The 53,327-nt window shown below is 58.8% G+C and carries 51 protein-coding genes, 3 tRNA genes and 1 riboswitch; of the genes, 15 read left to right on the plus strand and 39 right to left on the minus strand.

Annotated elements, in window-relative coordinates:
- The first annotated feature begins 6 nt into the window (after window positions 1–6).
- Window positions 7–138: an ATP-binding protein gene (locus JQM68_RS09935; RefSeq protein WP_235222898.1), complete on the plus strand. Its 132-nt coding sequence runs from the start codon at window positions 7–9 to the stop codon at window positions 136–138.
- Window positions 139–155: 17 nt separating this feature from the next.
- Here JQM68_RS09935 and JQM68_RS09940 read toward each other — a convergent pair whose 3' ends face one another.
- The 6 genes from JQM68_RS09940 to JQM68_RS09965 form a co-directional block, all read right to left on the minus strand.
- Window positions 156–413, minus strand: coding sequence for a hypothetical protein (locus JQM68_RS09940; protein ID WP_459558691.1), 258 nt, complete (start codon window positions 411–413; stop codon window positions 156–158).
- Window positions 414–482: 69 nt separating this feature from the next.
- Window positions 483–1,703 (minus strand): MFS transporter, encoded by a 1,221-nt coding sequence (locus tag JQM68_RS09945; RefSeq protein ID WP_002584949.1) that lies wholly within the window; start codon window positions 1,701–1,703, stop codon window positions 483–485.
- A gap of 1,138 nt (window positions 1,704–2,841) precedes the next feature.
- Window positions 2,842–4,878 (minus strand): C40 family peptidase, encoded by a 2,037-nt coding sequence (locus JQM68_RS09950; RefSeq protein ID WP_235222853.1) that lies wholly within the window; start codon window positions 4,876–4,878, stop codon window positions 2,842–2,844.
- Window positions 4,879–4,933: 55 nt separating this feature from the next.
- Window positions 4,934–7,276, minus strand: a complete 2,343-nt coding sequence (locus tag JQM68_RS09955) for a VirB4-like conjugal transfer ATPase, CD1110 family (protein ID WP_235222854.1) — start codon at window positions 7,274–7,276, stop codon at window positions 4,934–4,936.
- Complete coding sequence (locus tag JQM68_RS09960; RefSeq protein ID WP_235222855.1) at window positions 7,273–7,614, minus strand: PrgI family protein; 342 nt, start codon at window positions 7,612–7,614, stop codon at window positions 7,273–7,275. Before JQM68_RS09960 ends, JQM68_RS09955 begins: the two co-directional genes overlap by 4 nt.
- A 709-nt stretch (window positions 7,615–8,323) precedes the next feature.
- On the minus strand, window positions 8,324–9,163 hold the full coding sequence (locus tag JQM68_RS09965) for a hypothetical protein (protein WP_235222856.1): 840 nt from the start codon (window positions 9,161–9,163) through the stop codon (window positions 8,324–8,326).
- Between the two features lie 54 nt (window positions 9,164–9,217).
- Here JQM68_RS09965 and JQM68_RS09970 point away from each other — a divergent pair, with 54 nt between their 5' ends.
- Window positions 9,218–9,382 carry a hypothetical protein gene (locus JQM68_RS09970; RefSeq protein WP_235222857.1) on the plus strand — a complete coding sequence of 55 codons (165 nt, stop codon included), beginning with the start codon at window positions 9,218–9,220 and terminating at the stop codon, window positions 9,380–9,382.
- 42 nt (window positions 9,383–9,424) lie between these two features.
- Here JQM68_RS09970 and JQM68_RS09975 read toward each other — a convergent pair whose 3' ends face one another.
- The 16 genes from JQM68_RS09975 to JQM68_RS10050 all read right to left on the minus strand — a co-directional run bounded on the left by JQM68_RS09975 (window position 9,425) and on the right by JQM68_RS10050 (window position 21,632).
- Entirely contained in the window at window positions 9,425–9,679 is a 255-nt protein-coding gene (locus JQM68_RS09975; RefSeq protein ID WP_459558692.1) for a glutamyl-tRNA amidotransferase, read from the minus strand.
- Between the two features lie 73 nt (window positions 9,680–9,752).
- Window positions 9,753–10,604 carry a type IV secretory system conjugative DNA transfer family protein gene (locus JQM68_RS09980; protein WP_235222859.1) on the minus strand — a complete coding sequence of 284 codons (852 nt, stop codon included), beginning with the start codon at window positions 10,602–10,604 and terminating at the stop codon, window positions 9,753–9,755.
- On the minus strand, window positions 10,601–10,771 hold the full coding sequence (locus tag JQM68_RS09985; RefSeq protein WP_235222860.1) for a hypothetical protein: 171 nt from the start codon (window positions 10,769–10,771) through the stop codon (window positions 10,601–10,603). The genes JQM68_RS09980 and JQM68_RS09985 overlap by 4 nt, the downstream gene beginning before the upstream one ends.
- Entirely contained in the window at window positions 10,768–11,583 is an 816-nt protein-coding gene (locus JQM68_RS09990; RefSeq protein WP_235222861.1) for a hypothetical protein, read from the minus strand. The genes JQM68_RS09985 and JQM68_RS09990 overlap by 4 nt, the downstream gene beginning before the upstream one ends.
- Window positions 11,584–11,595: 12 nt before the next feature.
- A complete protein-coding gene (locus tag JQM68_RS09995) occupies window positions 11,596–12,534 on the minus strand; it encodes a ParB/RepB/Spo0J family partition protein (RefSeq protein WP_235222862.1) in 939 nt (312 codons plus the stop codon).
- Window positions 12,491–13,300, minus strand: coding sequence for a ParA family protein (locus tag JQM68_RS10000; RefSeq protein WP_328283729.1), 810 nt, complete (start codon window positions 13,298–13,300; stop codon window positions 12,491–12,493). The genes JQM68_RS09995 and JQM68_RS10000 overlap by 44 nt, the downstream gene beginning before the upstream one ends.
- 225 nt (window positions 13,301–13,525) lie before the next feature.
- A complete protein-coding gene (locus JQM68_RS10005; RefSeq protein WP_235222864.1) occupies window positions 13,526–13,903 on the minus strand; it encodes a replication initiator protein A in 378 nt (125 codons plus the stop codon).
- A 394-nt stretch (window positions 13,904–14,297) separates the two neighbouring features.
- Window positions 14,298–15,155: a hypothetical protein gene (locus JQM68_RS10010; protein WP_235222899.1), complete on the minus strand. Its 858-nt coding sequence runs from the start codon at window positions 15,153–15,155 to the stop codon at window positions 14,298–14,300.
- A gap of 173 nt (window positions 15,156–15,328) precedes the next feature.
- Window positions 15,329–15,859 (minus strand): ECF transporter S component, encoded by a 531-nt coding sequence (locus JQM68_RS10015; RefSeq protein WP_235222865.1) that lies wholly within the window; start codon window positions 15,857–15,859, stop codon window positions 15,329–15,331.
- A 158-nt stretch (window positions 15,860–16,017) separates the two neighbouring features.
- Window positions 16,018–16,776, minus strand: coding sequence for a DUF3169 family protein (locus JQM68_RS10020; RefSeq protein ID WP_235222866.1), 759 nt, complete (start codon window positions 16,774–16,776; stop codon window positions 16,018–16,020).
- Window positions 16,766–16,984, minus strand: coding sequence for a helix-turn-helix transcriptional regulator (locus JQM68_RS10025; RefSeq protein ID WP_235222867.1), 219 nt, complete (start codon window positions 16,982–16,984; stop codon window positions 16,766–16,768). The genes JQM68_RS10020 and JQM68_RS10025 overlap by 11 nt, the downstream gene beginning before the upstream one ends.
- A gap of 138 nt (window positions 16,985–17,122) precedes the next feature.
- Window positions 17,123–18,289, minus strand: coding sequence for an AI-2E family transporter (locus tag JQM68_RS10030; RefSeq protein WP_235222868.1), 1,167 nt, complete (start codon window positions 18,287–18,289; stop codon window positions 17,123–17,125).
- Window positions 18,290–18,293: 4 nt separating this feature from the next.
- Window positions 18,294–18,776, minus strand: coding sequence for a gamma carbonic anhydrase family protein (locus JQM68_RS10035; protein WP_235222869.1), 483 nt, complete (start codon window positions 18,774–18,776; stop codon window positions 18,294–18,296).
- 16 nt (window positions 18,777–18,792) lie between these two features.
- Window positions 18,793–20,025, minus strand: coding sequence for an aminopeptidase (locus tag JQM68_RS10040; protein ID WP_235222870.1), 1,233 nt, complete (start codon window positions 20,023–20,025; stop codon window positions 18,793–18,795).
- Window positions 20,026–20,386: 361 nt separating this feature from the next.
- Window positions 20,387–21,250, minus strand: a complete 864-nt coding sequence (locus JQM68_RS10045) for a YihY/virulence factor BrkB family protein (RefSeq protein WP_235222871.1) — start codon at window positions 21,248–21,250, stop codon at window positions 20,387–20,389.
- 46 nt (window positions 21,251–21,296) lie between these two features.
- Window positions 21,297–21,632, minus strand: a complete 336-nt coding sequence (locus JQM68_RS10050) for an arsenate reductase family protein (RefSeq protein WP_235222872.1) — start codon at window positions 21,630–21,632, stop codon at window positions 21,297–21,299.
- A gap of 38 nt (window positions 21,633–21,670) precedes the next feature.
- Here JQM68_RS10050 and JQM68_RS10055 point away from each other — a divergent pair, with 38 nt between their 5' ends.
- The 6 genes from JQM68_RS10055 (at window position 21,671) to JQM68_RS10080 (ending at window position 25,925) form a co-directional block, all read left to right on the plus strand.
- Window positions 21,671–22,387 carry an NAD-dependent protein deacylase gene (locus tag JQM68_RS10055; RefSeq protein WP_235222873.1) on the plus strand — a complete coding sequence of 239 codons (717 nt, stop codon included), beginning with the start codon at window positions 21,671–21,673 and terminating at the stop codon, window positions 22,385–22,387.
- A 228-nt stretch (window positions 22,388–22,615) separates the two neighbouring features.
- A complete protein-coding gene (locus JQM68_RS10060; RefSeq protein WP_235222874.1) occupies window positions 22,616–24,007 on the plus strand; it encodes a citrate/2-methylcitrate synthase in 1,392 nt (463 codons plus the stop codon).
- A gap of 128 nt (window positions 24,008–24,135) precedes the next feature.
- A tRNA-Leu gene (locus JQM68_RS10065) sits at window positions 24,136–24,221 on the plus strand.
- Window positions 24,222–24,244: 23 nt separating this feature from the next.
- Window positions 24,245–24,332, plus strand: a tRNA-Leu gene (locus tag JQM68_RS10070).
- 178 nt (window positions 24,333–24,510) lie between these two features.
- Window positions 24,511–24,598, plus strand: a tRNA-Leu gene (locus JQM68_RS10075).
- Window positions 24,599–24,962: 364 nt separating this feature from the next.
- Window positions 24,963–25,925, plus strand: coding sequence for a LysR family transcriptional regulator (locus JQM68_RS10080; protein ID WP_235222875.1), 963 nt, complete (start codon window positions 24,963–24,965; stop codon window positions 25,923–25,925).
- Window positions 25,926–25,956: 31 nt separating this feature from the next.
- Here the strand turns inward: JQM68_RS10080 and JQM68_RS10085 are convergent, their stop codons facing one another.
- Window positions 25,957–27,360 carry a Na+/H+ antiporter NhaC family protein gene (locus tag JQM68_RS10085; protein ID WP_235222876.1) on the minus strand — a complete coding sequence of 468 codons (1,404 nt, stop codon included), beginning with the start codon at window positions 27,358–27,360 and terminating at the stop codon, window positions 25,957–25,959.
- A 54-nt stretch (window positions 27,361–27,414) separates the two neighbouring features.
- Window positions 27,415–27,975 (minus strand): helix-turn-helix transcriptional regulator, encoded by a 561-nt coding sequence (locus JQM68_RS10090; protein WP_235222877.1) that lies wholly within the window; start codon window positions 27,973–27,975, stop codon window positions 27,415–27,417.
- 272 nt (window positions 27,976–28,247) lie between these two features.
- Here JQM68_RS10090 and JQM68_RS10095 point away from each other — a divergent pair, with 272 nt between their 5' ends.
- The 3 genes from JQM68_RS10095 (at window position 28,248) to metA (ending at window position 31,785) form a co-directional block, all read left to right on the plus strand.
- Window positions 28,248–29,069 carry a mechanosensitive ion channel family protein gene (locus JQM68_RS10095; RefSeq protein ID WP_235222878.1) on the plus strand — a complete coding sequence of 274 codons (822 nt, stop codon included), beginning with the start codon at window positions 28,248–28,250 and terminating at the stop codon, window positions 29,067–29,069.
- Window positions 29,070–29,409: 340 nt separating this feature from the next.
- Window positions 29,410–30,693 carry an O-acetylhomoserine aminocarboxypropyltransferase/cysteine synthase family protein gene (locus tag JQM68_RS10100; protein ID WP_235222879.1) on the plus strand — a complete coding sequence of 428 codons (1,284 nt, stop codon included), beginning with the start codon at window positions 29,410–29,412 and terminating at the stop codon, window positions 30,691–30,693.
- Window positions 30,694–30,846: 153 nt separating this feature from the next.
- The gene (gene metA, locus JQM68_RS10105; RefSeq protein WP_235222880.1) at window positions 30,847–31,785 is read left to right on the plus strand and encodes a homoserine O-acetyltransferase MetA; all 939 of its coding nucleotides are present in this window, start codon (window positions 30,847–30,849) and stop codon (window positions 31,783–31,785) included.
- 112 nt (window positions 31,786–31,897) lie between these two features.
- Here metA and udp read toward each other — a convergent pair whose 3' ends face one another.
- The 13 genes from udp to JQM68_RS10170 form a co-directional block, all read right to left on the minus strand.
- Window positions 31,898–32,668, minus strand: coding sequence for a uridine phosphorylase (gene udp, locus JQM68_RS10110; protein ID WP_235222881.1), 771 nt, complete (start codon window positions 32,666–32,668; stop codon window positions 31,898–31,900).
- Between the two features lie 40 nt (window positions 32,669–32,708).
- Window positions 32,709–35,102, minus strand: a complete 2,394-nt coding sequence (locus JQM68_RS10115) for an endonuclease MutS2 (RefSeq protein ID WP_235222882.1) — start codon at window positions 35,100–35,102, stop codon at window positions 32,709–32,711.
- 58 nt (window positions 35,103–35,160) lie between these two features.
- Window positions 35,161–35,925, minus strand: coding sequence for a DNA repair protein RecO (gene recO, locus JQM68_RS10120; protein ID WP_235222883.1), 765 nt, complete (start codon window positions 35,923–35,925; stop codon window positions 35,161–35,163).
- A 211-nt stretch (window positions 35,926–36,136) separates the two neighbouring features.
- On the minus strand, window positions 36,137–37,036 hold the full coding sequence (era, locus tag JQM68_RS10125) for a GTPase Era (protein WP_235222884.1): 900 nt from the start codon (window positions 37,034–37,036) through the stop codon (window positions 36,137–36,139).
- Window positions 37,037–37,074: 38 nt separating this feature from the next.
- Window positions 37,075–37,575, minus strand: a complete 501-nt coding sequence (locus JQM68_RS10130; protein ID WP_235222885.1) for a glycosyl-4,4'-diaponeurosporenoate acyltransferase CrtO family protein — start codon at window positions 37,573–37,575, stop codon at window positions 37,075–37,077.
- Window positions 37,576–37,588: 13 nt separating this feature from the next.
- Window positions 37,589–40,414: an excinuclease ABC subunit UvrA gene (gene uvrA / locus JQM68_RS10135; protein WP_235222886.1), complete on the minus strand. Its 2,826-nt coding sequence runs from the start codon at window positions 40,412–40,414 to the stop codon at window positions 37,589–37,591.
- 35 nt (window positions 40,415–40,449) lie between these two features.
- Entirely contained in the window at window positions 40,450–40,935 is a 486-nt protein-coding gene (ybaK, locus tag JQM68_RS10140; protein WP_235222887.1) for a Cys-tRNA(Pro) deacylase, read from the minus strand.
- 5 nt (window positions 40,936–40,940) lie between these two features.
- Window positions 40,941–41,816, minus strand: coding sequence for a DMT family transporter (locus JQM68_RS10145; RefSeq protein WP_235222888.1), 876 nt, complete (start codon window positions 41,814–41,816; stop codon window positions 40,941–40,943).
- Between the two features lie 2 nt (window positions 41,817–41,818).
- Window positions 41,819–43,003 carry an alginate O-acetyltransferase AlgX-related protein gene (locus JQM68_RS10150; protein WP_235222889.1) on the minus strand — a complete coding sequence of 395 codons (1,185 nt, stop codon included), beginning with the start codon at window positions 43,001–43,003 and terminating at the stop codon, window positions 41,819–41,821.
- 15 nt (window positions 43,004–43,018) lie between these two features.
- Window positions 43,019–44,440, minus strand: a complete 1,422-nt coding sequence (locus tag JQM68_RS10155; RefSeq protein ID WP_235222890.1) for an MBOAT family O-acyltransferase — start codon at window positions 44,438–44,440, stop codon at window positions 43,019–43,021.
- A 4-nt stretch (window positions 44,441–44,444) separates the two neighbouring features.
- Entirely contained in the window at window positions 44,445–44,831 is a 387-nt protein-coding gene (locus tag JQM68_RS10160) for an MmcQ/YjbR family DNA-binding protein (protein ID WP_235222891.1), read from the minus strand.
- On the minus strand, window positions 44,832–46,802 hold the full coding sequence (gene uvrB / locus JQM68_RS10165) for an excinuclease ABC subunit UvrB (RefSeq protein WP_328283730.1): 1,971 nt from the start codon (window positions 46,800–46,802) through the stop codon (window positions 44,832–44,834).
- 11 nt (window positions 46,803–46,813) lie between these two features.
- On the minus strand, window positions 46,814–47,491 hold the full coding sequence (locus tag JQM68_RS10170) for a JAB domain-containing protein (RefSeq protein ID WP_235222893.1): 678 nt from the start codon (window positions 47,489–47,491) through the stop codon (window positions 46,814–46,816).
- Between the two features lie 246 nt (window positions 47,492–47,737).
- A riboswitch (M-box (ykoK) riboswitch) is annotated at window positions 47,738–47,900 on the plus strand.
- A 113-nt stretch (window positions 47,901–48,013) separates the two neighbouring features.
- Between JQM68_RS10170 and mgtE the strand changes: the two genes are divergently transcribed.
- The 4 genes from mgtE (at window position 48,014) to JQM68_RS10190 (ending at window position 50,490) form a co-directional block, all read left to right on the plus strand.
- A complete protein-coding gene (gene mgtE, locus JQM68_RS10175) occupies window positions 48,014–49,399 on the plus strand; it encodes a magnesium transporter (protein WP_235222894.1) in 1,386 nt (461 codons plus the stop codon).
- Between the two features lie 130 nt (window positions 49,400–49,529).
- Entirely contained in the window at window positions 49,530–49,721 is a 192-nt protein-coding gene (locus tag JQM68_RS10180; RefSeq protein ID WP_412758470.1) for a DUF1540 domain-containing protein, read from the plus strand.
- A gap of 59 nt (window positions 49,722–49,780) precedes the next feature.
- A complete protein-coding gene (locus tag JQM68_RS10185) occupies window positions 49,781–50,134 on the plus strand; it encodes a TSUP family transporter (protein ID WP_235222895.1) in 354 nt (117 codons plus the stop codon).
- Window positions 50,134–50,490 carry a sulfite exporter TauE/SafE family protein gene (locus tag JQM68_RS10190; protein ID WP_235222901.1) on the plus strand — a complete coding sequence of 119 codons (357 nt, stop codon included), beginning with the start codon at window positions 50,134–50,136 and terminating at the stop codon, window positions 50,488–50,490. Before JQM68_RS10185 ends, JQM68_RS10190 begins: the two co-directional genes overlap by 1 nt.
- Before the next feature lie 33 nt (window positions 50,491–50,523).
- Here JQM68_RS10190 and JQM68_RS10195 read toward each other — a convergent pair whose 3' ends face one another.
- Together JQM68_RS10195 and JQM68_RS10200 are read right to left on the minus strand one after the other, a co-directional pair.
- Window positions 50,524–51,789, minus strand: a complete 1,266-nt coding sequence (locus JQM68_RS10195) for a S1C family serine protease (RefSeq protein WP_235222896.1) — start codon at window positions 51,787–51,789, stop codon at window positions 50,524–50,526.
- Window positions 51,790–51,795: 6 nt separating this feature from the next.
- Entirely contained in the window at window positions 51,796–53,253 is a 1,458-nt protein-coding gene (locus JQM68_RS10200) for a sensor histidine kinase (RefSeq protein ID WP_235222897.1), read from the minus strand.
- Between the last annotated feature and the right edge of the window lie 74 nt (window positions 53,254–53,327).

Raw genomic sequence — 53,327 nt, forward strand, 5'->3', positions numbered from 1 at the left:
TTCCCGGTGAACGCCTGGTACGACCTGTTCCAGGAACATACCTACGCTGACGCTTGTCTAAATCGATTGTTGCATAACTCCTACCGGCTGGAAATGAACGGCAAAAACATGCGCGATCTGACACCCCTGAACAGGTAATAATTTCAAGCCATAACTCACACCGCTTCAACCGAACTGCCCGCACCGTTCATCCGAAACGGGCAGTCCGTTGAAGCGAATTGGGCAGTATCACTGCTTTTGCAAATATTTTTTACCAACATTGATAGATTTTTTTTGCGTGGTAATTGCTTATATAATTCTTCATATAAGGCTTTTGCTTCATTCTCGCCAATAACTTCCGACATTTCTTTGTAAGTAAATCCGTATGGATCATTCCGTACTTCCGCAGGCGTATATTTAGGTAAACGTTTCATTTTTATATCCTTTCTTCTAAATAATAAAAGCCAGGCATTTTGTTTAGTAATAGAAAAAGGTGCAGTTGATTATTGCGTATTGTCAATCTCTCTCAAACCGGGTAGTAAAAATACGGCAAGCGCAACGATGATAATGCCAATTCCGCAAATGACAAACCATTTCTCAACTCCCAGCCGCTCCGCCAGAGGCCCGGAAATGACAAGGCCAAACGGCATGGCGAGGGAAGCGGCGCTTGTCAGTAGAGAAAAAACTCTCCCCAGATATTCTGGTTTGACCGTTTCTTGAAAAATCGCATTTTGCACACCGTAAAATGGAGCGGAAATTCCCATAACAGTACAGCACACAACAAAGACAAGAAATGCGTCTGGCGGCAAAAGCCCGGAGAGCATATTGCTAACGCCCATCAGGAGAACGGAAAGACCGATGGTGTACCGCCGTTTCTTAAAACCGCCCCAAATGCTCAGAATGACTCCGCCAAGCAGCATACCAACCGCAAAAGCAATTTCAGCGGCAGAGGCATGGGCCGGTGTTCCTTTGAAGTATGACATACAGATGAGAGGAAAAAGCGTACTGATTGGCATATAAAAGAACATATAAATTACACCAATCCAGAGCAGAGCAAAGAGGCCCCTGTTTTGCTTTAATACCACATACCCCTCTTTCATATCCTGTAAAAACTGTTGTCTTTTCGTTTCTGGACATAGTTCAGGCGTTGGTATGGACGAAATCGCAACAGTCACACAGGCAAGGATTGCACCCACAATATCTAACAATATAATTGCATTAAGAGGCCAAACAGCATATAAAAACGCTGCGGCAGCTGGACTGATAATCGCACTTACTGCTTGCATGGTCTGCGTGTAACCAGCGCATTTTGTAAGTTCCTCTTTTGGCACAATCATAGGTGTTGCTGCGCTGAATGCTGGAGAATGAAAAGCAGTTCCCGCACTTCGGATTAACAGGACAACCATAATAGACCATACGGGCAATTCCATGTAAAACGCCACCAGCGCCAGAATACCGCCAGCGGCGGCAATTATCAAATCCGCACCAATCATTACGCTTTTACGGCTGTGCCGGTCAACAAAAGCACCTGCAAACGGGCCTAAACAGGCTTGCGGCAAAAATCCAATCAGTGTTGCCGCCGTCAATATGATTGCAGAATTAGTTTTCGCAACCAAATAAAAGATAATGGCCATTTGCAAAATACCGCTGCTAATAAAGGATATTGCTTGTCCGGCAAGAAGTGTAAAATAAGTTTTTCTCCATGAATTGTTGTTTTGGGTCATAATGCGAACCTCCTTTTTTATTGCATTGTTCCTTTGTTTCTGCAATAAAAAGCAGGCGTTGTCCCACAGAGAGGGCAGACGCCTGCATAACAACAAAGCACGAAAAAACACCACGATACAGTTCAAAGACTGCTCGTGTCAAACCTACGTGTTCCTTTGCATACGCACGCAAAAAAAGCCCACCATCATGTGGAAAGGTACTTCTACTTTTTATTGCTTATTAGCGTACACAAATTAACACACGTAAGCCTCCTTCCAATCTCAAACTGTCGCACAGTATAACACACATCCGATAGACTTGTCAACCATTTTTAACCTTGTTTTCCATCTTGTTTTTCCATCTCTTACGGGCAGTAGCAAAGCCAGGCGAGCCAGTCAACGGTCAAGATGAACGGCGCTTTCAGCGCCGCCGTTGACAGTCTCGCCCGTCTTTGCTAATGGGTAATCAAGGCGGGAAAGCCATTTTAGGGCTTTCCCGCCCATTTCAATTTTGGGAGAAGAAAGGCCCCAAAATGAACGAGTGCGGCCAAACACTTTTAGGGATTGGCCACCTTGTCCACCCATCCAGCGGGGCGGCGGGGAACGGTCAAGGCCGGGCGTCAGCCCATTCATTTCAGCCTTGACGGTTTCCTGCCGTCCTGCTACTTTTCCCGGAGTGTGGCCACACATCTGGTCACGGTGTCCAGAGCTTTGGGACTTTTTGTCCCATAGGCCGGGGGCGGAGGACGAGGGACGGGGGCTTTCATAATACGCCCTGTCTGCTGCTGAAATCAGCCCTTTGTTTCCGGCTTACCAGCCCCAAACAAAGCCCTGCTTTCCTGCCGCGTCAAATGCCCTTGCCCTCCCCGGCGGCAACGGTATTTTCAGGGCAACGCCGACAGAGCGTATAACACACTACACTTTGCTCCGCAAAGTCGTGTGCCAAATGGGGCGCTGCCCCCTTTGGAAACCCCCGCAACAAACAGGTGCTATGCACCCAGCCGGGAGCATAGCGCCGTTTGTTGTCAGCAGCCCGTTTCACGGTCTGCGTGTAGTTCCTTGTAAACTGACCTAAAGAGAGTACTAAAAAGTTAAACATCCGATCTCACGGTGCAACGCGAAAATTATTGAAATCGCATTGCACCGTGAGTTTTTATTGCTATTGGGCGTAATACTGCGGTCGGGCGACGGAAGTAAACCCCTCTTTCCCGGTAATAACCACATTGTTATAACCGCTGGCACAATGGACGATGAGGATATTGCCGTTTTCATCCCAACCGGCGACGATTCCCACATGGGTGTCATCCGGATAGAATACCAAATCGCCGGGAAGCGCGTCTGCCCAGGAGATTGCCGTACAGTAGGTATGCTGGCTGGCCGCGCCGCCGCCATGACCAATGATGTAGTTTCCTTCCGTGGCGTTGTAGAACACCCAATCGACGAAGCCGCTACAATCCAGACCGTATGGGCGGCAGGTTCCGGTGCTGGAACTGCCGTCTGCTGTGACCTTTTGCACCGTCCCCCAGCGGCTGTCCCATCCCATCGCAAGGGACTTTCCGCCCCAGAAGTAATTGACCTTGCCGACAAGAGAACAGGCCGTCTTGATGACTTCGCGGCGCTCCGGTGCCAAATCTGCAGGAAGGTTTCTGAGAATGTCAGCGGCGTCCGCGCTGATAGCGGTCAGGTTGCCGATCAGCTCCTCCAGCATATCCCGCTGTGCCAGCAGCTCGTTCACGACGGTCATCTGCTGTGCCGTGAAGCCGTACTCCGTCACCATCTCCACCGCCGTCTTTCCGCTTATTGTGATATGCAGGATTTTCTCCGTCCAGCTATCGTCTGTACCATCGTCCGGGTCGCTGTCCGCATGGTGGATGGTTTCAACGGTGCTGGTGATGATGTTCATGTCCGAAAAGACGGCTTTCAAGCGGTTCACGCGGTCAGCATCCATCGTCACCACATCCGTTGCGTCCACATCGTTGCTGCCAGCAGTCTTAACCGCGAAGATCGCCAGTACATCCACCCAGTCCGCCATTTCACCGGCGATGGTTACATCATCGTATGTATCGGCTCCTTGCAGCGCTTCCAACTGGGCGTTGAAATCATAGTTGACCTGGGCAATGGCCGCAGAGATCGGCACGGCGTCCGGGGTGCTGTTCTCGTTGGAAAAGAGGATACCAAAGGGGGACGCCGCGATAGCGCCCACCATAATCAGCAAAAGGAGAAGGATCAGCACTACCACACCGCCGCCTGCCGCAAAAAGTCCGCTGACGGCAGCTTTGACTGTATGCACGATGGCCTTTGCTGCCGCCGCTGCCCATTGCCCAAGCTGGCGCACACCCCTCTGTGTGGAGCCTGCGGATTGCATGACCATTTTCCGCTGCAATCTACGCTGCACGGCCTGCCGCGTTTTCTGCGTCGCCTTTGCCGCTGTTCCCTTGATCGGCTCTGCGACTTTTTCGCCCATGGCGGTTTTTATCGCATTCTGCTTGTGGGTTGCGGCTCCGTGACTGCTCTGACGGGTCTTGATTTGTGGACGATCAACTTTACCGGGCGTAACAGCAGCCTGCTCTACACGCGAAGCAGCTCCGTGGCCATCCAATATGTGCTGTGCTGCCTGACGCTTTTTCACTACATCCCGGACAGCTTTTTTCCGCCCCTGCTCCAATGGGGTAGACTGCGGTGAAGCAGGTACATCGTACTGGCGCATCCGGGCGCGCGGTACTTCAAAGCTGCTGTGGATTCCTGACTCAGCAACACTTTCAAAATGATCCTCCACAACCTTTTCCATGCCCAGCTCCACATGGTGCTGTTCGGCAGTTTGCCGTGTTCCGTCCTTCCGTGCGCTGGGATAGTGGCTGTCATAAGGGCTGCTTTGGTACGCTCTTTCTTCTGAAGGATTGTTCTTTTTCGGCTCGGTCGCCGTTTTTCCCTGTCCGACCGACTCACCCCTGTCATAGCGCTTCTTGATTTGCCGGATAGCTCTGCGTCCTCCATCGGCAGTAGCAAGCGCACTCCGCCTGCCGGTCGTTTCCACTTGATCGGTGGCATACTGAACGCTCCCACGCTCCTTGGGGCCGCGCTGGGCTTCCTGCTGATCGTGGTGCGCTTTCCAGATACTGCCCGCTTCCTTGGGGACAAAATCCCGGTTCAAAGCCTTGGGCTTGTCCATAGCGGGGCGTGTTTTTATATCCGCCATACTACCTCCTATAAAAAAATCGCGGACAGAGCATGACGCTCTGCCCGCAGTTTCTTTATCCTTCTCCCGGTTTGGTGGTCATCAGCCAATACAGGCTGGTGTCCTTCGGGAACTCATTGACCAGCGGCACGATTGCACCGCCCACTTTAATCAAGCCGTGTCCTGGCGGCTTGTCGCTGACATAGCTCATCTGGGCGGATGAAGCGTTCAGAATATGAGCCAGAACCTCGCGGTCATTGGGGGCCTGATTGAACATCAGCAGAAATTCGCTGTTGGCGAACATCATGCGGGCAGTATCAGAACGCAGGCATTCCTCCACATTCTGCGTAATGCCGGTCAGGGTCGCGTAATACTTCCGGAAGCGTTTCCAGCATTTATACAGGAACTCCGCGCTGTACTTGCTCACATTGTCACCCGCGCCGCCCATGCTGCTGCCTGCGAAGAACAGATAGATCTCGTCGATATAGACATGGGTGTACTTGCCCTCGGCACGGTTGGCGATGACACGGTTCATAATGGCGTCCAGCATGACCAGCAGGCCAATGGGCTTCAAATTTTCGCCCAAGTCCTGAATGTCAAAGCATAGGATACGGTTCCTGGAGTTGACATTGGTCTGGTGGGCGAACACATCCAGGGTGCCGGTGGTAAACAGCTCCAGCGCCAGCGCAATGTCATGGGCGGCAGGCTCCTTCTGGCGCATCAGATCGTCATGCAAATCCTTCAGCGTGGGCGGGTCGCCCTTATAGGTCTTGATGTACTCCCGGTACACATTGGCGGTACAGCGGTCAATGATGGACTTGTCCCTCGCGCTGATCTGCTCTGCACCCATGATCTGCTCACAGAGGGACATGATGAAGTCGCTTTTCAGCGCCAGCGGGTTTTGACCGCCGCCGTATTCGCTGGAAATGTCCATGGCATTGATATAGGTGTCGCTGGATGCGGAAATGGTGATGATTTCGCCGCCCAGCGCCCGCACCAGCGGGCCATACTCCCGCTCTGGGTCTATGATGATAATGTCATGGTCAGTGGCAAGGGCGAGGGTCGTGATCTCCTGCTTTGCCGCCATGGATTTACCGGAGCCGGACACGCCGAAAATGAAGCCGTTGCCGTTCATCAGTGAGCCACGGTTGCAGATGATGAGGTTGTGGGAGATGGGATTGACGCCGTAATAAATGCCGCCCGCGTCCTGGATCTCCTGCGACTTGAAGGGCATGAGGACAGCGGTGCTTTCGCTGGTCAGAGTGCGGACAGCATCAATGCGGCGCAGACCGTAGGGCAGCACCGTGTTCAAGGCGTCCTCCTGCTGATAGTTGAGGACGGCAAATTCACAGTTGCCGGTGCGCGTCTGCAAGGATTTGGTATCCTGGTCAAGCTGCTCCAGACTGTCCGCAAGGTGCGTCAGCGTCACCACGCCGTGCATCATGCGCTGGTCGCGCTCGGTCAGGTCATCCATATACTCTTTGCCTACCTGCCGCATCTGCTCCAGTTGATAGGGCAGCGTCGCCGTAAAGTTGTTGTGGGCGTTCTGGCGCTGTTGCCATCGGTTGGCGTCGGAGTCCACGGACATAATGACCTTATCCACCAGCTTGATGGCGTCATCCATGCCGATGGGGACAATATCAATGGAGAGCATCATGTTCCGGGGGTAGTCCATAAGCTCGGTAATCATGGAGTCCTTGATGAAGCTGGCATAATCCCGAAGAAACAGGGTGCGCCCAAAACAGTTGTCCATCTCAAAATAGCTCTTTTTGAAGGACAGGCACCCCGGCGCGATAGCGTCCTTGAAGTCATGACCGCGCTTCATGGTTTCGTTCAGGTCAAAATGGAACTCCTGCTCCTCGCCGGGACGGAAGAAGTCATGGAACAGGCGCAGACGCTCGTTCAGATTGATTTCGCGGATGGTGGAATCCAAACGGGACAGACTGGTAGTAAGGTCGGTTCCCACACGGTTGAAAAAGCCCTTTGCTTCTTCGTAGTTTCTGGCTTCGGTAGAGATCGTGATGTACTTCTCCTGAATGAGATTGTTGCTGTCTCCGGCCTTGTCTGCCAGCAGGTCGTTGTACTCCCCACGGTACTGATCCAGCCCGTCGCCCTTGTAGGGCATGAACAGGTTTGCGTTAAACTCCCGCTGATTTAATCTGCGGTTAAACAGCGTGATTTTGGCGGTGGCATTGACCGGGAGCGCGTTCAGAAAGGCACAGTAAGCCTTGAACAAGTCCTCCTGCTTCTCCGGGGACGCCACCTTGTAATTGACATCAAAAAAGCGCCAAGTCTTAGAAAACTTGCCGCTGACTTCAAAGATGCCGTCCTTATAGACGCGCTTGATAGGGATAGATTTTTGAACGCTGCGCGGGACGGAAAAAGCATCCCGCTCTGCGCTGGGTTTCCAGAATTTCATTTGCGCTTCTTCACCTCCGACTGTACTGCGTCCATATAGTAGTTTTCGGACCTCCACACACGGTTTCCCGCCATCAGAAACTCTGACTTAAACCACGCCCACAGAAACTTCTCCAGCGTCAGTCCGTTGTAATGAAAGAAACCGGCAGCGGCAATGGGGGCCGCGCCCACAATACACACCCAACTGACGGTTTCCCGGTCTGCAATTCGGCTCATGCCGAAATACAGGCCAACGGCAACGCCCACCGCCAGCACCGCACAGACAAACTGGCGCATGGGCAGGCCGAAAAAGATCGTTTCCTTGTAGTTGCGGATTTCTTTGTTGATTTTGATTTCCATGAAAGATTCACCGTCCTATTCTTTTAGGATTCATTCTGTGCCTATGTAGAAAGGGCAGCCCCAAACAGGGCTGCCCGATAAATTGGAATTTGCGAATCCGTTAACTAATGGATTGCTATTCCATAATAAACTATACAATATAAATACAAGTGGGCTTGGCGAAGAAACAAAAGCAAACAGAATTTGACTACTCAGCTACCAATAGTAGCACTACGCTCACAATAATGATAAACAAAATGACCAGGCAAACCAAGCGAGGGTTCGCCTGCCCCTTTGGTTTCCATTTGAGTCTACCCAGACGGTAAGCATTGTAAAGCCAGAACAAGCCAAATATGACAGGGATGATGACCAACAGCATTAGGCCAAGCTGACCATCGCTGAGCTTATGAGGAAATCGAGGAAATAGCAATATACTCGTGCCTCCTTTCAGAAAGAGTGTATAATAGAACCAATACTAAATAATGACTCCTGAACATTGGCCCATTTTTTCTGCGGTGAAAAAACAGCCATCAGATAGGCGAATAGTATCTTCATCAATAGGCATTGAATTTCTGCCCTTCCCAAGATAGAAGAAAGCACACAAACGGAGAATCACACATCAAATTTCGATTTGCCGAACCCATTATACCATGCTGTGAAACAATCCACAATAATGACGGCTGTCGAAAGGGCCTCAACTAAAGCACAACAGCATTTGAGGTAATAGTTTCTATAGCCCAAACATCTCCTTTGCAATGCGGTCAGCGGCTTTGACCAAGCCAACCAGCACCAGCATATTGAAGATGACCTCGCCCAGATAACTCCAGACCTGTGTCACAACAGACGCATCCGGGTCAACAACGACCGTTCCGCTGGACGCAAAGGCCGAAAAGATGATGCAGGCCAGCACAATGACCGCACCTTCCATGCACACGCCGATATAGCTCCGCAGGAACGCCTTGCCGAAATGGGTGGTATGCTCGCCCGCAAAGGAAGCCAGCGCCACCGGCGACAGGGCGGCATACATATAGAGCTTAAAAAACCGCCCATAAACGGTCAAAATCATGATGAATGCCAGTACCGTGATGAACAGGCTGCCCAGCAGCGTGACCAGCCACAGAGGAATGCTGGCGAGGAAGCCCACATCCTCAATCGCCGTAATGATTTCAGGCGGCAGTGCTGCCGATGCGCTTGTGATGCCGCCCACGCTGCTTGCTGCGGTCGCCACAATGCCATTGCAGACATCGAAGATATTGACCATCAAATCCATGCCGTAAGTGATACCCAGCTTGGCAAGAATAAAGTATATGAAATGCTTGAACACATACTCCGGGCGCTGAAAGTCCCGGAAGGTTGCAGAGCTTTTGAAAATGCTGATGGCAAAGAACAGCACCAGCAGTCCGTAGCCAATGGCTTGCATGGCCCCGTTGATGGTCGTTACCGTACTCCAGATCGTGCCGCCCTTAAAGGTCTGGGGCGATTCTGTCAGCAGCGTCCACATCTCTGCCAGCTTCTCGTTCCATGTGGTCAACGCATTTTCCAAATTGTCTACGATCCAGTTGTTGTCCAAGTGTTCACCTCCTATTGAAAGCATCTGCCCAGGCTGTTATAATGAGAGCCGGTGATGAAAATGGTATATGTTTGTGAGCATTGTCATTTTCTGTTTTCCCGTCATTCCGTGCCAAACCGCTGCCCGGACTGCGGAAAAGAAGCGATTCGTCCCGCAGAGCCTGCGGAAGTGCAGGAATTTGAGAAGCAGTTAGAAGATGCTCAGAATAATCCGCTGTAAAGAAGTGATGACTTCCCGAAAGAAGCCATCACTTCTTCTTTTTTAGATTGCACCGATGGCCGTCAGGATTTCTTTTGCAAAGGCAATCAGCAGGCCGCCGAACAGGCACAGAAAACCCTGTGTTCTCTGGCTGGCATCGTGGGACTGGATGGACATACCCACCTGCACAATGCCCCAGCCGAGGATGATGACGCCCAGCGCCTTGATGATGCTGAAAATGAAGTCAGAGAGGTTGTTGACGATGGTCAGAGGGTCGCTGCCCGCTGCAAATGCAGGCGTCGCAAGGGCGCAGAGCATCAGCACTGCTGCCGCGCCCGTCCAGTAGCCACGCTTCAGCAGCTTGCCGCGCTTATGGAGCTGCCGGGGAGTATCATTCTTCTTGTTCATTTTGAGAGTCCTCCATTTCAATGAAATCGTAATCGTCCAGCGCATGGAACTCGTAAGGAAGATCGGGCAGCGCATAGTCCGGTGCCTCCTGCGGTTTATGCACATAGGGTTCCGCGCCGCCTGCCGCAGACTTCTTGAAGTTGGGGTGGCGCGTAATGTCGTATTTCTTATCCAGCACAGGCTTTTCGCCACGGATCAGCAGAATGGCGTCGTCGGTGTCCATCATGCGGATTTCGTCGATCATCATCAGCTCACGCCCCGCCTGCTGGTAGTTGGTGGAGCTGGAGCCGTTGCGCCCTTTGGTCTGGCCCCGTGTCCGGGTATCCAGCGTTTCTTTGCCCAGCAGTTTGGACATGAACTCCAGAGAGGTCGGCTCGTTGCCGCCGCCCAGGAACAGCAGCGTGTCGCAGTTGCCGATGATGCCCTCCCATTCCTTTTCGTACAGCGCCTTGATGTTCTGGATGTTCTGCACAATGATGTTCAGCCCGATGTTGTAGCTGCGGCAGGTGGCAAGGATTTTGGGATAGCTGTCTGGCTGGGCCACATTCGCCCATTCGTCCTGAATGACCCGCACCGGCACGGGCAAGCGTCCGTTGTACTTCTCGTCCGCCCGGTAGTACAGCTCCTGAAAGCATTGGGTATCCACATGAGTATCGTCGATGTACTCACAGGGAACACACCGCTTGCCCCCGTCCAGATAGTTTATGACGATACTGCTATGGTCGGGAATCTTGAAAAGATCGTGATAGAAGGCGTCGATAAATCGGATTTCCCGATTTCCGTTCGGATTAGGGAATGCCACTACGCCTTTGATTAAAACAGGTTCCTGGTTCATTTGTTTCCTCCTTGCCGCTGATACGCGGCATATTTTTCGTCCACAGTGGCCATGCAGTCCTGACACACCATGCCGCTGCCCTCCGGCAGATACCTGCCGCAGATTACGCAGGTGTCCTGCTGTTCGTATAGCGGCGCATCTGCTGACAGCTGGCGAATGTACTTCATCGGGCTTCACCTCGCTCCTTTCCGGCATTGCGTTCCGGGGCAGGATGCAGCCGCTGATGCTCTGCGCTAACCCTTTCGGAGAAGTCCTCAATGATGGCGGCGCGGTCTAATCCGTAATGTCCCCTGTAGTAATTGGGCGGGCCGTCGCCATCGTTCTGACAGTTGCGCTCCCATGTTACAAACCGGTCGGGAGCTTTGGGGTGTTCGCCTACGACAAACTCGGCATTGCCGACGCGAACACGCGCTGTGATCTGATATTCTGCGTTGATTTCTCTTTCGGCGGTGTAGCTGCCGTCCTCCAACTGAATCGTACAGCTTCCGTTATCGCCAAAGGTTGCCGTTACTGGCATGACCGGCATTCCAAGCACCAAGTCGGGCTGCATGACAAATTGAGCATCGGCACCCATCAACTCTTTCGGCAGGGCAGACATTGGCAGATAAAGCCGCTGTTTCCCCATGATTTCATAACGCAGCAGGAAATCGTTGAACGGATAATACGCACTCAGAACAGGATCTTTGATATGTCCCTTTGTAGTATTGGAATTCACATACTTTGCGTTGTCCAGATACCATTGCGGCGAGGCTCCCGGCAAGGTCCAGCCGAACATGGAGCCTGCGATCATGGCTGTCTCCTGAATATCCGAAATGCCGCGCCGCTTGTTGTGGGTGTCAGCGATTTCCCGGTTTTCTGCCCGATTTCCGGTGTCCCAATCGGTCGGATAATAGCCATGCTCTCCTTTTTTGATGATGATAAGCTGCCCTGTGGATGCCAGGACGGAAAGGCAGGTGTCGGGCAATTCATTCCTTCGCATTTTTTGCACCTCCTATCGCTCCTGCTCTTGCTGGCGCTTGCGCTGCCAACCTTCCAACAGCTTTAGAATGACATCCTCCATCTGCTTCGGCGTGTAGTTCTTGGGGAAAAAGCGCTCCAACTTGTCATTCCGCAGCGTGACCTTCCGCTCCAGCGGTTTTTCCTCCCGCATGATAAGGTCGATGATGTTTTCCGCCAGCTTTCTCTCGGCGCTGAGCTGCTTTAGCCGCTTGGCCTGATCCATGGAAGGGGACACCTCGTCGCGTTCCATGACCATCGCCAGATAAATCTGCTCTTTTTCGGTCAGGTATGAGATAGATTCCGCCGCAGGAACAAATTTCAGAGTGCCGCTATCTACCCGTTCAAGCAAAGATGGGATAAGGCTGTTCAGACGAATATAGCGCTGGATTTGCGTTTTACTTTCATTCGCTTGATGAGCTAAATCTTCATTGCTTCTCGTACCAACAAACTTCGGCCCAACTTGGGTCGAAGTTAAATCAAGTCTCTTTCCTTGCCGTTTCATAGCATCCAGCCGCAGCTTGTAAGCCCTGGCTTTCTCGCTGGGAAGCAGGTCATCGCGGTGAATGTTGTAGTCCACCACCAGAATGTCGGCGTCCTCGTCGCTGTACTCCCGGACGATGACCGGTCGGGTTTCAAGTCCGATGGTCTTTGCACAGTAGTCGCGCCGGTGGCCTGCAATGATTTCATAGCCGCCGCCATCGCGGGGACGGACGATCAGCGGCTCGGCAATACCTACGCGCTCAATGCTGTCCATGAGCTGCGCGAGGTCTTGCGTGGGGCGGTCGATGGAGTACGGCTGACGCGCATAGGGAAAAACCTGGTCAGCGGGTACGATCTGCACTCGCTCCTGCGCATCTGCCTGCCGCTGCTCGTCGGTTTTGAACAGGTCATCGAGTGAGGTCAGACCGATGTTTTTTAGGCTGCCTGCCAATGTTCAGCACCTCCCTGGTCAGATTTTCATAGGCTTGCGCCGCTTTGCCGTTTGGGTCGAGGTCATAAATGCTCTTGTTTTCCACACTGACCTCGGCAGCGCGGATAGAGCGCGGTATCTCGCTGGCAAAGACCCGACCGGCGTATGCCTGCCTGATCTGTTCGCTGATGCCTTTTGCCAGGGTGGTTCTGCCGTCCACCATCGTCAGCACAATGCCGTCGATCTCCAGTTTGGGATTGAGCTGCCGTTTCACTCGGGCAACGGTCCTCAAAAGCTGTTCCAGACCCTTTGCAGGAAGGTAATGCGCCTGCACCGGGATAATCACACTGTCTGCCGCACTCAGTGCGTTCAGCGTCAGCATACCCAGCGAGGGCATACAGTCGATGAGGGCATAGTCATAACGATCCTGCACGGTGGACAAAAGCTGCCGCATGACCGTTTCACGGCTCATGGCATTGACCAGCGTGACCTCCAGCGCAGACAGCTCGATGTTTGCCGGCAGCAGATCAACGCCGGATTCGTGATGCAGGATGCCCTCATTGGCGCTGACGGGCTGGTCGGTGATGATCTTGCCCATGAGATTGGCCAGCGTAGGGGAAAGCTCATCCGGCTGCGGCCAGCCGAGCATCTGGGTCAGGTTGCCCTGGGCATCTGCGTCCACCAAAAGGACTTTTTTACCTTGCCGGGAAAGACCAATGGCAAGGCTGGCGGCTGTGGTGGTCTTGCCGACGCCGCCTTTCTGATTTGCAAGGGCGATTGTTTTCACGAAAACACCTCCAACAAAAAAGGAGCCTCCCGGCTCCAAGTTTTACACAGCAATTATTCTTTTCTCGGAGAGTATTCTTTCTTACTCTCTTAGTCTTGTTATACTCAGTCTTATTAGTTTTCGATTTCCGAAAGTCAAGGACTTCGATAATCAAAGGTCTTGAAATTCGATAATCGAAGTTCTGAAAATAGGCAGACTGATCCTGTCATAAAAAGCTCAGTATTTCTAAGGCGGTGGCAGAGCTGCGAAGTTTTTGACATAGATCATCGTGGGACGGCCTTGACCGTGATTGACGCGCTCAATCAGACCTATGCCTTTTTTGCAGTCCAGCTCCGCCATCAGCTTTGCCGCTTTTTCACTTCGGCAATGTAATACCGACATGATTTCATCAGCAGGGTAGTAGATGAACACGCGGCCTTGCTCGTCCAACCAGCCATTCTTTATAGATAAGGCCATGCGGTCAAGCAGCATACCATAAAGCAGCTTCGCGTCGGTTGACACGCCCCGGAAGCGGTCATCTTCAAAAAGTCGCTTTGGTATGCGGTAGAAAGAAAACTGTTCGGCCTCATAACCGTAATAATATGGCAAGGGCAATGCGGCCACGGGCTTCACCTCCAAATAAAGATGTATATAGAACAAGGGAGAGCGCTTTGCGGCACTCTCCCTTGTAGCGTATTCAAAATCGTTGTAAAATGAGAGCATCCAAAACAGCCTTTGAAGGGCTTGCTCTTGGTGTGGCTAATAAAATGTGCTAATAAAGTGGCTAATACGGGGACTGATTTTGCCCCGAAACTGGCTAATACGGTGGAATATCTGGCACCACCATACAGCACAAAGTTCGATCAAAAGTGTTGATTTTCAAGGATTTTTCGGTATTTTAGAACACCACGAACCATACGATACGAAGCGGACAACTTAACTCCTAAGCGGTAGGCCACCAGTTAGAGTCTGGTCGGGGGTGCCAAAAAAGCAGGGTGCGCGCCGCGCACCCTGCTTTTTACGTTTTTTCTCCATTAGAGGGCTCCGCTCTCTCCGGGGCAGCGGCGTCCTCCGCCGCGCTCTCCTCCCGGGCCTGCTTGAGATAATCTGTCGCCTCCGTCTTTTTGCTGGGGACAAAACTCTGGGCCGCCGTGCGCTTCTCGCCCTTGCTGCGGGCATAGAAGAAGCCGGTGACGGAAAACACCACCGCGCCGATGAAGTTCACGAACAGGTCCTTCATGGTGTCGATGATGCCGATGTCCAGATAGCCGCCCAGTCCCAGGCTATCGCCGTTGATGACCACATCCTGGATGCCCTTGATGGCCACTACCTTATTGGTGCGGGTGGGGTCCAGCGCCACGGTGTAGACGGCGTTGATAACGGTGTCCTTCTGCATGTCCGTGTGGAAGAAGAAGTCCATGCCAAACTCAAAGAATTCCCACAGCACGCCGATGGTCATGGAGAAGCAGAACGCCACCAGCGCCAGGAAGAAGGGCGACAGGTCGAAGGTCAGCCGCTCGTCGTCATTGAGCAGCAAGACCATGGAGAAGCCCACGGCGGCGGCCAGGAAGCCGTTGAGGGTATGGAGCATGGTGTCCCAGTTGGGGACGTTCACGTAAAAGGCGTTGACCTCCCCCAAAATCTCCGCCGCGAAAATAAAGCACAGAATCGTGATTTCCAGCGGAGGCGGCAGCTCGATGCGCAGCTTCACCTGGAGCCAGCTGGGGATATACAGCAGCACAATGGTCAGGATGCAGAAGAACGCACCCTCATAGTTATGCAGGAAGAGCTGGCGCACCAGCACCACCAGGACCAGCAGCCGCAGGGTATAAAACACGATAAAGGAGCTTCTGTGCTCCCGCAGCTCCTTTTCCATGGCTTTGCGGAAGTGCTTCTTCTCCCGTTTCTTCTCCTGCCTCGTCAGCTTTTTCAAGTCGTCTCCCCCTTTGACGCCACGCATTTTTTCTTATTATAACAGTTTTTCGCGGAAATGCAAAAACTAAAAAATGCCGCCCGGAACCGTGGTTCCGGGCGGCATGGAAACGGGCCTCAGCGGACGGAGAACTTATCCCAGAATTTCAGCAGACCGGCCTTGAAGCACAGCAGCATGGCTACCACCGCGCCAAAGGTGGCCTGGAAGACCTGGAAGGGGAACTTCAGCATGGCGGCCTCCGGGGTGGCGTACACAAAGGCACGGCCGATGGAGTAGCCCACCACATTGATGACCACGCCCAGGATGACGCCCACCAGAGCGCCCCGGCCGCGGCGGTCCGCGAACAGCTTATGGGCGCACAGGGACACCACCACCGCCTGGAGGCCATGGGTCAGCAGGGAGACGAACATGGGAGCGGGATAGAAGAAAAAGTCGCCCAGAAAGGCACCCACGCCGCCTACGATAAAGGCCCCCAGCGGGTCCAGCAGGATGGCGGCGGTGCAGATGACGGCGTCATTCAGGTAGAGGTGGCCGCCGGGAACGGGGATGCTGAAAGAGCTCATGGCAATGTTCAGAGCCATCAGCATGGCGGTGACGGTGAGCCACTTGACCGGGCGCACCTTGCGGAGATCAGAAGATGCAGACATAGAGAGATCCTTCTTTCGTTGGTTTTCCATATTTTAGCGTCCATGTGGTTTTATCGAAAGTGTCAAAATATAAATTTTTTATAAGGTCAGATGTAGGTAAGACCCGGGCCTGCCCCGCAAAACAGCGGGGCAGGCCCGGGTGATGTTCCTATGACTTCTCACTTGCGCTTGGCCAGGCGGATGCACTCCAGGCAGTAGGACACCTGCAGCAGCAGCCACAGCAGGCACACCACGAAAACCGGCATCAGCAGGTCGAAGTTGAAGGCGTAGCTCAGCAGCAGCAATGCCGCCCACAGGATGGGGCAGGCGGTGCTCACCACGTTGAAGGCCTTGTAGGCCGCCTGGCCGATCTGCTTCTGCTCCGCCTCGTCGCAGCTCTCAAACCACTTCTTTTTGAACTTCACATCGTAGACGCTGCCCTTTTTCTCCGGGTTCATCCGCCGGGTCAGATCCACGATCTTCTGCTGGGCAAAAACCAGCGTGAACGCGGAGACGATGAAGAACAGGACGCCCACAATTCCGCCCAGCGGGCTCCCGCCGGACTCCGCCACGGCAAAAAAGAACATATCCAGCACCAGCTGGGCGGCAGTCAGCAGCAGAGCCCAGTTCAGCTTCTCGTCCGCCCGGTCCATGGTAGCGTCGTCCTCGCCGTCCCAGCCGGTGAACAGGGCCTTGGCGCTGCGGTACAGCCACAGGATCAGCCCCAGGGACACCACCGAGGTGACCAGCAGCGCCCAGGGCGCGGCGGCGGTCAGGCCGTCGGCAACAGCGGCGGCAATGACCTCGGAAATGTTATCATGGCCCACCCAGCCGGCGGCAAAGCCCATGAAGCCGCCGAAAATCGCGGCTGCAAGCAAAATCAGCAGATATTTGGGCAGGGCTTTGCGGTTATCCTTTTTGACTGCGTTATTCTCCATCGTTTTCATCCTCCTCATAGAAAAAAATATCCTCCACGGACACATTACAGATTTTGGCGATCTTTAAAGCCAGGGTCACCGAGGGCGAATAGTCCCCCCGCTCAATCTGGCTGATGGTCTGACGGGACACCCCCGCCAGGGCGCCCATCTCCTGCTGGTTGACGCCCAGCCGGGCCCGGTACTCTTTCAAACGGTTATACAGCGGCATAGGCCGCCTCCTTCCTGACAACTTTTCAAGTCAACTTGACAACTATCCTTGTCAATCGTAGGATAGCACTGACAAGGATAGTTGTCAATACCCAATATAAAAATCTCCGGGAAAATTTTCCCGGAGATTTTTCGGTTATCATTTCATGGACGGAGGCGGGTCCCGCCACTTGGAAGCGGGCACCTGTTTCTCCGCCAGACGGCCCTTCACGAAGTCACGAAACAGGGCGTACAGCACAGAGCAGAGGGGGATGAAGAACAGCATCCCCGCCACGCCCATCAGCTTGCCGCCCAGGGTGACGGCGGCCAGCACCCAGATGGAGGGCAGGCCCACGGAGGAGCCCACCACATGGGGGTAGATGAGGTTGCCCTCGATCTGCTGGAGCACCAGGAACAAAATCACGAACACCACGGCCTTCCAGGGGTCTGTGACAGCGATGAGCAGCGCGCCCACACCGCAGCCGATGAAAGCGCCCACAATGGGGATGAGGGCCGTCAGGGCAATGAGGACGCCCACCAGCACGGCATAGGGCAGGCGGAAAACACTCATGGCCACCACGAACATAGTGCCCAAAATGACCGCCTCCGTGCACTGGCCGGAGAGGAAGCTGGAGAAGGTGCGGTTCGCCAGGCGCAGGACCTCCAGGGCCCGGTCCGCCCGCTTCACGGACAGGAGGCCGTAGAGCACCTGCCGGCCCTGGCGGGACAGTTTTTCCTTTTGCAGCAGGATGTAGAACGAGAAGATCAGCCCGATGACGAAGGTGCTGACGCCGCTGACCACGCCCCCGATCAATCCGCCCCCGGAGGAGATCAGGCTGCCGCCCCAGGACTGGGCCAGCTGGATGGCCTTCTGGGAGAGGCTTTTCCAGTCGATGTTCAGCTCGTTCACGACTCCCTTGATCTGGGGCAGGTACTTCTCCAGGCCCAGCAGCCAGTCATACAGCCGGTCAAAGGCGGCAGGGACCTGGGCGGCAATGGACATCACAGCGTCCTTGACGCCGGGGCCGATGACGCCGCCCGCCAGTGCCAGCACGCCGATGACCGCCACCAGCGTCAGCACCAGGGCCAGGGGACGGCGGAGGGCGGCGCCCCGCTTCGCCTGGGGGTACAGGTGCCGCTCGATGGCCCGCATGGGCACGTTCAGGATAAAGGCAATGGCGGCTCCCAGCAGGAAGGGCGACAGGATGCCCAGCAGCCAGCCCAGTGCCCGGAAAACCACGTTCAGGTGCTGAATGGCGACGTAAAACGCCGCGCCGCCGCAGACCACCAGCAGCAGGTTTTTTACCGTCTGCTTGTTCCACTCCATAGGCTCAGCCCTTGCGGTACAGCTCCGCCGCGTGGAGATAGCCCCGGGCGGACCCCCGGTTGCCCTCGATCTCCGCCTCCGTCAGGGGGCGGACCACCTTGGCGGGACTGCCTAAGATCATGGAGCCGGCGGGGGCGTCCATCTTGCCGGTGACCAGGGCCCCGGCACCCACGATGCAGTTGTCGCCGATTTTGGCGCCGTTCAGCACCACCGCGCCCATGCCGATGAGGACGTTGTCCCCCATGGTGCAGCCGTGGACGATGGCGTTATGGCCGATGGTGCAGCCACGGCCCACCACCGTCTCCTCATGCATGACGGCGCCGTCCTGGATGTTGGTGTTCTCCCCCACGGTGATGGCGCCCTCGTCGCCCCGGAGGACGGCGTTATACCACACGCTGACGCCCTTGCCCAGGGTCACGTCTCCCGCCACCCGGGCGCCTTCGCAGATCAGAACGTTTTCATCAGTCTCTCTCAGTTTGTATGCCATGATTTCTCTCTCCTTTTCAAATCTCCGGTGCAAAGTTGCCGTTTACGAACACGGGGATTTCCTTCCCGTCGTGGGTGGTGCCCACGATGGAGAGGTCCGGCGTGCCCACCATGAAGTCCACGTGGGTAATGGAGTCGTTCAGGCCCCGGGCTTTCAGCTCATCTTTCGTCATCTGCTGGCCGTCCTTCAGGCAGGGATACGCCTCGCCGAAGGCGATGTGGCAGGCGGCGTTTTCGTCAAACAGGGTGTTATAGAACAGGATCTTCTGGTTGGAGATGGGGCTGTCATAGGGCACCAGGGCTACTTCCCCGAAATAGCTGGCGCCCTCGTCCACGGAGATCGCGGCCCTCAACGCCTCCTCGCCCTTTTCGGCGTGGGCCTCCGTGATCCTGCCGTCCTTCACCACGAAGTGGAACTTGTCGATGATAGTACCGTCGTTCACCAGGGGCATTGCGGAGTACACCACGCCGTTGACGCCGGTTTTCAAGGGCGAAGTAAACAGTTCCTCCGTGGGGATGTTGGCGATATATTCCTGGCCGGACAGGGTGACGTCATTGCCCGCCTCCCAGATGTGGCCCTCCGGCAGCTCCACCGTCAGGTCGGTACCGAGAGAATTGGTGTAGTGCAGGGACTTGAAGTTCAGGGCGTTCATCTTCTCCATCCGCTCATGGAGGGTGTCGAGATGCGTCCTCCACTTCTCCACCGCCCTGCCGTCGCCGCTGATGCGGACGGCCTTGAAAATGGCGTCCCACAGCTTTGCCATGGCCTCGTCCTCGCTGGCGTCCGGGAACACGGTTTTGGCCCAGCTGGGAATGGGGATGGAGGCGATGCACCAGGGGAAGCCGCTACACATCTGCAGGCGGTCAAAATCCTTCAACGCCTTGCCGCTGGCCTGCTGAGCGCGGACGATGCGCTTGGAGTCCACGCCCTTGAAATTCTCCGGGTCGGAGGCGGAGATGGCGAGGTAGGCCGCGCCCTCCAGGGCGTAGTCGTTGAAGAAGTGGCGGCGCCACAGGGCCACCTCGTCGAAAATGGCGTCGTCGGCCTGGAGGTACTTCATCCGAGCCATGGCGTCATCGTGCCAGTTCATGACGACTTCTTTACAGCCGACATCGTAGGCCTCCTGAGCGCACATCCGGGCGAAGTAGGCGCACTCCACCGGGGAGGAGATCACCAGCCGCTGGCCTTTCTGGACATTCAGGCCCACCCGCACCAGCAGGCTGGCGTATTCCCGCAGTTTTTCATCCATGAAAATTTCATCCTTTCACAGCGTTTTTTTCTTAATTATACGCTATTTTAGAGCAAGTTATCAACAAAGTAAAGACAGACTGTCAATAAAATCGCAAGACCTACGCGACGGGAAGGAAGATAGTTACGAAAGAAACCCAGGAGGGGTGTCTCAAGGTGAATTGCCGCGCAGCGGCAAGAGAAGGTGGCCTGGGCCATTCGTTTTCAATCATAAGTTTTTCTGAACTTGGAAAGTTTAGAAAAACTTGCAGCAGCTTGTCGAAAAAATTTTTCGACAAGCTGAGAAAAGGACGGCGAGTCCTGGAAATTTCACGGTTTGGACACAAAAGCCGGAGAGAACCCTCCCCGGCTTTTTGCAACATTCAGGATGTTTCCGGCTTTTCCAGTTTGTCCTTGCGGAGGCTCATCAGCGTGCCGTTCAGCTCCGCGCCCATAATGAGGATGGCGGCGGTCATATACAGCCAGATCATCAGAACGATGACCGTTCCGATGGAGCCGTACAGCAGGGAGTAGTTGGCGATGTTGTCCACATAGAACGAGTACAGCCAGCTCAATGCCACCCAAGCCGCCAGTGCCCCCACCGTCCCCGGCCAGATGTTCCGCCAGGGCTGGCGGCTGTCCTGAGCCAGGGCATACAGGAAGTAGAGGGCGAAGAAGCCCACCACCGCCACCATGGGGAAGCGCAGCTTTGACCACAGCTCCGCCGCGAACAGCGGCAGGCGAAAATGATGGACCGCGTACGTCAGGACCCGCTCGCCGATGGTGGACAACGCCACCGTCACCGCGATGGTGACGATCAGCATGACCGTATACAGCAGCGTTTTCAGCCGGTGCAGGACGGCCCCTTTCGGCGGTCCCAAATGGTAGGCCGTCCGCACGGAGCGCATCAGGGAATTCGTGGCCCGCATGGGGAAATAGATGGAAAACAGCAGGCCGAACACCAGCAGCCGGGGGCTGGGGTTTTCGCTGACATAGGTCAGGTACACTTCGATAAATTCAATGATCTCATTGGGCAGGATCTCCGCCAACGCCTGAAGGATGGCCGCCACATCCAGCCGCAGCAAGCCCAGCAGGGCGCTGATAAAAATCAGAAATGGGAAGATCATAAACAGGAGGTAAAAGGCCAGGGCCGCGCTCTGAATGCCCACGTTGTGGCGCAGATAGCGCCGGATCAGGAGGTAGACGGCGCGGAGAAAACGGTTTTTCGGGGGAGCGGGAGTTTTCACGCTCGGACCTCCTTTCTTGCAGCGGCGGACGCGTCCGGCGCGCTTTTCATTCCCATTTTGCCCAGATGTCGGGACAGTAACCAACCGTCGCCTCTTTGCCGTTGCGGACGATGGGCGTCTGGAACAGCTCCGGGTGCTCCAGCAGCTTTTCCTCCTGGGCGTCCGGGGTGATATAGGCCATGAACAGGTCCTCGTAGGCCCGGCATTTCGTGTTCACCAGGGCCTCAAAGCCAACTTTCTGCTTGACGGACTGGTACTCCCGGGGGGATAATCCTTTTGAGGGAACGTCGATATACTGGTATTTGATGCGGCGCTCCTTGAACCAGCGTTCCGCCTTCTTCGTGTCGAAGGACTTGGAGGAGCCGAAGATCTGGATATTCATAGGATAAGTCTCCTTGATTTCAGAATGGAGGGATCAGCATGACTGAACCTGTCAAGCAGCTGAAGGAACTGGTGGACAGCTCCGACAACATCGTATTTTTCGGCGGGGCCGGCGTCAGCACAGAATCCGGCATCCCGGATTTCCGCAGCACCGACGGACTGTACCACCAGCAGTGGAAGTATCCGCCGGAAACTATTTTAAGCCATACCTTTTATGAAAGCAACCCCGAAGAATTTTTCCGCTTCTACCGGACCAAGCTCCTGGCCCCTGACGCAAAGCCCAACGCCGCCCACTACAAGCTGGCGGAATGGGAGAAGGCCGGGAAGCTGAAGGCCGTCATCACCCAGAACATCGACGGGCTCCACCAGGCCGCCGGGAGCCGCCGGGTGCTGGAGCTCCACGGCAGCGTCCACCGGAACTACTGCGAAAAGTGCGGCAAGTTCCACGACTTCGACTTCATGCTCCATAGCAGCGGCATCCCCCGGTGCGAATGCGGCGGCATCGTCAAGCCCGACGTGGTTCTGTACGAGGAGGGGCTGGACCAGAAAACGCTGAACGATTCCGTCCGGGCTATCGCCGGGGCCGATATGCTCATCATCGGCGGCACCTCCCTCAATGTCTACCCCGCCGCCGGGCTCATCAACTATTACCGGGGCCATAAGCTGGTGCTCATCAACAAATCCGCGGTGGCCCGGGACCTGGCTGCCGACCTGGTCATCACCGACCCTATCGGCGAGGTGCTGGGACAGCTGTGAGCCTGCCGGTTTCCCTAATTTGTGTATATCTAACAGAAAACGACGCCGTCCGGCAGCGGATGGCGTCGTTTTTCACAAGTTCCTGTCCTCAAAAATGCAAGTTGAATAAATTTGTCATGCAAAATTTGCAATTATTTTTTTATTTTTCTGACTTTTTACCATTGAAAATGAAAGTCATGCATGTTAGAATTGCATCATTCCTAACCAGGGCTGAAAGGAGTCCCCGCTATGATCTGGAAAGAAAACCGGGAAAACGCTTACTGTGAGATCACCCCCGCTATTCTGGCGCTGAAGGAGCAGTGGGAAAAGAAGAACTACATCGACCCACGCCTTTACCGCGAGTACAACGTCAAGCGGGGCCTGCGTGACGAGGACGGACGGGGCGTTCTGACCGGACTGACCCGCGTGGCGGAGATCCAGTCCTACAACGTGGTCACAGACGCCGCCGACCGCGAGTACATCACCCCTGCCGACGGCATTCTGTACTACCGCGGCATCGACTGCCGGGAGATCGTCAAGGGCTCCGCCAAACGGGGCCGGTTCGCCTTTGAGGAGGCCGCCTATCTGCTGCTGTTCGGCGAGCTGCCCAACCAGGAGCAGCTTCAGGACTTCTGCGTCCAGCTGGCCTCCTACCGCACCCTGCCCACCAACTTCTTCCGGGACGTCATCATGAAAAATCCGCCCAAGGATCTGATGAACACCATGCAGCGGGCCATCCTGACGCTGTTCTGCTACGACGACAAGCCCAACGACATCGGTCTTGAAAACGTGCTGCGGCAGTGCCTGCAGCTCACCGCCAACATGCCGGTGCTGGCCATCTACGCATACCAGGCCTGGCGGTACAGCCTGCCCGGAGAGAGTCTGTTCATCCACGTCCCCAGGCCGGAGCTGTCCACCGCCGAAAACTTCCTGCGGATGCTGCGGGAGGACTGCAGCTACACGGAGCTGGAGGCCCGGACGCTGGATGTGGCCCTGGTGCTCCATGCCGACCACGGCGGCGGCAACAACTCCACCTTCACCAACCACGTCGTCACCTCCTCCGGCACGGACACCTATTCCGCCATCGCAGCGGCCATGGCCTCCCTGAAGGGCCCCCGCCACGGCGGTGCCAACAGCAAGGTCATGGAGATGATGGCCGACATCAAGACTCATGTGAAGGACTGGTCCGACGAGGGCTGCGTGGCGGACTACCTGAATAAGATTTTGGATAAAGACGCCTTCGACCGCAGCGGCCTCATCTACGGCCTGGGCCACGCCGTCTATACGAAATCGGACCCCCGGTGCGAAGTGTTCCGGGACTACGTCCACCTGCTGGCGGCGGAGAAGGGCCGGGACCGGGAGCTGCAGCTCTACACCAATGTGGAAAAGGTGGGCAAGGAGCTGCTGATGGAGCGGCGGAACAAGGATGCCCTCTCCACCAACATCGACTTTTACAGCGGCTTCGTCTACGAGATGCTGGGCCTGCCCATGGAGCTCTACACGCCCCTGTTCGCCGTGGCCCGTATCGCCGGCTGGAGCGCCCACCGCATGGAGGAGCTGTCCGCCGGCGGCAAGCTGATCCGTCCGCGGTATGAGTGCGTGGAGGAGCACCGCTCCTATATCCCCATGGAAAACCGGTGAGCTTTGACAAAATTCCCGGGCAGGCGACCCTGTCCGGGAATTTTCGAAAAATCTCAAATTGGGTGTTGACAATAGGGAAAGTTCTGGCTATAATAATCAAGCAGTCTTTTCCGGGGGACAATCAATCTGCGGCTGTGCTGGAACTGGTAGACAGGCCAGCTTGAGGTGCTGGTGTCGATTCGACGTGTGGGTTCAAGTCCCGTCAGCCGCACCATTACCCCTTTGTCCCTGCCATATGCGCGAGTGGTGGAATTGGCAGACTCGCTAGATTCAGGTTCTAGTGTCCTTTACGGACGTGCGGGTTCAAGTCCCGCCTCGCGCACCATCCCAAAAAACGGATTCCGCCGCAGGCGGCGGAATCCATTTTTCGGGAACCTTGGTATTTCACTCAAATCGCCCGAAGTGAATTCGGTCGATTTCAAGATTTTTGCTTTCAGCAAAAATACTTGTACGCCGCACTTGCGGCGAAGGAACGTGCCCCCCTTTCAAGTACATATTGATACGCGCGAGTGGTGGAATTGGCAGACTCGCTAGATTCAGGTTCTAGTGTCCTTTACGGACGTGCGGGTTCAAGTCCCGCCTCGCGCACCAAAAAGAAAGACAGGCAAAAGCCTGTCTTTCTTTTTGGCCCGTGGGGGTGTGAAGAAGCCGCCTTTTTACGGGACCCCCGCGCGAACCCAGCGGAGCGGTTCGCGTGGGGAAAGGAGCCGCAGCGGAGTGAGAGAGCTTTTGCCGACAGGCAGAAGCGAGGGATACGCAGCTTGCGGCGACGCCGTCCCGCCTCGCGCACCAAAAAAGAGACATCCTGTTGGATGTCTCTCTTTTTTAGCCCGTGGAGGTGTGAAGAACCCGCCTTTTTACGGGGCCCCCGCGCGAACCCCGCGCCTGCCGGATTTGACATTCCCCTTTCCTCCGGCTATAATCAAAAACGATAACGACTTCAGGAGGCGGCGATATGACCTTTCAGCAGCTGACCTATGTGGTGGAGATCTCCAAATGCGGCTCGATCAACAAGGCCGCCCATAAGCTGGTGCTGTCCCAGTCCGGCATCTCCACAGCGGTGCGGGAGCTGGAGGAGGAGCTGGGCATCCAGTTCTTCGTCCGCAGCAACCGGGGCGTGGAGTTCACCCCCGAGGGAGAGGAATTTTTGAGCTACGCCATCTCCCTGCTGGAGCAGAAGCGGCGTATCGAACAGCTCTATGGAGAGGGTCGGAACGCTGCCGCCCCCGTCCGCTTCTCCGTGTCCACCCAGCGCTATCCCTTTACCGAGGACGCTTTTCTGCGGCTGCTGCGGGACGGAGCCGACAGCCGCTACCGCTACGCCATCAAGGAGACGGGAATGGACGCCGTCATTGAGGACGTCTACGACCACCGCTCCGACATCGGCGTCATCTTCCTGACAGACCTGACGGAGAAGATGATCCGCCGCCTGCTGGACGCCCGGGACCTGGAGTTCCATGAGATCGCCGCCGTGCCGCCCTGTATCTACGTCCGCAAGGAGCATCCCCTGGCGGGGCTGGACGCGGTGCGGGAGGACGATCTGGAGGGCTTCCCCTATGTGTCCTTCGAGCACACCCAGGGCGTGGCGTCCGACCTGTCGGAGGAATACCAGATGATGTCCATGAAGCGGCCCGACCGCTCCATCACCGTCAATGACCGGGCCACCATGATGAACATTCTCTCCCGGACCGACGCCTTTACCACCGGCAGCGGCCTGCTGGTGGAGAGCTTCATCAGCCAGGCGGTGGTCACGGTGCCGCTGGCAGATCAAGGCAGCTTCCGCATCGGCTGGATCGTGCCCCGGGACGTCAGACTGGCGCCGCTGGCGGAGCAGTTCGTGGGGCTGCTGGAGCAGTCTGTGGCGGATTCCATCCGCTTTACCCAGGAGCTGCACCGCTCCCTGACAAAGAAAGCGTAAAGTAAAGCGCCGGCTGAGCCGGCGCTTCTTTTTATTCGCTTTCCAGGTCTTTCTTTGCCGCCACGCCCGATTCCGCCACATCGTATGCCCAATTCCAGGGGTCCCTGCGGCAGACACGGTCCGCATAGGGCACGAAGACGGACAGCAGGCCGAAAGCCGCCAAAATCCAGCAGTACCACATGTAGGGCACGATCTCCACGGGGCTGATGACGATATTATAAGTTGTGGTCGTCAAAGCGGCTGCCATCAGAAGCTGGGCGCCGTAGGGGAGGATGCCCTGGAACACGCAGGAGAACACATCCAGCAAAGACGCCGTCCGGCGGGGGTCCACCCTGTATTCCCGGCTGATGTCCCGGGCCACGTTGCCGCAGAGGATAATGGCCACGGTATTATTGGCGGTGGCGCAGTCCGCCAGGGACACCAGGGCCGCCATGCCCACCTGGGCGGACTTGTTGCCCTTCATCATGCCCCGCAGCTTTTCGATCAGCCAGACGATGCCGCCGTTGTGGGCGATCAGCTCCGACAATCCGCCGCAGAACAGCGCCAGGAAGAACACCTCGCTCATGCCGGTGAAGCCGTCCCAGATGGCCTGGGCATAGGTGAACACCGTCAGCTCTCCGCAGGCCATGCCGATGACGCCGGCGGAGAAAATGCCGATGGTCAGGGTCAGGAACACGTTGACGCCGATGATGGCCAGAGCCAGCACCAGAATGTAAGGCACCACCTTGATGAGCGCAAAGGGATGGGCCCCCATGTCGGCCGCGCTCTCCGGCCGGGCACATACCAGCAAAATCACCAGCGTGACCAATGCGGCGGGCAGGGCGATATAGAAGTTGACCCGGAACTTGTCCCGCATCTCGCAGCCCTGGGTCTTGGTGGCAGCGATGGTGGTGTCGGAAATCATGGACAGGTTGTCGCCGAACATGGCGCCGCCGGCACAGGCGCCCAGCATCATCGGCACGCTGAGGCCGCTCTCCGCCGCCAGGCCCACGGCAATGGGCACCAGCGAGGTGATGGTTCCCACGGAGGTCCCGGTGGCGGTGCCCAAAAAGGCGGAGATGACGAACACGCCGGCAGCCAGCAGCTCCACGGGGATCAGGGAGAGGCCCAGGTTGACGGTGGCGTCCACGCCGCCCATGGTCTTTGCCACGGTGGAAAAGGCGCCTGCCAGAATGTAGATCATCAGCATGGTCAGCACATTTTCATTGGCGGCACCCCGGGCGAAAATGGCAAATTTTCGGTCGATGCTCTCCCGGCCCATGCAGAAAGCCGCCAGCACAGCGATGAACATAGCGGTGACGGACGGGAACTGGTAGAAGGCCATCTCCTCCCCTTTCGCCTGGAGATACAATCCCGCGCCCAGATAGATGACGATGAAGATCAAAAACGGAAGCAGGGCCCAGCCATTGCCCTGCTTTTTGATTTCCCGGTTCATGGTGGTTTCCTCCTCTTTCCCTCTCGCAGTTGGTATTGATAGGATTATACCAGCTTATCCTATGAGATGGCAACCGCTTTCTTTTCCGTTTGGCCTCCGGCCGCACGTCCCCCTTTTGTTTTCAACGATGCAGAAAACGATAAGCCCCGCGCCGATGGCTGCCGTGACCGCTGCCAGGGCAAGGGGAACGGCGTAATTCGCAGGGCTGGCCACATATTCGCCCACCGTCATGTAGCGGTACAGCATGTACTGTGTACTGAGGGCCGCGCTCCGCACCGCCGTGACCACGGAAACGACCGCAAGGGCGATCATCAAAAAGAGCAGCCCACTGATCACCAGCAGATTCATGTTTCGGCTGCGGCGGTTGAGATACGCCAGGTCTTCAATGGTGATCCGGTCTTCGGCGCCCCGCGCCTTTTTCTCCTCTCCCAGCAGATCGTCAAGTGGAATGTGAAAAATTCCGCAGAGCTTCAGCGCGCTCTCCAGATCCGGCAATGTGCCGCCAAGCTCCCACTTGGAGACGGTCTGCCTGGAAACATTCAATTTTCCCGCCAGCTGCTCCTGGGTCATCCCGGATATTTTTCTCAATTCCTGTATGTTGCCGCCGATGTTCATAAGACCGCTCCCCATTTTCTCTGCGTCCGCGTACGCGGCCGCGAATTTGCCGGAAGAAACGCCTTCCCGCCGCTTCTTCAATACTAGCAAAGGCAGCCGTCATTTTCCACCGGTTTTCCTTTACATTTCCGCCACAAATGCTGACATCCCCTGCGGTCACGCGGGGAAAAGCCGGTGCAAAACCGTGCAGCCGCCTCCGGGCCATTGACTTTTTCCCCGGTTTCCGATATGATTTCTGTATTATGCCAATAGAAATCAAGGAGGAACACACCATGACTGCTCTCGATCTGAACGCTCTGCTCGGCACTTCCATCGCGGGGATGACCCTGGCGAAAATTCTCTACGCGCTCTTTACCCTCATTGTCTGCCTCATCGTCATCAAAGCCGTTCTGAAGCTCACCATCCGCCTGCTGTCCCGGTCCAAGCTGGACGCCCGCGTCCAGAAGTACATCCAAACCGGCATTAAGCTGGTGCTGTACATCATCGCCGTTGTCATTGTGGCGGAAAGCCTGGATGTGAACATGACCTCCCTGGTGGCGCTGCTGTCTGTCGGCTCCCTGGGTATCACCCTGGCGGCTGAGGACATCCTGGGCAATGTGGCCGGCGGGCTGGTCATCCTGTCCGCCCATCCCTTCTCCATGGGGGATTTCATTGAGGTGAACGGCGTCTCCGGCACAGTTCAGGAGATCTCCCTGAACCACACCAAGCTGCTGACCCCCGACGGGCTGCTGGTACTGCTGCCCAACAAGGAGCTGTCCAGCTCCAAGGTCATCAACTACACCGTCCTGGGCCGCCGCCGCGTGACTCAGAAGGTCACCGCCTCCTACGACGCCCCCACCGAGGATGTGAAGGCTGCCTGCCGGGACGCCCTGGCAAATACCCCGAAGATCCTGGAAGACCCCGCCTCCGCCGTTTACCTCTCCAACTACGGCGAGAGCTCCATCGAGTACACGGTGTTCTGCTGGTGCTCCGCCGCCGACTACTGGGACGTCTACTTTGGCCTGGGCGAGAACCTGCGGAGCGCCTTCGCCGGCCACGGCGTGGAGATGACCTACGACCATCTGAACGTCCATATCGTCGAAAACCGCGGTTGACAAACGCAGGTCATATCTCTATAATACCTTTTAAAGCGATGAAGGAGAGGGACGGAGGCTGACGCCCCCAGAGAGCCGGCGCAGGGTGCGAGCCGGCGGCAGGGGTCTCCAGGTCCTATGGCTCCCGAGCCGGACGTTCGAGGACTGTCGGTCGTTAGGGCGTCCCGCGTACGCCGCGTCAGTGCAAAGGGGTTGCTGGACCCCGAAAGTGGCGCCCGGTCGTGAGGCCGGCGCAATTTGAGTGGTACCGCGGAAGCATGATACGGCTTTCGTCTCAAAGAAACTCTTTGGGACGAAAGCCGTTTTTTTCGTTCCGGAAATCTGAAAGGAGCACACAACTATGAGCAATTACCGTCCTGAAACCATCTGCGTCCAGGGAGGCTACACCCCCGGCAGCGGCGAGCCCCGGCAGATCCCCATCATCCAGTCCACCACTTTTAAATATGCCACCAGCGAGGACATGGGCAAACTCTTTGACCTGGAGGCCGACGGCTATTTCTACTCCCGCCTTCAGAATCCCACCTGCGACTATGTGGCTGCCAAGATCTGCGCCCTGGAGGGCGGCACGGCGGCCATGCTGACCTCCTCCGGCCAGGCGGCCAACTTCTTTGCCCTGTTCAACATCGCCACTTGCGGCGACCACATCGTGGCGTCCTCCAGCATTTACGGCGGCACCTTCAACCTCATCTCCGTCACCATGGCGAAGATGGGAATTGAAACGACCTTTGTCGCCCCTGACTGCTCCGAGGAAGAACTGAACGCTGCCTTCCGCCCCAACACCAAGGCCGTGTTCGGCGAGACCATCGCCAACCCTGCTCTGACGGTGCTGGACATTGAGAAGTTCGCCAAAGCCGCCCACAGCCACGGCGTGCCCCTCATCGTGGACAACACCTTCGCCACCCCCGTAGGCTGCCGGCCCTTTGAGTGGGGCGCCGACATCGTGACCCACTCCACCACTAAGTACATGGACGGCCACGGCGCCGCCGTGGGAGGCGCCATCGTGGATTCCGGCAAGTTCGACTGGATGGCCCACGCCGACAAGTTCCCCGGCCTGTGCACCCCTGACGACAGCTACCACGGCATCACCTACGCCGAAAAGTTCGGCAAGGAGGGCGCTTTTATCACGAAGTGCACCGCCCAGCTCATGCGGGACTTCGGCTCCACTCCCTCCCCCCAGAGCGCCTTCTACCTGAACCTGGGTCTGGAGAGCCTCCACGTCCGCATGGCCCGCCACTGCGAGAACGGACAGGCTGTGGCGGAGTTTCTGGCGGCGCATCCCAAGGTGGAAGTCGTCCACTACTGCGGCCTGCCCGGGGACCCCTACCACGAGGTGGCCCAAAAATACCTGCCTCACGGCTCCTGCGGCGTGGTGTCCTTTGAGCTCAAGGGCGGCCGCCCCGCCGCCGAGGTGTTCATGAGCAGGCTGAAGCTGGCGGCCATCGAGACCCACGTGGCCGACGCCCGGACCTGCTGCCTGAATCCCGCCACCTCCACCCACCGCCAGATGACCGAGGAGCAGCTCAAGGCCGCCGGCGTCCCCGCCGGACTGGTCCGCATGAGCTGCGGCCTGGAGAGCAAGGAGGACCTCATCGAAGATATTGCCCAGGCATTGGAGGCTATCTGATGTGAAGTCTCACATCAGATAGCCGATGATGCCCATCCGCTCGCCGTTTGTACGGCAACCGCGGATGATGGCAAAAATCCCCCATTTCTCCGGGGGAGCCTTATTGATTTCTATTGATGCCGCTTGCACGGCGAAATGGAGGATTTTTAAGTCATGCCCATCAAAATTCCCAACCAACTTCCCGCCACGGAGACCTTGTCCCGGGAAAACATCTTCGTGATGACGGAGACCCGGGCCATCACCCAGGACATCCGGCCCCTGCAGATTCTTCTCCTGAACCTGATGCCTACCAAGGTGGACACTGAGACCCAGCTGGCCCGGGTGCTGGGCAACACGCCCCTCCAGATCGAGCTGGAGCTCATCGCCCCGTCGGACCATGTTTCCAAGAACACCTCCCAGGCCCATATGCTGGCCTTCTACAAGTCCTTTGCCGAGGTGAAGGACCGCACCTTCGACGGCCTCGTCATCACCGGCGCGCCGGTGGAGCTGATGGGCTTTGAGGAGGTGGACTACTGGCCGGAGCTGTGCGAGATCATGGAGTGGAGCAAGACCCACGTCCACTCCACCCTGCACATCTGCTGGGGCGCCCAGGCGGGGCTTTACTACCACTACGGCATCCCCAAGCGGGTGCTGCCCCACAAGCTGTTCGGCGTGTTCCAGCACACCGTGGAAGACCCCAACTACATCCTCTTCCGGGGCTTTGACGACACCTTCTGGGTCCCCCACTCCCGGAACACCACGGTCGACCGGGCGGATATTGAGGCGGTTCCTGAATTGAAAATTCTGGCCGCCTCCCCGGAGGCAGGGGTCTACGCCGTCAAGACCGACCAGGGCCGTCAGGTGTTCCTGATGGGCCATGCGGAGTACGACCGGGACACCCTGCGAAAGGAGTACATGCGGGACCTGGCTGCCGGGGTGGATATTCAGATCCCCAAGCACTACTTCCCCGGCGACGACCCCAGCAAGCGGCCTGTGATGAACTGGCGGAGCTGCGCCCACCTGCTGTATGCCAACTGGCTGAACTACTGCGTGTACCAGACCTCCCCCTACGACATCCGGGACATCGAAAAGGGCGTCCGGACGGACGACTGATGATACAAAAAGGACAGGTTTCCAAAGGAAACCTGTCCTTTTTCTGCGCTCAATAAAAGCGGCCGCCGGTGCCAAGCTCACTTTTTTTCATATTGTTTCTCTTTTTGCGGGGTCATTTGGCTTTCCGGTCTTCCTCAATGAGAAGTTTCAGGGCCTCCACCGCCACCTTGACGGAGTTGGATGTATTCTCGTTCATCTTCTGGTCCAGGCCGGCGGCCTCCCGCTCCTGGTTCCAGATGACATGGAAGCAGGAGCCGCAGCGACAGCCCAGGGCCGCCGCCACTACGAACAGGGCCGCGGATTCCATCTCGCTGGCCTTGACCCCCAGCCGCTTCCAGGCCTCCCACTTGGCTTTCAGCTCATAGGAAACGGGAGACGCCTCGGGGCTGTGCTGGCCGTAAAAGCTGTCCTTACACTGGACGACGCCCGTATGCAGCGGCAGACCCAGAGCTTTCGCGGCCCGGGCAAGGCAGTTGGTGACCCCCAGGTCCGGCACCGCCGGATACTCGATAGGCGCGTATTCCAGGCTGGTGTGCTCAAAGCGGATGGCGCCGGTGGCCACCACGATGTCGCCGGACTGGACGTTCAGGTCGATGCCGCCGCAGGTGCCGGTGCGGATGAAGGTGTCCGCGCCGCATTTGTGCAGCTCCTCCATGGCGATAGCGGCGGAGGGGCCGCCGATGCCCGTGGAGCAGGCGGTGACCTTCTCCCCCAGAAGGGTGCCCGTCCAGACGTTGTACTCCCGGTTGCAGGCCACCTGCTTCGCGTCGTCAAACAGGGCGGCAATGGCGGGGACCCGGCCGGGGTCGCCGGGCAGGATGCAGTACCGGCCCACATCGCCGGAGGTGCAGTGGATGTGGAATTGCTTTTCCAGTTTTTGCATAGCAGTCACCTCATATATTCAAATTTTTAACAGACACGAATTATTTCAGCGTTACCACCGTCACGCCGCTCTCGCCCTCGCCGTAAACGCCCAGGCGGAAGCCCTTCACCGCCTTGTTCCGGCGGAGAACGTCATGGACGGCTTTCCGCAGGGCGCCGGTGCCCTTGCCGTGGATGATAGTGACGGTGTCCAGACGGCCCATGACGGCGGCGGAGATAAAATTCTCCACCACGCTCTCAGCCCCCAGCGTCTCCATACCCCGGATATCCAGCTCCCGGCTGGCGGAAGCCCGGAGGGCACGGTCCGCGTTCTGGCGGATGGACACGGTGGGCTTTTTCTTCTGGGCCGCCCGCTCGTCATCCTCGATGAGCCGGACCTCGCCGGCCTTGGCCTTCATTTTCAGTACGCCGGCCTTTAATTGCAGCGTGCCGTCGCTGCCAACGGACACCACCTCCGCGTTCTGGCGGACGCCGGGGATCTCCACCAGGTCCCCCGCCCGGATGGGACGGCTGGGCTTGGGGATGGGTTCCTGACGGGCATCATGCTTGCTGACGGCGTCCTCCGCCTCGTTCAGCTTTCGCCGCAGCTCGGCCCTGGCCTCGTTGGTATTCAAATCCCGCTCGGCCCTGGCCTGCTGCTTCCGCATTTCCGCCAGCTCCGCGAACACCTGGTCGGCGGCGGCACGGGCGTCCCGCAGAATGCGCTTGGCCTCCGCCTCGCCACGGCCCCGGGCGTTCTCCTTGGCCCGCTCCATCTGCTCCCGGAATTCTCTCGCCTTCCGGGCGTCCTCTTCCCGCTGGGCATACAGTCGGTTGGCCTCCTGCTCCCGCTTTTCCAGGGCCTGGCGCTTGGCCTCCAGCTGGGTGAGGACGTCCTCAAAGCGGACGCTCTCACCGCTCATCTGGGCTTTCGCGCTCTCAATGACCGCGTCCGGCAGGCCCAGCCGCTTAGAGATGGCAAAGGCGTTGGACTTGCCGGGGATGCCGATGAGGAGCCGGTAGGTGGGGCTGAGGGTATCCACGTCGAACTCGCAGGAGGCGTTCTCCACCCCAGCGGTGGTCATGGCAAAAGTTTTCAATTCCGCATAGTGGGTGGTAGCCGCCACTTTTGCCCCCAGTTGCCGGACGTGCTGGATGACGGAGATGGCCAGCGCCGCGCCCTCCACCGGGTCGGTGCCGGCGCCCAGCTCGTCGAACAGAATCAGGCTGCGGCGGTCCGCTTCCTTCAAAATAGCCACTATATTAGTCATATGTGCCGAAAAAGTAGACAAATTCTGTTCAATGCTCTGCTCATCGCCGATGTCCGCCAGAACGTGACCGTAAACGGAAACGGCGCTGCGGTCCGCCGCCGGGATGTGCAGGCCGCACTGGGCCATCAGGGTCAGCAGGCCCAGGGTCTTGAGGGAGACCGTCTTGCCGCCGGTGTTGGGGCCGGTGATGACCAGGGTATCGAAGGTGTCGCCCAGCTCAATGTCGATGGGCACCGCCTTCTTCGCGTCCAGCAGGGGGTGCCGGGCCTTGCGGAGGTGGATGGCGCCGTCCCGCCGGATCTCCGGCCGGATGGCGTCCATTTTATAGCTGAGCTGGCCCCGGGCGAAGATCAGGTCCAGGTGGACCAGGGTGTCGTAATCCCACTGGATGTCCTCCCGGTGGGCCGCCGCCTCCGCGGACAACTCCGCCAGGATGCGCTCGATCTCCTTCTGCTCCTTGGCCTCCAGCTCAATATACTCGTTGTTGGCCTGGACGACGCCCATGGGCTCCACAAACACCGTGGCGCCGGTGGAGGAAATATCGTGGACCAGGCCCGGCAGGTCGCCCTTATGCTCCGCCTTGACCGGCACCACGAAGCGGCCGTCCCGCTGGGTGATGATGGTCTCCTGCAAAATCTTGCCATAGGTGGGCGAGGAAATAATTTTTTGCAAAATCTGGCGGCTTTTCGCCTGGGCCGCCCGCATGTGGCGGCGGATGTCCGCCAGCTCGGAAGATGCGGCGTCGGAAATGGTATCCTCGTCCACGATGCAGCGCTTGATCTTCTCCTCTAAAAAGCGGTTGCCGTGGAGGGATAAAAACAGGTGGTCGATGGCCGTCCTTTCCGCGGCCTCGTCGTTGAAATACTCCCGGGCACGGCGGGCGGCGGTCAGCAGTCCCGCGATGGTCAGCAGCTCCCGGGTGTTCAGGCTGCCGCCCCGGTCCGCCCGGTCCAGGGCCTCCGCCACCGGCCTGACGCCGGAAAACGACGGGCTTCCGTGGAGTCCGATCATCGCCCTGGCAGCGTCGGTCTGGTCCAGCAGGCGCTGGACCTCCTCCGCCTCCGTCTCCGGACGGACGCGGAGGGCTCGCGCCTTTGCTTCAGCACTGACAGCCTGGTCGCTCAGCATTTGCAGCACCCGGGGCAGCTCCAGAGTGCGGATGGATTTATCAAACAGTTCGCTCATATCGGTTCCTCATCGTATAAATTCGTTTGAATTATACAAAATGTATCGTTTTTTCTAGCTAATTTAACGGCTGGAGGCTCTTATAAAAATCCAGGGACCGGAAACCCCGCTCCAGCTGGGCGGCCACGAAAGCCTCCGCAGCGGCGGAGAGCCGGCGAAGGGCGTCATCTCCCAGGGTAAACGAATAGAGGCGTTTGGGGTCGCCGTATACGATATGCCGCAGGGCCGCCAGGGAGCTGGGACACAGGGGCATGGACAGGGCGCTTTCCTGTACGCCGCAGGTCCCGCACCGCAGGACGCCCTGGACCACATCCAGCATGGGCCGCTCCGGGTCGGGACGTCCGCAGTAGGCGCAGCCGTCCGCCAGGGGCTCATACCCCGCCAGACACAGGAGCTTCAGCTCAAAGGCCGGCTTTACCAGGGCCGGGGGCTTGTGCAGCGCGGAGAGGGCGTACAAGCCGTTCAGCAGATGGCGCAGCAGCTCCGGCGCCGGGGTGTTCTCCGTGGTGACGGCCTCCGTCAGCTCCGCCAGGTAGAAGCCCAGGGACAATGCCTCCAGGTCGCTTCGCAGGCCGGGGAAAAGTTCCACGGTGGAACCCTCGTTGGCGTAGTACCAGTCGCCCTTTTGGTAGAGGGTCCACTCCGACCAGACCAGGGACTGGACGCAGGCGGCGTACTTGCAGCTCTTCCGCCGGGCGCCCCGGGCGATTACCGCTATTTTGCCGCATTTATCGGTTAAAAGAGTCAATATTTTGTCCGCTTCTTTGCTTTCCGTCTCCCGGAGGACGATGCCCCGGGTCACGATGTACGGCGTTCCCGCCATGCGCTCACCACCTTATGTACGGGGGCAAAGCCCCCGCTGCTCACAGGATGGGCGGCAGTTCATCCTCCGCCCCCTCCAGCTTCCGGTAGAGCATATAGGCCAGCGGCTCCCCGGTCATGCAGAATAACTCCCAAAACGGTTCGGACTCCATCGCGCAGACCTCCTTTACGGATAGTCTGCGAAAAAAGTCGAATCTTTATCGCTGGAAAAATCAGTCGTCGTTGTAACCGAAGCTGCGGACGTAATTCACGTTGTCACGCCAATTCTCTTTGACCTTCACCCAGGTTTCCAGGTACACCTTGGTGCCCATGAATTTCTCGATGTCGTGGCGGGCCAGGGTGCTGATCTTCTTCAGCATGGCGCCCTGCTTGCCGATGATGATGCCCTTATGACTGGCTTTTTCGCAGTAGATGGTGGCGTCCACGTCGATGACGCCGGAATCCCGTTCGGAGAATTTCGTGATCTCCACAGCGGTGCCGTGGGGAATTTCTTTATCCAGGCACAGCAGCAGCTTCTCCCGGACGATCTCGCCCACCACCTGCCGCTCCGGTTGGTCGCTGGTCTGGCCATCGGGGAACAGCTGGGGGCCCTCCGTGGCGTACTTCCGCAGCTCTTTCATCAAATCGTCCAGACCGCTGCCGGTATGGGCGGAGATGGGGATGATGGCATCGAAGCCGTCCCAGGCCTCGTTGTAGGCGGCGATGACCGGCAGCAGCTCCGCCGGCTCCACGGTGTCGATCTTGTTGATGCAGAGGATGGCGGGCAGATGCTCCTCTTTGATGCGCTCAATGAGGGCCAGCTCGGGGCCGCCTACATGGGCTATGGGCTCCACCAGCAGCAATGCGCAATCCACATCGGAGAGGCTGGAGGTAACGACCTTCACCATATACTCTCCCAGGGCGGACTTGGGCTTGTGGAGGCCCGGAGTGTCCAGCAGGATATACTGGGTGTCCTCCCGGTTCACCACGCCGTAAATGCGGTTCCGGGTGGTTTGGGCCTTGTTGGAGACGATGGCGACCTTTTCCCCCACCAGGGCGTTAGTCAGGCTGGATTTGCCCACGTTGGGGCGGCCGCAGACGGTGATCATGGCAACGTTTTTGATGTCAGACATAGGTGATCCTCAACTTTCTTTGTTAAGCGTTTTGTCGTTTATATTCTGCCGATCCTCCGGCAGGTGTTCCATAGTTTTTCCAGACGGCGGCGGTTATACCGCTGGATCATGGCGAAGGGCAGGTTCCCAAAACACAGCACGGCGGCGATGGCGGCAAATAAGGGGAGGTTCGCCAGCGGGTCGCCGCACAGCAGGCAGGACAGCAGAGACAGCCACCCCAGCAGAAAGATGCCCTCATGGATGACCTCCGCCCGGCAGGTGATGAAAATAAATTCTTCCAGATAGTTGTCGGATAGTTGGCGGCGGAGATGCCGCTTGTCGAAGTCGCAGTTGAACTGGGGCAGGCGATCCTTCCAGCGGGGCAGACTGATGCGGCGGTAAAAGGTCATCTCTCCATCCCCCACCTGGAAGCGGGGGCGGCGGTGGTCAAACCAGCGGCGCTGGATACCGTCCGGCAGATGGGTCAAAATTGCCGCAAGGCCGAAGTGGAGGGCCAACCAGAAGGCCGTATTCAAAAGGGTGATAGCCAGTGTGAACACGGCGGACCTCCTGTCATGGCAGCATTTTTTTCAGATATTGGCCCGTGTAGCTCTCCGGGCAGGCGGCCACCTGCTCCGGCGTGCCAGTGACAACGACCGTGCCGCCGCCGTCGCCGCCCTCCGGGCCCAGGTCGATGAGCCAATCGGCGCATTTGATGACATCCAGATTGTGCTCGATGACTACTACCGTGTTGCCATTATCCACCAGCCGCTGGAGGACTTCCAGGAGCTTGCGCACATCGTCAGTGTGGAGGCCCGTGGTGGGCTCGTCCAGGATATAGATGGTCTTGCCGGTGGCCAGCTTAGAAAGCTCCGTGGCCAGCTTCACCCGCTGGGCCTCACCGCCGGACAGCTCCGTGGAGGGCTGGCCCAGCTTCACATAGCCCAGACCCACGTCCTGGAGGGTCTGAAGCTTGTTGCGGATCTTCGGCAGGGCGGAGAAGAACTCCAGCGCCTCGTCCACCGTCATGTCCAGCACTTCCGCGATGTTTTTGCCCTTATAGTGGACTTCCAGGGTCTCCCGGTTATACCGCCTGCCCTTGCAGACCTCGCAGGGGACGAAGATGTCCGGCAGGAAGTGCATCTCGATCTTCAGCACGCCGTCGCCGGAGCAGGCCTCGCACCGGCCGCCCCGGACGTTGAAGCTGAACCGGCCCGGGCCGTAGCCCCGGCTCTTGGCCTCCTGGGTGGAGGCGAACAGGTCCCGGATGTCGTTGAACAATCCCGTATAGGTGGCGGGGTTGGACCGGGGCGTGCGGCCAATGGGACTCTGGTCGATGTTGACCACCTTGTCCAGGTACTCGATGCCCTCGATCCGCTCACACCTGCCGGGGTGGACCTTCATGCGCATCAGGTCGGCCCCCAGCCGCTTGAACAAAATCTCGTTCACCAGAGAGGACTTGCCGCTGCCGGAAACGCCGGTGACCACGGTGAAGGTCCCCAGGGGGAAGTCCACGTCCACATGGCGGAGATTGTTTTCCGCCGCGCCGATGACCCGCAGGAGCTTTCCGTTTCCGGGGCGGCGCTGGGCGGGGACGGGAATTTTCTTCTTGCCGGAGAGGTACTGGCCCGTCAGGGAGTTGGGGTTCGCCATGACCTCCTCCGGCGTGCCGGCGGCCACCACTTCGCCGCCGTGGATACCGGCGCCGGGACCGATGTCGATGAGGTAATCGGCGGCGCGCATGGTGTCCTCGTCGTGCTCCACCACCAGCAGGGTGTTGCCCATGTCCCGCAGGTTCCGCAGGGTCGCCAGCAGCTTGTCGTTATCCCGCTGGTGGAGACCGATGGAGGGTTCGTCCAAGATATAGAGCACGCCCATCAGGGAGGAGCCGATCTGCGTCGCCAGGCGGATGCGCTGGCTCTCGCCGCCGGAGAGGGTCCCGGCGCTGCGGCTCAAAGTCAGGTAGCCCAGGCCCACGGACTGCAGAAAGCCCAGCCGGGAGCGAATTTCTTTCAGGATGCGGTCGGCAATGAGGTGCTGCTGGTTCGTCAGTTCCAGCTTGTCCATCCAGGCCAGCTCGTCCACCACGGACATCGTGGTAAAATCGTGGATGTTCATATTGCCTACGGTGACGGCCAAAGATTCCTTTTTCAGGCGCATTCCCTTACACGCCGGGCAGGGACACTCCGCCATCATCTCCTCCAGCTCCCGCTTGCTGGCATCGGACTGGGTCTCCAGATAGCGGCGCTCAACGTTGTTGCAGACACCCTCAAAGGGCTGGTATAGGACCCCCTTGCCCCGGGGCTGGTCGTAGTGCAGCTCCAGCTTCTCGCCCTTGGTGCCGTAGAGGATGATGTCCCGCACCTCCTCCGTCAGCTCGTTCCAGGGGGTAGAGAGGGAGAAATGGTATTTTTTCGCCAGAGCGTCGAAGTACATCCGGGAGATGCCGTCGGAGCGGATGTTGCCCCAGCCGCTGGCCTGGATAGCGCCCTCCAGAATGCTGAGCTTCCCATCCGGCACCACCAGGGCCGGGTCCACCTTCAGCTGGCTGCCCAGGCCCGTGCAGGTGGGACAGGCGCCGAAGGGGTTGTTGAAGGAGAACATCCGGGGCGTCAGCTCCTCGATGGAGATGCCGCAGTCCTCACAGGCGTAGTTCTGGGAGAACACCAGGTCTTTTTCCTCCCGCAGGAGGTTGATGACCACCAGCCCGCCAGAGAGTCCGGAGGCCGTCTCCACGGAGTCCGTCAGCCGCTGCTGAATATCCGGGCGGATGATGAGGCGGTCCACGATGATCTCGATGTTGTGCTTTTTGTTCTTCTCCAGCTTGATCTCCTCGTCCAGCTCGTACAGGTTGCCATCGGCCCGGACGCGGACGTAGCCGGAGCGCTTGGCGTCCTCGAACACCTTGGTGTGCTCGCCCTTTTTCCCCCGGATGACGGGGGCCATGACCTGGATGCGAGTGCCCTCAGGGAGGGCGAGCACCTGGTCGATGATCTGGTCGATGGTCTGCTGGCGGATCTCCTTGCCGCACTTGGGGCAGTGGGGCGTGCCCACCCGGGCCCACAGCAGGCGGAGGTAGTCGTAAATCTCGGTGACGGTGCCCACGGTGGAGCGGGGGTTCTTGCTGGTGGTCTTCTGGTCAATGGAGATGGCGGGGGAAAGGCCCTCGATATAGTCCACGTCGGGCTTGTCCATCTGGCCCAGGAACATCCGGGCATAGGAGCTGAGGCTCTCCACGTAGCGGCGCTGGCCCTCGGCGTAGATGGTGTCAAACGCCAGGGAGGACTTGCCGGAGCCGGAGAGTCCCGTCATCACCACCAGCTTGTCCCGGGGGATGGTGACGTCAATATTTTTCAGATTGTTGGCGCGGGCGCCTTTGACGATGATTTTATCCTGCATCGGTGAACGGTTCTCCTTTTTGCAAAATGTGGGGTTTACTCCACAACAATGTCCGCCGTGGTCGCTCCCAGCAGGTCCAGCAGGGCCTGGGGCGGCACCTCCACCTGGGCGCCGATCTTTCCGGCGGAGACGCAGATGGTGTCGAACAGCACCACCGTCTCATGGAACACGGTGGGGAACTGCTTTTTCATGCCCACCGGGCTGCAGCCGCCGTGGACGTACCCCGTCAGGGGCAGCAGCTCCTTTTGGTGGATCATGGCGATAGACTTCTCCCCCACCGCTTTGGCGGCCTTTTTCAAATCCAGGTTTTCCGCAACCGGGACATCAAATACATAATAGCTCCCGCTGGCACCCTTTGTCACCAGCGTTTTGAACACCTGCTCCACATCCTGGCCCAGGAAGCCCGCCACGCTGACGCCGTCGATAGGGCCGTCCGCCGGGTAGGTATGGGGCGTGTAGGGGATGCCCTGCTGCTCCAGCACCCGCATCACATTTGTTTTTTCCTCTTTTTTCTTTGCCATGCTTTTCACCTCAAGATCACAACGCCGGCCAGCACGCAGACGATGCCGATGACAGTAGCGGCGTTCATCGGCTCGCCGAAGGCCAGGATGCCCGCCAGGGCGGCCACCACCGGCTCCAGGCTGGCCATGATGGAGGCCTTCCCCGGCTCCACCCGGCTCAGGCCCTTTGTGTAAAAAATGTAGGGCAGCACGGTGGAGAACACCACCAGTCCCGCCGCCGTCAGCCACATCTCCGGCTGGGACAGGGCCGGGCCCAAAGTTTTGGAGCCGGGCACCAGCGCCAGGGACGCGGGCCCCGCGAACAGGAAGGTCCAGACCGTGACAGTCATGGAGCTGTAATGGGCCAGGGCGTAGGGGGCGAAGATGCTGTACAGCGCGTAGAAGAATCCGGCCCCCAGGCCCAGCAGGATGCCGCCCAGCGTCACCGTCAGCCCGCCGGAGAACACGCCGCACACCAGGGCGCAGCCCACCAGCGTCAGCAGCAGGGCCAGCAGTTTCCGCTTCGTCACCGGCTCCTTCCACAAGAGGGCGGACAGGAGCACCACAAAGGACGGGGCGGTATACAGCAGAATAGACGCCACCGCCAGGGAGCACACCTTCTGGCAGGAGAAGTAGCAGACGGTGAACAGCACCACGCTGATGACGCCGGTGCCGAAGAAGTATTTCAAGTGCTCCCGCTTCACGCGGAATACGGAGCGGTCCTTGACGGCGAAGATGAGCGCCAGCAGCGCCATGCCGCCGAAATTCCGCACCACCACAATGTCCGTGGGGGAAAAACCGCCCGCCATCAACCGGCGGTTCCACAATCCGATGATGCCCCAGAGGGCCGCTGCCAGCAGGATGCTGGCATACGCCCCTGCCGGGGCTTTTGTTTCTTCCATGCTCAGTCCTCCCACACCGCGCCGTTGCCGGCGGTGGTGTAATAAAAGGAATCGTTCAGGACGCACAGCACGACGTCCGGCCGGTAGTCCGCGATATAGTCCTTCAGGCTGCCGCCCTGGTAGTGCCGCAGGTCCAGGCTGCGGGTCTCGTCAAAGGAGGCGTACAGCAGCGTTTCCAGAGCGTTTGTAAAGGAGTCCCCGAAAATCAGCAGCTTGGGCAGCTCCGGGCGGTGGGTCTCCAGCACCGTTTCGCCGTAGTCGCCGCCCATATAGACGCCGTAGGCGACTGGCTCCGCCGCAGAGGACGGCGTGACGAACAGGGGCGTGCCCGACGGCTGGCCGTTGTCCCGGCGGTCAAAGGCCACCGGGTCTTTCTGGATACCCAGCACGATGTGGTCGTCGTTGGGCCAGAGGTTGTACAGCTTCCGGTTCCGGGAGCCGATGCAGGGGTTGGGCAGCGTTTGGATGTCCAGGTCGTCCTCCGTCAGCACCGGCAGATCAAAGCCGGATGCATGGAGGGTTTCCATGATTTCCTGATAGGCAGCCCAGGCGCCGTACCAGGTGTAGTGGTGGTCAACGCTTGCGTAATAAGAAGCAGGGTGGCCCTGGGCGTCGTAAACCTCCCCCATGTCCAGGAAGGGCACGCCCCGGTCCTCCAGCGCCTCCCGGAACAGGCGGCTGGCGGAGGCGGTCTCCTCGGCGCAGCTGTTCAGGTAGGCGGGATATTCACTGTCAAAATACGTCCGCTGCTCCGGGAAGCCCACGAACAGGAACGTGCCGCCGTTTTCTTCGATATAACCGTTCAGGGCGGCAAATTTCTCGCCCCGTTCCGCCGCCCGGGCGGATTGTTCCTCCGCCGACCAGGTGTCGTAATCCCGGAAGGGCAGCAGCACCTCTCCCCCCAGCACGGCGCCGTTCACCACCGGGCGGAGCCGCATCTGCACGGCGGTATCGCCTTTCAGAAGGGTGGCGCGGCCGGGGAAGTGGTCGGAGAGCCAGCTTTCAAAGGCGGAGCCGAAAGTGCCGTCCCACAGGGACGTCCCGGTCAGGGCAGGGCGCTCCGCCAGGGTACGGTTTTCATAGTAGGCGGTGGTTTTTTCCGCGCCCCACAGGGCGGTGCCGATAGGCACGGCCAGCAGCAGCGCCAAAAGGCCCGTCAGAAAGGCCCTGTTCAGCCATTTATCCACAGTCAGGGCCTCCTCTCAAAACTGAAAATACAGGAAGGAACGAAAGGTAGAGCTGAGGAGCCGCACCACGGAGGCGGCCAGCAGCACCGCCGCCAGAACTTTCGGGGCCAGCGCCAGCGTCACGGCGGCGGAGCCGCTGCCCCGCTGCTGCCGCTGGGTCAGAGCCGTCTGGAGCCACCGCTTCACCGGCAGGGCGGCGGGAATGGCGGCCAGCAGCTCCCAGCCGTACTGTCGGAGGTAATAGACCGTCTCGCCGCTCCAGACGCCGCCGGGGGCGGCGCCGAACATGGCGGAGAGCATCTCCCCCACCTGGGCCAGGCCGGAGGAACGGAACAGTACCCAGCCGACGGTGACCAGCACCAGGGCGTAGGCGTGGCGGAGGGCGGCGGGCAATCGCTCCAGAGCCTTGCCCCAGAGGAATCTTTCGCCCATCAGCAGAGCGGCGTAATAAAGGCCCCACAGCACGAAGTTCCAGGCCGCGCCGTGCCACAGGCCCGTCAGCAGCCACACCGCCAGCAGATTCAAAAGCTGGCGGGGCACGGAGCAGCGGCTGCCGCCCAAGGGGATATACACATAGTCCCGGAACCAGAAGGACAGGGTCCGGTGCCAGCGCCGCCAGAATTCCGAGGCGGACTTGCTCACATAGGGATAGTCAAAATTCTCCGGCAGGGAGAAGCCGAACACCCGGCCCAGGCCAATGGCCATGTCCGTGTAGCCGGAGAAATCGAAGTACAATTGCAGGGTATAGGCAACGGCCCCCAGCCAGGCCAGGGAAACCGTCAGGCGGCCTCCGGCGGCAAAGGCGCCATTTGCGATTTGGCCCAGGGCGTCCGCCAGCAGGACCTTTTTGCCAAGGCCAAAGCAGAAGCGGACGGCGCCGTCAGCGGCATCCGAAACTGTCTCCCGGCGGTCCGTCAGGGCCGGAGCAAACTCGCCGTAACGCAGGATGGGCCCCTGGAGCAACTGGGGGAAGAACGCCATGAACAGCGTCACACGGCCCAGACTCCGCTCCGCCGGGATGGTGCCCCGGTAGACGTCCGTCAGGTACGCGATGGCCTGAAAGGTGAAAAACGAAATGCCCGCCGGGAGGGCGATGGCGGGAACAGTCAAATCCGCCCCCAGGGCGTTCAGGTTCGTCACCAGAAAGCCGGTGTATTTGAAATACCCCAGCATGGTGACGTTCAGAGCCAGCGTACATCCGTAGGCCGCTTTGCGGTGCCGTTTTCCGGGAGCCGCCAGCAATGCCCCCGCCCAGTTCAGCACGCAGGAGGCCAGAAGCGCCGGCAGCAGCCGGACGCCGCCCCAGGCGTAAAAGGCCAGGGAGAACAGCAGCAGGACCATATTGCGCCCCCGCCGGCACCGGGTGGGCAGGAGGAAATAACACACCAGCACCGCCGGAAGGAAGCCGAACAGGAAGGTCATGCTGCTGAAAGCCATAGGTTCAATCCTCTCTTGCCGCTAAAATCTCCCGCTGCGCGTATTTCGGCAGCTTTTCCAGCACCAGGCGGTGGGAATCTTCACAGAGCTGGCGCAAAAGCTCGTCCGGCAGCTCCCCGTCCAGGAAGCAGGCGATCCAAGCGCGCTTGTCGCTGTAAAAGCCCGGCAGAATGTCCGGGTATTCGGCCCGGAGCAGTTCGGACCGGGCCGGGTCGCATTTCAGGTTGATGAGGTCGTGGCCCCCGTAGGTCTTGTGCTCCGGACCGGGAGAACAGACGGCGGCGAACAGCTTGCCCCGGAGCATATAGCGGAACCAGCCCCACTCGGGCTTGTAGTCCTTCTCCGCGCCGGGGAGGGACAGGAGGTAACCATCCAGCCATTCGTAACGCATTTATTTCTCCCCTCTCAATTCGATGATGCGGTCACGCAGCACCGCCGCGTACTCGAATTCCAACATTTTGCTGGCTTCCCGCATCTCCTTTTCCAGCTTGGCGATCTCCGCCTCCCGCTCCTGCTGGCTGAGCTTGCGCTTCTTCCGGCCCCGGATGGTGTCTTCCTCCGCGGTTTTGGAAATCTCCAGCACCTCCCGGACGCCCTTGATAATGGTCTTGGGCACGATGCCATGGGCCTTGTTGAAGTTGTCCTGAATGGTACGGCGGCGCTCGGTCTCATCGATGGCCGCCCGCATGGAGGGCGTGATCTCATCGGCATACATGATCACTAAGCCCTCGGCGTTTCGGGCGGCGCGGCCTATGGTCTGGATAAGGGACGTCTCAGAGCGGAGGAAGCCCTCCTTGTCGGCGTCCAGAATGGCGACCAGGGACACCTCCGGCAGGTCCAGACCCTCCCGCAGGAGGTTGATGCCCACCAGTACGTCGAATTCGCCCAGCCGCAGGTCCCGGATGATCTCCATCCGCTCGATGGTCTGGACGTCGGAGTGCATATACCGCACCCGGATGCCCGCGTTTTTGAAGAACTCCGTCAGATCCTCCGCCATCTTTTTGGTCAGGGTCGTGACCAGCACCCGCTCGTTCTTCGCGGCTCGGGCACGAATTTCGTCCATCAGGTCGTCGATTTGTCCTGTGACGGGCCGGACCTCCACCTTCGGGTCCAGCAGGCCGGTGGGACGGATGACCTGCTCCACCACCTGGTCCGCCCGCTCCCGCTCGTAGGGGCCGGGGGTGGCGGAGACGAAGATGGCCTGGCCGATATGGTCCTCGAACTCCTCGAATTTCAGGGGGCGGTTGTCGTAGGCGCAGGGCAGGCGGAAGCCGTATTTCACCAGGCTGTCCTTCCGGGCGTGGTCGCCGTTGTACATGGCCCGCACCTGGGGCAGCGTCACGTGGCTCTCATCCACGAACAGCACGAAATCGTCGGGGAAAAAGTCCAGCAGGGTCATGGGGGCTGACCCGGCGGAACGGTCGGAAATGATGCGGGAGTAGTTCTCGATGCCGGAACAATAGCCCAGCTCCGTCATCATCTCCATGTCGTATTCGGTGCGCTGGCGGATGCGCTGGGCCTCCACCAGCTGGCCGTTGTCGGTAAAAATTTTGACCTGCTCCTCCATTTCCCGCCGAATCTCGGAGATGGCCTTGTCCATCTTGTCCTTGGTGGTGACGTAATGGCTGGCCGGATAGATGGCGATGTGGTTCAACACCCGGTTCACCGCGCCGGTGAGGGGATGGAACTCGGAGATGCGGTCGATCTCATCCCCGAAAAGCTCGACACGAATCGCCTTATCCTTATAGTAGGCGGGGTAGATTTCCACCGTGTCGCCCCGGACCCGGAACATGTTCCGCTCAAAGGCGATGTCGTTCCGCTCATAACGTATTTCAACCAAACGGCGCAGCAGCTCGTCCCGGTCCCACTCCGCTCCCACCCGGAGGGACACTACCATCTTGGCAAAGTCGTCCGGCTCGCCCAAGCCGTAGATACAGGAGACGGAGGACACCACGATGACGTCCCGCCGCTCCAGCAGGGCGCAGGTGGCGGAGAGCCGCAGGCGGTCGATCTCGTCGTTGGTGGAGGCGTCTTTGGCGATATAGGTGTCGGTGTGGGGGATATAGGCCTCGGGCTGGTAGTAATCGTAGTAAGAGACGAAATACTCCACGGCGTTGTTGGGGAAAAACTCCTTGAACTCCGCGCACAGCTGGGCCGCCAGGGTCTTGTTGTGGGCCAGCACCAGGGTGGGGCGCTGGATGCGCTCGATGACCTTCGCCATGGTGAAGGTCTTGCCGGAGCCGGTGACGCCCAGCAGCACCTGCTCCTTCAATCCGTTCTCGATGCCCTCCGCCAGAGCCGCGATCGCCTCCGGCTGGTCGCCGGAAGGCTGGTATTCAGAAACAACTTCAAATTTCGGCATACCGTTCTCCATCAATCCGTGAGATAGCCCGAATCGGCCATGGATACAAAATCACCGTCGGCCACGATGATGTGGTCCGTCAGCGCCACGCCCACCACGTTCAGGGCCGTCTTTGCCCGGTCTGTGGCGGCGTAGTCATCCTGAGAGGGCAGGGCCACGCCGCTGGGATGGTTGTGGGACAGGATGACGGCGCTGGCGCCGGTGAGGATGGCATTCTCCACCAGGCGGCGGACGTCCAGGTCCGCCGAGGCAATGCCGCCCTCCCCCAGCTTTTTGCAGGCCAGGAGCCTGCCCTTGCGGTCCAGGCAGAGCTGGTAGACCACCTCGTTCTTCTCCCCCGCGAACCGCTCCAGCAGGTAGGCGCCCACCCGCTCCACGGAGCTCAGGACCGTCTCCTGCTCCGCATCGGACAATTTGGCTTTTCGGTAGAGCTGGGGCGCCAGCTTCAGCAGGATCGCGGCGCTCTCGCCGATGCCCTCCACCTTTTGCAGGTCCTCCACCGGGGCGGTGAGGACGGCGGACAGAGAGCCATAGCGCTCCATCAGGGCGTGGGCGATGGGGTTGGTGTCCCGCCGGGGGATGGCGTAGTACAGCAGCAGCTCCAGGGCCTCATGGTCCGCGAAGGAATCCAGCCCGCCCTTTAAAAACCGCTGCCGCATTTTCTCTCTGTGTCCGTCATGGATGCCCACCGGAAAGCCTCCCCCTGAACCGCGGTCCCGTTCATTCTCGTAATGTTGTATTATATCACGAAATTGCCGGTCCCCACAAGGTATTTTTCCAATCTCAGCTTTCTTTTATCATACCACAGCGCCCCAAAATATGCAACATCCGTTCGATGGTTTTCCGGGTGAAAAGCACGGTGTCGAAATTCCCCGCCCACGGGTTGACAGGGCCAAAAATTTAGCATAATATAAACGTGAAAAGTGGTAAAACTTGATAGCGTCCGGTAGGTAAGGCTACCACAGGGATATGGGTCGCTGCCGCGGAGTGATGGAGACATCATGAGAGGGTTTGAACAGGTGATATCGAACACGAAGGTATCATCTAACGCGATTTCACCGCCTTGTGAAGCTAAAGCTTGAACGGTTGGAAGAGCGGACGCCTCTTTTGGGGCGCATCTTCGGGGCGGGAGCTGATGTTTCCCCAGCCGTACCGGACGGAACGGCTGGGGGTTTTATTTTACATTGCCGCAGGAGAGGAGGTCCCGCACTGTGTTTGAACTGGAGAATGAACGGACGGAGCTGCTGGAGCAGATTGAGGAGCTGATCCAGCGAAAACGCTATGCCCAGCTGCGGGACCTGCTGGTGCCGTTGGAGGCGGCGGATATTGCCTCCCTCTGCGGCGATCTGGACGAGGAACGGCTGCCCCTGGTATTCCGCCTGCTGCCCAAGGAGCTGGCGGCAGAGGTCTTCGTGGAGCTGGACTCCGACGAGCAGGAAATGCTGATCCGGGGCTTTTCCAACACCGAGCTGAAAGAGGTGCTGGACGAGCTGTATCTGGACGATACCGTGGACATCGTGGAGGAAATGCCCGCCAACGTGGTCAAGCGCATTCTGCAGCACTCCGACCCGGAGACCCGGAAGAGCATCAATGAGATTTTGAAATATCCCGACGACTCCGCCGGCAGCATCATGACCACGGAGTTCGTGGACCTGAAGGCCACCATGACGGTTGAGGACGCCCTCAAGCGCATCCGCCGCACCGGTCCGGACAAGGAGACCATCAACATCTGCTATGTCATCGACGAAGGGCGCCACCTCATCGGCGTGCTGTCCATCCGGACCCTGCTCCTGGCGGAGGAGGACGACGTCATCGGCGACATCATGGAGCGGAACTTCATCTCCGTCCAGACGCTGGACGACCAGGAGACCACCGCCCAGGCCCTGAGCAAATACGACTTCCTGGCCCTGCCGGTGGTGGACACGGAAAACCGTCTGGTGGGCATCGTCACCGTTGACGACGCCATGGACGTTATCGAGGAGGAGACCACCGAGGATATCGAGCTGATGGCGGCTATGCTGCCCTCGGACAAGCCCTATCTGAAAACCGGCGTGTTCGAGACCTGGAAGGCCCGCACCCCCTGGCTGATGATTTTGATGCTCTCCGCCACCTTCACCGGCATCATCCTCACCCATTTTGAGGACGCCCTCATGTCCTGCGCCATCCTGACCTCCTTCGTGCCCATGCTGTCCGGCACCGGCGGCAACAGCGGCACCCAGGCCTCCACCGCCATCATCCGCGCCCTGTCCCTGGGAGAGGTGCGGTTCTCCGATTCCCTCCAGGTGCTCTGGAAGGAATTCCGGGTGTCCATCTGCTGCGGCCTCTGCCTGGCCGCCGCCAACTTCGCGAAAATGATGCTGATCGACCGCTGGCTGATGCACAATCCCGCCGTCACGCCCATGGTGGCGCTGGTGGTGTGCTGCACCCTGGTGGGCACGGTGATGTGCGCCAAGCTGGTAGGCTGTACCCTGCCCATCCTGGCGGAAAAAATCGGCTTTGACCCAGCGGTCATGGCCTCGCCCTTCATCTCCACCATCGTAGACTCCATCTCCCTGCTGATCTACTTCCGGTTTGCCACGCTGCTGCTGGGGATCTGAGCGGTTTCATACAATTTTTTCAAAAAACAGAGCTGCTTCGCGGCTCTGTTTTTTTGTATAGTTTTTTGGCCGCGGCGCACACTATCTACCGGCGAAAGCCAAAATTCTTTCGATCAGGAGGCCTTTGACCATGATGAAGGACTGTACCAACAGCGGCTGCGACTGCACCCCCAACCAGAGCATCAAGTGCACTGTGAACAACTGCGCCCACCATTGCCAGGATTCCAACTACTGCGGCCTGGACGCCATTCAGGTCGGCACCCATGAGACCAACCCCACCGAGATCAAGTGCACCGACTGCGAGAGCTTTAAGCTGAAATAAAAGCCCGAAGGAACGGCTCAGGCCGTTCCCTACATAATTTTGGGAGAGGGGGCGGCGCTGTGGAATCCAAATGGCCGGCGCGGATCGCCGGAGGGGCGGCGGGACTGGCCAACGGGCTGTTCGGAGGCGGCGGCGGAATGGTGTTCCTGCCCATCCTGTCCCGGTTCGGCAAGCTGGAGCAGCGGAAGCTGTACGCCACCTGCGTAGGCGTCATCTTCCCGGTGTGCGCGGTGTCCGCCGCCGTGTACATCTGGCGGGGCGGCGTATCCCTGACGGCGGCGCTGCCGTACCTGGCCGGCGGGCTTATCGGCGGAGCCTTAGGTGGAAAGCTGTACGGCAAAGTCTCCACGAAATTCCTGAAATGGCTGTTCGCCGCCTTTCTCTTTTACGCGGGGGTGAAGTATCTGCTGTGATGGAATGGCTCCTCCCCTTTCTCTGCGGCCTGGGGGCCAGCGTCATTTCCGCCTGGGGCGTGGGCGGCGGCACCCTTTTGCTGCTGGTGATGACCCTGTTTCTGGGCGTGGACCAGCGGACCGCCCAGGGCGTGAACCTGCTGTTCTTCCTCCCCACCGCCGCCAGCGCCCTGGTGTGCCACTGGCGGGGCGGCTATCTGGACAAGCCCACGCTGAAAAGTGCCGTGCCCTGGGCGGTCATCGCCGCCCTGCTGGGGGCCTGGGCCGCTACCGCGCTGGATGTGGCGGTTCTGCGCAAGCCCTTCGGCATCTATCTGCTGCTCTCCGGCATCAGCCTGATCTGGCCTCAAAAATAAGCAAGCCTGCCGCTTTCGCGGCAGGCTTGCTTATTATTCGGTTTCTTCCACAGATTCCCGCAGGGACAGCGTGACTTCTAAAATCTCTCCATCCCGCCAGAGGGTCATGGTCAGTTCATCGCCGATGCGCTTCTGCCGCCGGACCCACAGGAGGTCCTTGCTGGTCTCCAGGGGATAGCCGTCGGCGGCCAGCACATAGTCCCCCACCCGGACGCCGGCCCGGTCCGCCGCCAGGCCCTCCGTGACCTCCACGACCTCCAGACCGCTCTCCGTCTCGGAGAGCTGGGTGGCTTCCAACAGGACGGACAGGCCCAGGACCGGCTGGAGCTGGGTCTCGCCGGAGGCCAGCAGGTCGTCCACCACCCGGTCCATGGTGGCGGAGGGAATGGCAAAGCCCAGGCCCTCGATGCTGAAATAGCTGGAGCTCATTTTGATGACGTTCAGGCCCACCACCTGGCCGTATTCGTTGATAAGCGGTCCGCCGGAGTTGCCGGAGTTCAGGGCGGCGTTGGTCTGGATGAGCGTCATGGTGCGGCCGTCCACTGTCACATTCCGGTCCACGGCGGAGACGATGCCGTCGGTCATGGTGCCCCACAGTTCATAGCCCAGGGGGTTGCCGATGGCGTACACCGTGTCGCCCACCTCCAGGTCCTCGGAGTCCCCGAACTCGGCGGCGGGAAGGCCCCGGGCGTCCACCTTCAGCACCGCCAGGTCGTTCACCGGGTCGCCGGCCACATAGCTGGCCTGATAGCTGGCCCCGGTGTCCAGCGCGATGTAGCAGTCGGAGCCGCCCTCCACCACATGGTAATTGGTGAGGATGTAGCCGTCCTCGGTGAAGATGACGCCGGTGCCGAGAGACGCCTTGCTGCCCACCTGCACCATGACCCGCACCACAGAGGGGTTCACCTGCCGGTAGACCTCCTGGGCGGTCAGGGCTTCGCCGTGGTCCCGCAGGACGTCCAGCTTCACACCCTGCCCGGTGGGCCAGCTTTGGATGGTAATGTCCCCGGGCTCCGTTTCCACTTCATAGGGGGAATACTGCCCAAAGCGGTCCCGGCCAAAGTTTCGCAGCTGTCTCCAGGCAAAAGCGGTCACAGACAAGGCCACCGCCACGGCAAGGCAGCCCATGAAGATCCACAAGCCCTTCCGCTTCTTTTTTCCGGCAGGGGGCGCCGCCTTTTGCCGCAGGATGCCGGGCAGAGGGCGGGTATAGACCTCCACCACTTCCCGGGGGTCCGGGCGGCTGTAAGTCTCCACGACTTCGCCGGGCAGACGCCGGTTGTCCTCACGTTCTTCCATAGTTCCTCATTCCGTGCCCAGGGAGAAGGTGAACGTCGTCACCCCGTCCTCGCTGGTCACATTGATATGTTCCCGGTGCTGCTCCAGGATGGTCTTGACGATGTACAATCCCAGGCCCACACCGTCCTTGTCCTCGCTGCGGGATTTGTCGCTCTTGTGGAACCGCTCAAACAGCAGGGGCAGCTCCTCGGCGGGGATGGTATCGCCGATATTCCGCACCGTGACCCGGGCCTTGCCGTCGATGAGGGCCACGCCCAGATACAGGGTGGAGCCCTCCCGGGCGAACTTCGCCGCGTTTTCCAGCAGATTGTAGATGACCTGGGTGATCATGTCGTTGTCGCCCAGGACCAGGATGGGCTCGTCGGGAATATCGGCGTCCACGTCCAGATGCCGGTCGTTGATCTTTTTCTCCATGGAGATCAGCACCCGGCGCATGCTCTCGCAGATGTCGAAGTGGTTGCCGCCCTTCAGGGGGTCGATGGCCTGGAGCTGGCTGACGTCCAGCATCCGCCGGACCATGCGGCTGAGGCGGCGGCTCTCGTCGGAGATGATCTGGAGGTACTGCCGCTCGTTCTCCGGCGGGATGGTGCCGTCCAGGATGCCGTCGGTATAGCCGGCGATGGTGGTCATGGGCGTTTTCAGCTCATGGGAGATGTTGGCGATGAACTCCCGGCGCTGCCGCTCCGTCTGCTGGAGGCTCTCCGCCATGTTGTTGAAGGAGGCCGCCAGCTCGCCGATCTCGTCGTCCCGGCCGTAGTCATTCATGCGGATGTCAAAATTCCCCTCGGCGTACTGCCGGGTGGCGGCCGCCATTTCCCGGATGGGCTGGATCTGCCGCATGGTGGTGACGGAGGAGGCCATAAAGGAGATCATCAGCACCACCAGGGCCGTCATAAAGAACAGGCCGATAAAGCCCTTCCACATGGAGTCCAGCGAGGAAGTGGTGGACACGGCGAACACCTCGCCCACCGTCTCCCCGCTCTCGGGATTCACGGCGGGCACGCCCACCACGAACCGCTTGTTCTCATACAGGCCCCCCAGGTTATCCCGGCGGGCGGAGGAGCCCTTTTCCATGATCTCCCGGGTCATGGCCTCCGGCATGGTGACCACCATACCGTCCAGCGACTGATCCGTGGACAGGAGCACATGGCCCTCCTTGTCGCAGATCATAAAATGCAGGTCGGACACGGCGGCCGCGAAGGATGCCAGCCGCTGGAAGTCGGGGTCGTCCTGCAGCTCCTCCATGGTGAGATACCGGCCACTTTCCAGATAGCTGACGGACAGCCGGCTCATCACGCTGGCCCGGTTGCCGATCTCCTCGCTCTTCTGGTTCCGGGCATAGTTGTAGCTCAGGCTGAAAAAGGAAGCTCCCAGCAGCATCAGTGTCAGCATCACCATGCCGGCGGTGACGAACATCTGCCGCCAGTAGAGCCCCCGGATACGGAAGTCTCGCTTTTTTTTCATTCGTATAATCCGCCTTTCTGCGAAAGGCACCGACGGGGTTATGAAACCCGTGTGCTTTCGCCGGTAAAACTTGT

This window comes from Oscillibacter valericigenes (assembly GCF_021531435.1).
GTDB classification, from domain to species: Bacteria; Bacillota; Clostridia; order Oscillospirales; family Oscillospiraceae; genus Oscillibacter; species Oscillibacter valericigenes_B.

Bases quoted from the DNA above. Each gene is read 5' to 3' on its own strand.
- JQM68_RS10155 (WP_235222890.1), bottom strand. From the start codon at position 44,440: ATGGCTTTCAGCAGCATGACCTTCCTGTTCGGCTTCCTTCCGGCGGTG.
- JQM68_RS10080 (WP_235222875.1), top strand. From the start codon at position 24,963: ATGACCTTTCAGCAGCTGACCTATGTGGTGGAGATCTCCAAATGCGGC.
- JQM68_RS09975 (WP_459558692.1), bottom strand. From the start codon at position 9,679: ATGCTCTGCGCCCTTGCGACGCCTGCATTTGCAGCGGGCAGCGACCCT.
- JQM68_RS09950 (WP_235222853.1), bottom strand. From the start codon at position 4,878: ATGGCGGATATAAAAACACGCCCCGCTATGGACAAGCCCAAGGCTTTG.
- era (WP_235222884.1), bottom strand. From the start codon at position 37,036: ATGTCTGACATCAAAAACGTTGCCATGATCACCGTCTGCGGCCGCCCC.
- JQM68_RS09985 (WP_235222860.1), bottom strand. From the start codon at position 10,771: ATGAAGTACATTCGCCAGCTGTCAGCAGATGCGCCGCTATACGAACAG.
- JQM68_RS10160 (WP_235222891.1), bottom strand. From the start codon at position 44,831: ATGCGTTACGAATGGCTGGATGGTTACCTCCTGTCCCTCCCCGGCGCG.
- JQM68_RS10040 (WP_235222870.1), bottom strand. From the start codon at position 20,025: ATGGATGAAAAACTGCGGGAATACGCCAGCCTGCTGGTGCGGGTGGGC.
- JQM68_RS10050 (WP_235222872.1), bottom strand. From the start codon at position 21,632: ATGAATATCCAGATCTTCGGCTCCTCCAAGTCCTTCGACACGAAGAAG.
- JQM68_RS10115 (WP_235222882.1), bottom strand. From the start codon at position 35,102: ATGAGCGAACTGTTTGATAAATCCATCCGCACTCTGGAGCTGCCCCGG.
- JQM68_RS10030 (WP_235222868.1), bottom strand. From the start codon at position 18,289: ATGGAGTGGAACAAGCAGACGGTAAAAAACCTGCTGCTGGTGGTCTGC.
- JQM68_RS10100 (WP_235222879.1), top strand. From the start codon at position 29,410: ATGAGCAATTACCGTCCTGAAACCATCTGCGTCCAGGGAGGCTACACC.
- recO (WP_235222883.1), bottom strand. From the start codon at position 35,925: ATGGCGGGAACGCCGTACATCGTGACCCGGGGCATCGTCCTCCGGGAG.
- ybaK (WP_235222887.1), bottom strand. From the start codon at position 40,935: ATGGCAAAGAAAAAAGAGGAAAAAACAAATGTGATGCGGGTGCTGGAG.
- JQM68_RS10195 (WP_235222896.1), bottom strand. From the start codon at position 51,789: ATGGAAGAACGTGAGGACAACCGGCGTCTGCCCGGCGAAGTCGTGGAG.
- JQM68_RS10095 (WP_235222878.1), top strand. From the start codon at position 28,248: ATGACTGCTCTCGATCTGAACGCTCTGCTCGGCACTTCCATCGCGGGG.
- JQM68_RS09945 (WP_002584949.1), bottom strand. From the start codon at position 1,703: ATGACCCAAAACAACAATTCATGGAGAAAAACTTATTTTACACTTCTT.
- JQM68_RS09955 (WP_235222854.1), bottom strand. From the start codon at position 7,276: ATGAAATTCTGGAAACCCAGCGCAGAGCGGGATGCTTTTTCCGTCCCG.
- JQM68_RS09970 (WP_235222857.1), top strand. From the start codon at position 9,218: ATGAAAATGGTATATGTTTGTGAGCATTGTCATTTTCTGTTTTCCCGT.
- JQM68_RS10060 (WP_235222874.1), top strand. From the start codon at position 22,616: ATGATCTGGAAAGAAAACCGGGAAAACGCTTACTGTGAGATCACCCCC.
- JQM68_RS10035 (WP_235222869.1), bottom strand. From the start codon at position 18,776: ATGGCATACAAACTGAGAGAGACTGATGAAAACGTTCTGATCTGCGAA.
- JQM68_RS10190 (WP_235222901.1), top strand. From the start codon at position 50,134: ATGGAATGGCTCCTCCCCTTTCTCTGCGGCCTGGGGGCCAGCGTCATT.
- uvrA (WP_235222886.1), bottom strand. From the start codon at position 40,414: ATGCAGGATAAAATCATCGTCAAAGGCGCCCGCGCCAACAATCTGAAA.
- uvrB (WP_328283730.1), bottom strand. From the start codon at position 46,802: ATGCCGAAATTTGAAGTTGTTTCTGAATACCAGCCTTCCGGCGACCAG.
- JQM68_RS10145 (WP_235222888.1), bottom strand. From the start codon at position 41,816: ATGGAAGAAACAAAAGCCCCGGCAGGGGCGTATGCCAGCATCCTGCTG.
- metA (WP_235222880.1), top strand. From the start codon at position 30,847: ATGCCCATCAAAATTCCCAACCAACTTCCCGCCACGGAGACCTTGTCC.
- udp (WP_235222881.1), bottom strand. From the start codon at position 32,668: ATGCAAAAACTGGAAAAGCAATTCCACATCCACTGCACCTCCGGCGAT.
- JQM68_RS10010 (WP_235222899.1), bottom strand. From the start codon at position 15,155: ATGGAAAAGGAGCTGCGGGAGCACAGAAGCTCCTTTATCGTGTTTTAT.
- JQM68_RS09990 (WP_235222861.1), bottom strand. From the start codon at position 11,583: ATGCGAAGGAATGAATTGCCCGACACCTGCCTTTCCGTCCTGGCATCC.
- JQM68_RS09960 (WP_235222855.1), bottom strand. From the start codon at position 7,614: ATGGAAATCAAAATCAACAAAGAAATCCGCAACTACAAGGAAACGATC.
- JQM68_RS10200 (WP_235222897.1), bottom strand. From the start codon at position 53,253: ATGAAAAAAAAGCGAGACTTCCGTATCCGGGGGCTCTACTGGCGGCAG.
- JQM68_RS10055 (WP_235222873.1), top strand. From the start codon at position 21,671: ATGACTGAACCTGTCAAGCAGCTGAAGGAACTGGTGGACAGCTCCGAC.
- JQM68_RS10090 (WP_235222877.1), bottom strand. From the start codon at position 27,975: ATGAACATCGGCGGCAACATACAGGAATTGAGAAAAATATCCGGGATG.
- JQM68_RS09980 (WP_235222859.1), bottom strand. From the start codon at position 10,604: ATGAACCAGGAACCTGTTTTAATCAAAGGCGTAGTGGCATTCCCTAAT.
- JQM68_RS10085 (WP_235222876.1), bottom strand. From the start codon at position 27,360: ATGAACCGGGAAATCAAAAAGCAGGGCAATGGCTGGGCCCTGCTTCCG.
- JQM68_RS10025 (WP_235222867.1), bottom strand. From the start codon at position 16,984: ATGCCGCTGTATAACCGTTTGAAAGAGTACCGGGCCCGGCTGGGCGTC.
- JQM68_RS10180 (WP_412758470.1), top strand. From the start codon at position 49,530: ATGATGAAGGACTGTACCAACAGCGGCTGCGACTGCACCCCCAACCAG.
- JQM68_RS10015 (WP_235222865.1), bottom strand. From the start codon at position 15,859: ATGTCTGCATCTTCTGATCTCCGCAAGGTGCGCCCGGTCAAGTGGCTC.
- JQM68_RS10020 (WP_235222866.1), bottom strand. From the start codon at position 16,776: ATGGAGAATAACGCAGTCAAAAAGGATAACCGCAAAGCCCTGCCCAAA.
- JQM68_RS09940 (WP_459558691.1), bottom strand. From the start codon at position 413: ATGAAACGTTTACCTAAATATACGCCTGCGGAAGTACGGAATGATCCA.